Raw genomic sequence first — 54,555 nt, 5'->3', positions numbered from 1 at the left:
CGAGCGGCTGCCAAACCTCTACGTTCCGGTGCTCACCGACATTCCCGTCGTCGGCAGGCTGTTGTTCGGCCAGGACCCAATCTTCTACATCTCGATCGCGCTGACGGCGGCCGTCATGTGGTTCCTGTTCAAGACCCGCACCGGCCTCACCCTGCGCTCGATCGGAGACAGCCACACATCGGCACATGCGCTCGGCATCAAAGTCATCCGCTACCGCTATCTCGCGGTCATCTTCGGCGGCGCCTGCGCCGGCCTTGCGGGCGGCCACCTGTCGCTGGTCTACACGCCGCAATGGGTAGAGAACATGAGCGCGGGCCGCGGCTGGATCGCGCTGGCGCTGGTCGTCTTCGCCTCCTGGCGTCCGTGGCGCGTGCTGGCCGGCGCCTACATCTTCGGCGCGGTGTGGATCGGCCAGCTTCATGCACAGGCATTTGGCATTCCGGTGCCTTCGCAGCTGCTTTCTTCTCTGCCCTATCTGGCAACCGTCGTGGTTCTCGTTCTAATCTCGCGCAACAAGCGTCTGACGATGATGAACACGCCGGCTTCCTTGGGGCAGCCATTCGTTCCGGATCGTTGACAACAAAAACAAACGGGAAGCTCCAAGGCTAAACTCAGAGAGGTAACACAATGAAAAAACTGCTTATCGCGTTGATGACCACGACCGCCGCCATGTCACTGGCGGCGTCCGCACAGGCCGCCGACAAGTTGAAGGCATGCTGGGTCTACACCGGCCCGATCGGCGATTTCGGCTATTCCTACCAGCACGACCAAGGCCGCCTCGAGGTGGAGAAGGCGCTCGGCGACAAGGTCGAAACCGCCTATCTCGAGAACGTCTCGGAAGGTCCCGATGCCGACCGCGCCTTCGAGCGTCTGGCGCGCGAAGGCTGCAAGATCATCTTCGGCACCTCTTTCGGCTTCATGGACCCGGAAGTGAAGGTCGCCAAGAAGTTCCCCAAAGTGATGTTCGAGCACGCCACCGGCTACAAGACCGCTGACAATCTCGGCATCTACAATGCGCGCTTCTATGAAGGCCGCTACGTGCTCGGCCAGATCGCCGCCAAGGAATCGAAGGCAGGGGTCGCCGGCTATATCGTTTCTTTCCCGATCCCCGAAGTGGTGATGGGCATCAACTCCTTCATGCTCGGCGCGCAATCGGTCAACCCGAACTTCAAGGCCAAGATCGTCTGGGTGAACTCCTGGTTCGATCCGGGCAAGGAAGCCGACGCGGCCAAGGCGCTGTTCGACCAGGGCGCCGACATCATCGTCCAGCACACGGATTCCACTGCGGCACTGCAGGTGGCGGAAGAGCGCAAGCTGCACGGCTTCGGCCAGTCCTCCGACATGATCAAGTTCGCGCCGAACGCGCAGCTGACCTCGCTGACGGACGAATGGGGGCCGTACTACATCAGCCGCGTCCAGGCAGCGCTCGACGGCACCTGGAAGCCTGACAATGTCTGGCTCGGCATCAAGGACGGCGCCGTCAAGCTGGCGCCCTTCACCAATATGCCGGACGATGTGAAGGCGATGGCCGAGGCAACCGCCAAGAAAATCGCAGATGGCTGGAACCCCTTCACAGGACCGGTCGCCAAGCAGGACGGCACGCCGTGGCTCAAGGACGGCGAAGTAGCCGACGACGGCACGCTGCTCGGCATGAACTTCTATGTGAAGGGCGTCGACGACAAGTTGCCGCAGTAAGTATCGGAAACGCAAAAGAGAAGGGGCGCCGCCCGGCGCCCTTTTTCACTTCGCGGGCTGCACGCTTCGACTGCGAAACCGCGCCGAGGGCTGTGCCAAAAATCCGATGGCGCCGGGAGGCGCCCTTTTTGGTAATTTTCTAAACCGCCGAGCCGTAAAGGTCGTAGGCGTCGGCGCGGTCGATCTTGACCGTGACGATGTCGCCTTGGCGCAGCGGGCGGCGCGACTGGATATGCACCGAACCGTCGATCTCGGGCGCGTCGTATTTTGTCCGGCCCTTGGCAGACGTGCCATGCGCCTCGTCGATCAGCACCGGCAGGCGCTTGCCGACCTTCTTGGCCAGCTGCGTCGCCGAGATCTTCTGCTGGCGCTGCATGAAGCGATGCCAGCGCGCTTCCTTGATCTCCTGCGGCACCTGTTCGAGGCCGAGATCGTTGGAGCGGGCGCCGCGGACCGGCTCGTATTTAAAGCAGCCGGCGCGATCGATCCTGGCCTCGTCCAGCCAGTCGAGCAGCATCTCGAAATCCTCGTCGGTCTCGTCGGGGAAACCGACGATGAATGTCGAGCGTATCGCCAGATCCGGGCACACCTCGCGCCAGCCGCGAATGCGCTCCAGCGTCTTTTCGCCATGGGCTGGACGGCGCATGTTCTTCAGCACCTGCGGCGAGGCGTGCTGGAAGGGGATGTCCAGATAAGGAAGGATTTTTCCATCCGCCATCAGCGGGATGACATCGGCGACATGCGGGTAGGGGTAGACATAGTGCATGCGTACCCAGATGCCGAGCTTGCCCAGCTCCTCCGACAGGTCGAGGAATTTCGCCCGCACTTCGCGGTCGCCGAACATCGACGTCTGGTACTTGATGTCGATGCCGTAGGCGCTGGTGTCCTGCGAGATGACCAGCAATTCCTTGACCCCGGCCTTGGCCAGCTTCTCGGCCTCGCGCAGCACATCGGCCGCCGGGCGCGAGACGAGGTCGCCGCGCAGTGCGGGAATGATGCAGAAGGTGCAGCGGTTGTTGCAGCCTTCGGAAATCTTGAGATAGGCGTAGTGGCGCGGAGTCAGCTTGACGCCTTGCGGCGGCAGAAGGTCGATATAGGGATCGTGGCTGGGCGGCGCCGCCTCATGCACCGCGGCCATCACGCTCTCATAGGCCTGCGGGCCGGTGATGGCGAGGACGTTGGGGTGCTTCTCTCGGATGACGTCCGGCTCGGCGCCGAGGCAGCCGGTGACGATCACCCGGCCGTTTTCCGAAAGCGCCGAACCAATGGCGTTGAGCGATTCGTCGCGGGCTGAGTCGAGAAAGCCGCAGGTGTTGACGACGACAAGGTCGGCGCCGTCATGCTTGCGTGCGATCTCATAGCCTTCGGCGCGCAGGCGCGTGATGATGCGCTCGGAATCCACAAGCGCCTTCGGGCATCCAAGGCTGACGAAACTGACGCGAGGCGCAGACATGAGAAACATCCGGGTTTTTCGGGATCGGCGGCCAGTACCACACTTATTGCGGCATTGGTATGGGCAGCGGCTGCGGCGAACGCGACCACTGCCTCCGGCAGATACCCATGCTGCTACAGAAGCTGTGGGACCGGCAGCGTCAGCTCACCACAGGACTGACATGCGGCCAGACCTCGACAACGCCGCGATAGACCATATCGATCGCGACGTAGAGAATGATCAGCAAGCCGACATAGGCGATCCAGCGGTGGCGATGCAGCAGCTTGGCAATGAAGCTCGCGGCCAAGCCCATCAAGGCGATCGACAGCACCAGGCCTATGACAAGCACGGGAAAATGATCGCGCGCCGCACCGGCGACCGCCAGCACATTGTCCAGCGACATCGAAACATCGGCGACGACGATCTGCAGGGCCGCCTGGCCGAGCGTCTTGCGCGGCGCCTTGCCACCCACCGTTCTGTCGCTGTTGAGGTCGGAATCGGACAGCGCCTCGGTCGCCTCGAACTCGTCGGCATGCGACGTCCGCAGCTCGCGCCACATCTTCCAGCACACCCACAACAAAAGGATGCCGCCGGCCAGCAGCAGGCCGACAATGGCAAGAAGCTTGACGGTGACGGCGGCAAACAGGATGCGCAGCACCGTCGCTGCCAACACGCCGATCAGGATGGCTTTCTTGCGCTGCTCGACCGGCAGGCCGGCGGCGGCAAGGCCGATGACGATGGCATTGTCGCCGGCAAGCACCAGATCGATGGCGATGACCTGGAGGAGGGCCGTCATGCTTGCAGCGCTGAAAATGTCCATCGACCGGAGCCCCTTGCTGTATCGGCGTGTTCGTCGTCGGATATGCCGACGCCCTAACGTGTATGGTTCCCGCGCGTCAAGAGACTGCCGGCGCAATTCCAGGAAAAGTGCGTAGCGGTTTTCCGTCGGGAATTATGCAAAAACAAAGAGTTAGAGTGGGTCAGCTGCTCCATAAAAAGCTGAACCGCTCTAACGGCCGACGCTGAAAGCCACGGGAATAGGGAAGGTCGTTCTGCCAGAGAGAATTCTGGTCGCAGCGAATTCAGTCGTAGAGATTGTACTTCGCCCAGTCGGCTTCCGGAATCTCGTCGCCGATGCGGTAACGGAACTGCAGGACCTCCATATGGTCCGGCGCCGTCTCGCATTTGAACTTCAGCCGGTACCACTGTCCCTTGCTGCGGAAGGCAGCACCCGGGCTGCGGATGACATCGGCTTTCATTTCCGGCGTCGCGAAGGCGTAGGCGACGACGCGGTCTGCCTTGTACTTGTGGTCGTCATGGCTGATGCGGTCGAGCACTTCGGCGTCGCATCTCTGCTCCAGCCGGGTCTCCGGGTCGAGTTTCAGCAGGCCGGCGCGCAGGGCGGCGTCCATCGCGTGGGCGGGCCAGGCCAGCGTCACCGAGGCCAGCGCCGCAAGGAATAGTTTTTTCATGGGCGGGAGAACGACCATAACTCGCGTGAAAAATCAACCGGAGTGCCATTTTGGGGCAGCCGGATATGCGCGGAAATCGTCGTTGGCCGGGCAGGGTGTCTTGACGCAGCCGCTTTGACACGTCGCCGGCGCCATTCTTAATTGTCCGGGCTGCCATGCACCGATTGCCTGTTTCCCCGTCTTTCCGCTTCTCGCGATCGCGGCAGCCACCGCCACGGCCGCAAGGCGATATAGGCAGCGAGGAAGGTTCTCTGTGCCAGGCCGGCCTCGCTGTGCCAGACCTCCCTTATCCCCGCCGCCCTCAATGCCCTTCGTTGGGTGCTGTTGCGTTCCCAGCGCCGGCTGATGCTGCCCGCCCGATAGTATTTGTGGCAGAGCACTTGCGGCACGCGGACAAAGCCGCCGAGCAGCGACAGATGCAGAAGCCAGGTCCAGTCGGCGCTGAATTCGCCTTGGCTGTTGGGCTTGATCCCCCCGCTGCGGTGGAACGCCCAGGCCCTGAATACCCCACGGTTGGGGACCCCATCCATGCGGCTGGCGCGCCATCACCCGGCCACGCACAAAACCGTCCTGCAAGCCCTCCAGCAGGTCGAACTTCCACGTGGCACTTTCGCGTCTGACTTCGATCACTTCGACATCGCTGAACGACAGTACGGCCTCGGGATTGGCATCGAGCGCCCGCACCAGCGCCTCGATATAGGTTGGATCGATGACGTCGTCATGGAAGGCAAAGAACATCAATTCGCCGCTGGCATTGGCCATCAGATCGTTGGAGTTCTTCAGCCATCCCAGGTTTTTGTCCCGGCGCAGGATACGGACATCGTCGCGGCCGCCGGCGAAGGCCGAAACGATCTCGAATGTCGCGTCGGTCGAATTGTCCTCGCCGACCAGGATCTCGATATTGTCCCAGGTCTGCGCGGCGAGGCTGTCCAGCGTACGCAAAATGAATGCCGCCGAATTGTAGCATGGCACCAGCGCGGTGACCTTCGGCCGCCAGCCGGATCGAAGCTCGACTTGTTTCTGCGCTACCTGCTTCGCGCCGCCCTGTTCTGTCTCACCCATTCACTCGATCCCGCAGATTTGCCGCGCCAGCCTGTCGGCAAGCCACGGCGCCGTCGAATATTTACCTGTGTCGACCGAGATTTAGTTGCCCAGGCGGTTGACCCCGAATTGGTCGCGGCGATGGATCGTGGCTTTCGGGTCGCTGAGCGAACCACGCCCTTGCGCAAACACGAAGCCGCCGCGTACCTCAAGTTCCTCGGCATCGTCGAACATGCTGGAAACACTGGGCACCAACCGAGTGAGCGTGGCGCGAACGTCGCCGATGAACCGCTGTCGTGCGTCGGCATCGAGCGCTTGTGGCGTTTCGATCGACAATTCGCCACTCTCCGCAAGCAACCCGCTCGGATACCAGGAGAGATAGAAGTTGCGCCCGTTATAGTTTTTTATGTCGCCGAACGGGCCAAGGGCGACGACCGCGCACGGCACATCGACAGGCTGCCTGGTGCGGCCGAACAGGCAAAGCCTGTAGCGGTGCGACCATCCGGAAACCGGCTCGATGCCGGCCGTGCGGTCGACAGCCAGCCGCCCCTCCCATAGGCAATTGACGACAATGTCGAACGCCTCGCTTTTCTCGCCTGCGACCGCCACGCGCCATTTCCCGTCAATTCCGTCCACCGGCTTTGCCGACAGGACTTTGGCCGCCATTCGCAAGCTGATGTTGGGTTCACCCCGAAGCACGGCGCAAAGCCGGTCGGCAACCCATCGCGTGTTGATGGATCGCTCCGGCACCTGGAAGCCGCCGACGATCTGGTCCGAGTTGGTGACATCGGCCAATTCAGTTCTGGAAAGCCGTTTCGACCGCGCCGCCGATACGTCGGCAAGGTAGCTGGTGGCGTCAGCGTGGCTGCGCACCAATACATCCACACGTTCAAAGATCGCCCCCAGCGCCTCGGCAGCGACGATCGAGTTGCGATGGACCAGATAAAGGTCTTCCGAGAAGGTCGTGTGCGCTTCCAGATTGCTTCCGATCAGCTCGGAAACAAGCCTGCCGAAACACAGTCCTCCCGAAAGCAGATGCCGGGCGGTCAGCAGCGAGGGATCGTTCCCGTAGAGATAGCCGAGATGAATCTTGCCCTCGTTCCAACGGCTGGCGCAGACCATCGGCTCGCTCTCCTTGTCGAAGAGGGACACCGCGTAGCCTCTGCGGGCCATCATGAGAGCGAGGCTGGCGCCCATGATGCCGGCGCCGAGAATAGCCATTCTGCCGCGAGGCGCTGTCATGTCCTGGCGCGCATCGCGGCCTCTCCTTTCCTGACGATTGCGATGCGGTGAGCGTCAGCCGTTCGATCCGTTCCTGGTAGCGAAATTCGATGCCGATCTCGCCCGACAGCTGCATCATCAATTGCCGGCCCGAGCCGTGTGCATGTCCCCCCCGCGACGTGCCGCGCGGCGCGGTGACGACGAACGCCCGCACGGCTTGGAAATTGTAACCGCTGAACTCGATAGCGGTCAGCATTCCCCTGGGATCGCAATGTAACGAAGTGGGGATCTCGGTGACCTTGCCGCCAAAGAACGTTCGATGCTGCATAACGTAAGCCCGCCAGATGCCGGTCGAAATTTACCTCAGACTAGCGCTTTTATCAAAAGGCAGAATACAACCACTTCGGCGGTGTTTTGGGGACACTGCAGCGGATCGATGTCGAGCTCGGCCTCAGGCCGATACGGTGCCGACTGTCATGACTTCTGAGTCGCGGCCGAAACCACGGCTAAGACCTTGGTCCGAGCGGTCTCAGACCTTTGAGTTCCGAAGGCCGGCCGGTTCCAAGGAGGGTGATCTACTTCAGCAATTTCAAAGAGTTATGCTGGTTGGCGTTTCGCCGGCCGACCGCTTCGTTCTCGCAATGAAAGCACAGCTATATCTAAGTTTACCCTTTGTGTTAGCGATTCCTCATGTTGCCCGCTATAGCGGTTAGTGGCGGTGGCAATCTCGGAGGTAGTTATGACATCCCGAAAGACCCTTTTTGCTGCATTTGCGGTATTCTCGCTTCTGGTGTCGCCGGCCCTGGCTGCTGCTGGTGGCAACGGCCATGGTAACGGCCATGGCAATGGTAACGGTAACGGTAACGGCAATGGCAAAGGCAATAGCGGAGGAAACGGTAATGCCGGCGGCAATGGCGGAGGCGGCGGTTCGCTCGGCAAGTCGGCATCCGCCAAGGGCCAGGTCGCCAAGGCCGCTACCGGTTCAGTGTCCAAGGAAAAGAATATCCATGCCAAGCTGGGCCGGTTGAACTCACTGCAGCGCAACGCCAACGCCTTTATGCACTCCAAGAGCAAGAACTTCGCTGGCGTGCAGGCTTTTGTGACACAGTCGGCAATAGCCAAGAACGCTCAATCGGCGCTCGAGGCCGCTAATCAGGCGGTTGCCGACGCCAAAGCGGCGCTCGACGCGCTGAATGCGAAAGCGGCTGACCCGAATACCCCGCCCGAAGATGTCCCGACGCAGGCCGATCTCGATGCAGCACAGGCAGCGCTCGATGACGCCACCCAGGATGCGGCCGCTGCTCAGACCGCCGCCACAGCTGCCGCTGCCAACGTCCCATCGATCGATGCAGCCCTTGCCCAAATGGCCAACAAGCCCGTTGACCCTGAGGTGACAGATTGGGCCAATAGCGTACTTGCCGACAAGATCGACCAAGTAGCCGCCAAGCTGGCGCCGGCCGCGCCTTAAGGCCCCATGCGGCGGCAGCGATCCAATCGACGATAAGCCGTCGGGTCCGCCCGGCGGCTGCACCTTTCTCGCCTATCTGCAGCGTTGGTCCCAATGCAGGTCCGAGATTCTGGTCATGGCTATTTTGCGAAATCTCCAGCCGGGCCGCCGTCCTCAAGGCTGAATTCATGCGTGCTTCGCGCATCTTCATCGACCACACGAAACCAATGCTCCTGAAGCGCTCTAGGCGACACCCTTTGGCCCGTGACCTTCTCTACCGCAGATAACGGATCATCGGCGCTCGTGGCCTGAGTTGAGACACACTCCTCTCCATGCCACTCTTCCACCTGGTACTCTGGCATGCCGGCCTACCTACCGCTCCCCAGAGCCTTCGCTTCCCGCTCCAGCGTCTCGCGTCGGTTGCCGTGCTTCGCGATCAATTCCTTGACCTGCTGCGGGGTGATGCCGGCCTTGGTGGCGAAATACTCGACTTCATAATCCTCATCGGCAGAGACGCGGTCCCGATCGCGGAAGTCCGTCTTCGTTTTGTCGTCAGCCATTTGCTTTGCTCCTGGTTGAATGATCAACCGCAACGTGCAGCCGCAGCCTTTTGTTGCAGCGGAGCCCGGATTTCCGAAACGGTCACATGGGAAAACGGCCCTCAGTCGCAGGAGGTGCTGGTGTTGCTGTAACTTTGAACGGAACGGTTCTTCTCCTTGACGGTTGTGACGTGAAGGAGATGCCTCATGTTTGAAAGTGTGATGTGGTTGATCGTCGTTGCTGGTGGGCCACTGTTGCTGGCCCTATTGATGGCATACGTTCTTATGACCCGACGCCACCGTGGTCCTGCAGAACGCATGGAAAGCGACCGCGCGACCAAACGGCTCTATCGCCAGGACGAACGTTGATCCTGAGGCTGGCGCAACGTTTGCGCTCACGCTGGCCCGCTGCCTCGCGGTGGCAGGCTTCTTCGTTTTAGGAAGTTAGGAATAACTTAGGAAAGATTTGGCCCTCTTTGAAAATACAGAGGCAATTCAGCACGGTAGCCAAATATCTGGCGGAGGGAGTGGGATTCGAACCCACGGTGGGCTTGCACCCACGCCGGTTTTCAAGACCGGTGCCTTAAACCGCTCGGCCATCCCTCCAACGTGACTTTTCAATCATCTAGGAACATCAACCGACCCAGTGAACGACAGTTGGTATCGAATGATACCTATCCTTCCGGACCAGCTTGCGGTTCATTTCTCTAGAGCGTTGCCCATCGCCAAGTCAACCATCGGCGCTGCCATGGATAATAGGGGGTGGCGTTCGTTACCCGAACGGAGCTGCGAACCCGTTTTCGAAGGAGCCGGGATCTAATTGCGATCCTTGCTGCCGACCTGCACAAGTTGCAGAAGACCCAGCACGACAAGTGCGAGCAAGGTAGCCAAAGCCGCGATCTGCCAGAACCCGAGCCCAACCGCCAGGCCTATGGCGCCTGCCAGCCACATGCCCGCCCCAGTGGTAAGCCCTTGAACCTCGCCCTTGGAGAAGAAGATCAAGCCCGCGGCCAGAAATGCCACGCCGGCAGTCGTGGCTTCGATCAAGCGGATAGGATCAATGGCGATTTCCTGACCATCGAAGACGTGAAGATGAGTAATCTCGATCGTGAGGATGGCAATTAGAGCCGTCGCAACACAGACCAGGATGTGTGTCCTCAATCCGGCCGGTCGGTTACGCCATTCGCGTTCGATCCCAACGATGGAGCCAAGGACGGCCGCGAGCAAAAGCCTGGCTGAAATTACGGAAAAGGGCAGCCACGTCTGTTGCCCGAAACGTTCAATGAATTCATCCATGAGGCGCAGAACGTATCTCGGGTCGGTCGGTTCCAGGCAGCCGCGCTTCATGCCACAGGTTCACTTCCAGACTCCAAAGGACAGAGGTCTCGGATGCCTCCTCACAGGCGCCCGGCCAGCCCGGGACCTGGCCGCCACATTCCTGCCCGGTTCCGGACACAATCGATTAATACGCTGATAAACAATTCCTGCGCACAAGGGATGGGGATTGGCGCGTCGCAGGCATTGCTCATCTGGCTCCGCCGAAATTCTAGAAGCGGCGCCTGTGTCGAGACGGTAGGGGACATCGGAAAACATGCAGACCACGACGCATCGGCGTCTTCGTCGCGCTCCTGCTTTGGTGTTGTGCGCTCTTTCGGCTGCGTTGCTGGCCGCGTGCGCGTCGCCGCAGTCCGAGCCGAAAGCCATGGTCTACAAGAAGCCTCGCTCGAAGGAATATTTTGCCGAGACCGAATACGGCGTGAAGGCCAGCCCGCGCGTTCAGTACATGCGGCGCGGCGGCGGCCGCGACCAGTTGGGCAAGCCCTATCAGGTGCGCGGCAAGTGGTATTACCCCAAGGAAGACAAGCGCTACGCCAAGGTCGGTCTCGCCTCCTGGTATGGCGATGCCTTCCACGGTCGCCTCACAGCCAATGGCGAAGTCTACGACATGACCCATCTGACGGCGGCGCATCCGACCATGCCGCTGCCAAGCTACGCCCGTGTCACCAACACCGAGACCGGAAGCTCGGTCATCGTGCGCGTCAACGACCGCGGCCCCTATCACGAGGGACGCATCATCGATGTCTCGGAACGCGCCGCGCAAATGCTCGACTATGCCAAGGTCGGCACGGCCAGGGTCAAGGTGGAATATATTGGCCGCGCACCGCTCGACGGCGACGACGACCAATATCTGGTCGCCTCCTACCGCCCGGGCAACCGCCCGGACCCGTCCGATGGCTTGCCGACCGGCGTCATGGTGGCGATGAACGGACCTTCGCCGAGCCTATCTGTTGGCGCACCCCCTGCCGTAGTGCCGTTTCCTGGTCAGTTGACGAATTCCGACACACAGCCAGTGATGTCGATGCAGGCACCGGCCTCAAGCGATGTGACGCTGCCTGAATTCGGGCCGATCGTGCCTCAGCGCCCGGAATCGCCCTTTGCCGTGGCTTCGCTCTCCTATGCGGATGAGCGCGTACAGCGCGCCGACGTCTTTGCAGCGCTTGACGACCAGGGCATGTCGCCAGCCGACATCCTGCAATCGTGGAAGAAATCCAACCCGCAGGCATCGCCTGCCGTTTCCGACTATGTCGCCGCCGGATCCTTCGACGATGCCGCCGAGGCAAAGCGGGTGGCTGCGGCTCTCGAACCGTTCGGCAGGACCGAAATCCAGAGCACCGAACTCGACGGCAATGACTGGTACGCGGTCAATCTCTATCCGGATGGCCATGGCAATGTCGACGACCTCTTGCGCGCGGCATGGTCGCATGGCGCGCCGGACGCGCTGGCTGTGCGCAACTGACCAACAAAGGCACGCCGGTTTTGTCATTGCGCGGTTGATCCGCCGGGAAGAAGCCTGATAGCGTTGCGGCAAGTTTCTGCCGGCTAACAGTCGAGCCTCTTCATGCGATTTCGCCTTTTCCACCCTTTTGCCGGGCTTTTTGGCCTTGGCTTCTTGCTTGCCGCGCTGGTTCCGGCCAACGCGCAGCTTTTCGAGACCAAGGCGACGCAGGCTTTCATGATCGATGCCGAAACCGGCACGGTGCTGTTTTCCAAGGATGCCGACCAACCGATCCCGCCGGCCTCGATGGCCAAGCTGATGACGATGGAGATGGTCTTCAACGCCATCAAGTCGAAGCGCATGAGCCTCGACGACACCTTCGTGGTTTCGGAAAATGCCTGGCGCAAGGGCGGTGCGCCTTCGGGAACGTCGACCATGTTTGCCAAGCTCAAATCGGCGATCCGGGTCGAGGATCTGATCCAGGGGGTCACCATACAGGCCGCCAATGACGGCTGCATGGTGCTGGCCGAAGGCATGGCCGGTTCGGAAGAGAATTTCGCGGCGCAGATGAACGATCGCGCGCGCCAGATCGGGCTGCCGAAATCGACATTTGTCAATTCCACCGGCCTGCCGGCCGACGGCCAGCAGACGACGGTGCGCGAACTGGCGCAGCTTGGCCTGCATATATGGCGCGAATATCCGGATCTCTATCTCTATTACGGCCGGGCCGATTTCACCTGGAACAAGATCTCGCAAAAGAATCGCAACCCGTTGCTGGCCATGGGCATCGGCGCCGATGGGCTGGCGGTCGGGTCGAGCGAGGCGGGCGGTTTCGGCATTGTCGGCTCGGTCAGCCATGACGGAACCAGGGTGTTCGCGGCGATGAGCGGATTGGCCAATGATCGCGAGCGCGCCGAGGAAGCGCGCAAGCTGCTCGAATGGGGCGTCCGCTCCTTCGAGAAGACCGAGATTTTCGCTGGCAACGAAGTGGTCGGCGAGGCCCAGGTGTTCGGCGGCGCCAAATCCAGCGTAGCGCTGAAGGCAAAGGCGCCGATCGACGTCCTGCTGCCGATCGCCAACCGCGACAAGCTGACCGCCAGGATCGTCTATCAGGGGCCGGTATCGGCGCCGGTGGAGGAGGGGCAACCCGTCGGCGCGCTGCGCGTCTGGATCGGCGATACGCTGAGCCAGGAAACGCCGCTTTTCGCCGCCGAATCGGTCGGCGTCGGCACACTGCCGCAACGCGCGTTTGATGCCGCCAGGGAACTGGCCGTAGGCTGGCTGCGTTGAGTTCCTGCGGCGTGGACCTTTTCTCGGGCGCGGACTAAGACACCAGCGCAAAGCAGGACAAAGGCCTTTCGATTGGCAAGCGGATTTTTCATCACCTTCGAAGGCGGCGAGGGCGCCGGCAAGTCGACGCAGATCGAACGGCTGGCCCAGAAGATGCGCGCCAAGAAATACGATGTCCTCCTCACCCGCGAACCCGGGGGGTCACCCGGCGCCGAGGCGGTCAGGCACGTGCTCCTGTCCGGCGCCGCCGAGCCTTTCGGGCCGAAGATGGAGGCGCTGCTGTTTGCCGCCGCGCGCTCCGACCATGTCGAGCAGGTCATCCGGCCGGCGGTGGAGCGCGGCTCCATCGTGCTTTGCGACCGTTTCCTGGATTCGTCGCGCGTCTATCAGGGCGTCACCGGCGGCCTCGATCCGGCTTTCATGGAAGCTCTGGAGGAGGTCGCCATCAACGGCATGATGCCGGACATGACGCTGATCCTTGACATTGACCCCGCCGAGGGCTTGCGGCGCGCCGCCGCGCGGCGTGGCGCCGAGGACGGTCCGGACCGCTTCGAAAAGGAGACGCTGGACATCCACCAGCGCCGCCGTGACGCCTTCCTGGCGATCGCAACCGCCGAGCCGGACCGCTGCATCGTGATCGACGCGTCGGCGCCTCCCGCTACGGTGGAGGATGTCATCACCGCGGTGGTGTTCGCCGCACTTGAGGCGAGGGCGCCCGCGCGCAACCGACAGGCGGCGCCCGCATGATCTTCGAACGCATCGCTCCCGAGCAGCACGACACGCTGGACGGTGTACCGGAGCCGTCCGAGACGCTGCGCCTGGTCGGCCATGAGCAGGCGGCCGCGATGCTCGCTGCCGCCTATCGCTCGGGAAAACTGCCGCATGCGGTGATCTTTGCCGGGCCGGTCGGCATCGGCAAGGCGACGCTTGCCTTTCACCTGGCGCACCATCTGTTGAAGCATCCGGCCTTCGACCAGGCGCCGGATGTGTTTGCCGTTCCCGATCCGGCCTCACCGCTGTTTCGCCAGATCGCCACCGGGGCGCATCCCGGCGTGCTGCACCTGACCCGGCCGCTGAACGACAAGACCAAGAGTTTCAAGACCGTCGTCACCGTCGACGAGATCCGCAAGGTCAACCGCTTCCTGTCGCTGACCTCGCATGACGGCAGCTACCGGGTGGTGATCGTCGATCCGGCCGACGACATGAACACCAACGCCGCCAATGCCTTGCTGAAGAACCTCGAGGAGCCGCCGAGCCGCACGCTGTTCATCCTCATCGTGCATGCGCCGGGCAGCCTTTTGCCGACCATCCGTTCGCGCTGCCAGATGGTGCGGCTAACGCCGCTCGATGCCGGCAGCCTGATGAGCGTTCTGGAAACCGTCGAGCCGCCGCCACCTTCCGATCCTGCTGCGCGCGCGGCACTAGCGGAACGGGCAGGGGGCAGCGCCCGCAATGCGATCCTTCTGACCCAATATGGCGGGCTGGAGATTGCCGGCACCCTCGACGCCCTGGTCACGTCGGGCAAGAGCGACATCGCCGGCGCCTATCGCCTTGCCGAGGCCGTCGCCGGCCGCGACCAGGCGATCCAGTTCGACATCTTCAACCGCCGCGCGCTCGATCTGCTCTCCACCGGCGCCAGTGAAGCCGCGCTGGCTGGGGATCTCGCGCGGGCGAAAACGCTGTCCGACACTTGGCACGAGGCGCTGAACGCCATATCTGAGACCGATACCTACAATCTTGACAAGAAGCAGCACGCCTTGACCATGATCGACCGCCTGAATTCCGCAATGCGAATGTGACCGGTTTCGGCATTGGGGCGGGATGGCAATCGCCGTCTCGATGCGATATCCACCGCTCACATTCATTCGGCCATTCATGACGGTTAATTCATGTCACGCGACACATTCTACATCACGACACCAATTTTCTATCCGAACGGCAAGCCGCATATCGGCCACGCCTATACGGTCATCGCGACCGACGCGCTGGCCCGCTTCCAGCGCCTGGACGGCAAGGACGTGCTCTTCCTCACCGGCACTGACGAACACGGCCTCAAGATGCAGCAGACGGCCGAGAAGGAAGGCATAACGCCACTCGCGCTTGCCGACCGCAACTCGGCGATCTTCCGTTCGATGACAGAGGTCCTGGGCGGCTCGAATGATGATTACATCCGCACGACGGAACCACGCCACTACGAGTCGTGCCAGGCGATCTGGAAGGCGATGGCGGCCAATGGCGACATCTATCTCGACCGCTACAGTGGCTGGTATTCGGTCCGCCAGGAAGCCTATTTCGAAGAGAGCGAAACCACGCTCGGCGACGACGGCGTGCGCCGCGAGCCGCTTGGCTCGCCGGTCGAATGGAATGAGGAGGAAAGCTACTTCTTCAGGCTTTCCGCCTATCAGGACAAATTGCTTGCGCTGTACGAAAGCCAGCCCGATTTCGTCGGTCCGGCCGAGCGCCGAAATGAGGTGATGAGCTTCGTCAGGTCCGGCCTCAAGGACATCTCGGTCTCGCGCACGACCTTCAATTGGGGCGTGCCGGTGCCCGGCGACGACAAGCATGTGATGTATGTCTGGGTCGATGCCTTGACCAACTACATCACCGCTGCCGGCTATCCCGACACCAAGGCCGAGCAATGGCGCTACTGGCCGGCCACGCACATTATCGGCAAGGACATCGTCCGCTTCCATGCCGTCTACTGGCCGGCTTTCCTGATGTCGGCCGGCATCGAACTGCCGAAGCGCGTCTTCGCGCATGGCTTCCTGTTCAACCGCGGCGAGAAAATGTCGAAGTCGGTCGGCAATGTCGTAGACCCCTTCACCATGGTCGAGCATTACGGCCTCGACCAGGTGCGCTATTTCTTCTTGCGTGAGGTGCCATTCGGCCAGGACGGCAGCTACAGCCATGACGCGATCGTCAACCGCACAAATGCCGATCTCGCCAACGGTCTCGGCAATCTGGCGCAGCGCTCGCTGTCGATGATCGCCAAGAACTGCGGCGGCGTGGTGCCGCATCGCGGCGAGCTGACCGAAGCTGACAGCGCGATCCTCGACCAGGCGGTGGAAGCGCTGGGTACCGCGCGCCAGGCGATGGCGGAACAGGGCATCCATCTCGCGTTGGCGGCGATCTTCGGCGTTGTGGCGGAAGCGGATCGCTACTTCGCCTCGCAGGCGCCCTGGGCGCTCAAGAAGACCGATCCGGCGCGCATGGAAACGGTGCTGTGGACGACCGCCGAACTGGTGCGGCGCGTGGCATTGCTGTGCCAACCCTACATTCCGGGGTCGGCCGGCAAGCTGCTCGATCTGCTGGTGGTGCCGGCGGACAAGCGTGACTTCGCGCATGTCCATGCCGACTATGCGCTGGTGCCCGGCACGGCGCTGCCCGCGCCGGAGGGCGTGTTTCCGCGTTATGTCGAAAGCCCTGAGGCGAGCGCCTGATGCTCGTCGACAGCCATTGCCATCTCGACTTTCCGGATTTCACCGAGGAGCGGGCCGCCATCGTCGCCCGCGCAAAGGCTGCCGGTATAGGTCACATGGTGACCATCTCGACACGCGTGAAGCGGTTTGCGCAAGTGCTTGAGATTGCTGAGAGTTTCGACGAAATCTATTGCTCGGTCGGCACCCATCCTCACAATGCCGGCGAAGAGCTGGATGTGACGGCTGAGGACCTTGTGCGCCTGTCCGCGCACCCGAAGGTGGTGGCGATCGGCGAGGCCGGGCTCGACTATTTTTACGACAAGGCGCCACGCGATGCGCAGGCGCAGGGTTTTCGCACTCATATAGCAGCTGCGCGCGAGACCGGGCTGCCGCTGGTGATCCATTCGCGCGATGCCGATGACGACATGGCTGCCATCCTCGAAGACGAAACAGGGAAGGGCGCCTTCCCCTTCATCCTGCATTGTTTTTCGTCGGGGCGACGGCTGGCAGAGGTCGGCGTGGCGCTTGGTGGCTATGTGTCCTTCTCGGGCATACTGACCTTCAAGAACTCCGCCGGTTTACGCGCCATCGCAGCCGATGTGCCGCATGACCGGCTGCTGGTCGAGACCGACGCGCCGTATCTGGCGCCGGTGCCGTTCCGCGGCAAACGCAACGAGCCGGCCTATGTCGCGCATACAGCCAAGGTGCTGGCGGAGACGGTCGGCGTTGGCGAAGCCGAGATCGCGACGCTGACGACGGCGAACTTCTTCCGGCTGTTCGGCAAGATGCCGCGGCCCGCCGGGCTCTGACGCATGAGCGACCGGCTGCGCCTCACCATCCTCGGCTGCGGCTCGTCACCTGGCACGCCGCGCATCACCGGCGATTGGGGCAATTGCGACCCGGCCAATCCGAAAAACCGGCGTACACGCTCAGCCGCGCTCGTCGAGCGGATAGCAGCCAACGGCGCCAGAACCACGGTCGTCATCGACACCGGGCCTGATTTCCGTGAGCAGATGCTGATGGCGGCCGTCCGGCGCATCGACGCCGTCGTCTATACGCATCCGCACGCCGACCACATCCACGGCATCGACGATCTGCGCGGCTACGTGCTGGAGCAGCGCCATTTGATCGATGTCCATGCCGACCAGCCGACCATGCTCAGGCTGCGCGAAGCGTTCGGCTATTGCTTCGAGACGCCGTTTGGCAGTTCCTATCCGCCGATCGTCAGGCCGCACATCATCGATCACGCAAGGGCGGTGACGATCGAAGGCGAGGGCGGTGCCCTCACCCTCGAGCCGCTGCCGCAGATCCATGGCGACATCATTTCGCTCGGCTTCCGCATCGGCGGGCTGGCCTACTGCCCCGATATAAGCGACTTCCCGGATGCCACCGCCGAGCGGCTGCGCGGCCTGGAAATGCTGGTCATCGATGCCTTGCAGTACCATACCCATCCCAGTCATCTGTCGCTCGGTCAGGCGCTTGGCTGGATTGAAAAACTGGCGCCGAAACAGGCCGTGCTGACGCATATGCATGTGCCGCTCGACTATGCCACGGTGAAGGCCGAGGTGCCGGCCAACGTCACTCCGGCCTATGACGGCATGGTGATCGAAATTCCTTTATGAGACAGCATGATACGAGCAGATGTTTATAAGGACGTTCGGTTCTTCGGCGCGAAGATCAGCAGCGTTCCAATCCGCTCATAGCCCATGCGGGGATAAAGCAGCGCTCCGGCACGCGTCGCCAACAGCATCGAGCACCGCGACGCATGCGCTTTGTCGTCATGCAGCATTTTGGCCATCAGCGCCTGGCCGATGCCTCGACGCCGGTACGAAGGCTCGACAAACATTGCCGAGCACCATGTGGCGCCGATGGCGTCTATGCTGCGCACACGCAACGGCGCATCGTCGCCGAGTTGATCGTCTGGAAGTGGCCGCCTGCGTATGACCTTTCCCAGTTGTGCAGCGCGTTCAGCCGTCCTCACGCGTTCGATAGAGACGATTACTGGCGGGTCTGGAATTTGGCGCAGCGACTGGACGAAAAAGCCTTCCGTCCGCAGCAGCCGGTAGCCGAGCGCCTTGTAGGCAGTTCGCGTCGGTTCGTCCGGGCCGTCATTCGCGATCACGACCGAAACGGCAAAGCTTGGCCGCGCATGCTGCCGCACGATGGCATCGGCTTCCTCGGCGGCGACGTCATGGACGATCCATTCTTCGCCACGGTAGTCGCGTGCAATCTTGCGCTCGGCATCGCGCATCAGCCACAAGGGTCCGACGCGGCTGGCCTCGTAGGGAAAGGAACGGCTCTTATCGGTACTGAAGCCGTGCACGAACACTTCGATCGCCGCTTCGATGTCACGCGTTGCTGTCGTCATCGACACAGCGTAGCGTTGGCCATCGGCTCAAGGCAACACGCGTCGATCATGCCAAACCCGTGAAAATCGCAGCAATTTCCAGCTTCAGTCTAATGCACAAGTTCCATAATCTATCTTATGCGACTTTCATATGTGGCTGCTGCTTCCATTAGCGGCGTGCCAATATACGCCCTGCTGACTGAGATGCAGGCCGGCGGCTCTGATTGCTTGGCGGGAGGAACGTTGACGAAGCAGTGGCGAAATGAGTTGGCGTGGTCTTCATTTCTCAAGGGATGGCGCCTTTCGCAAAGGCCTCGACTGCCTGCTCGACGGGCTGGCACCAGGATAACGAACAGGAGCGTCATCCCGAAAAGCTTTCCAGGAGGCCGCTGAAGGCTGCTGCGATTGCAACAAGATGGAAGACGCCAAGGGCCAGCCATCTGGAGCCGCCGGCGCCCGCAACAAATGCCCCATAGGCAGGAAACTGCAGCGCAGCCAATCCGATGGAAAGGCCGGTGATCGTTGTGTTGGTCAACAGCGTTGCCAGCATGGGGACCGGATAGAGAAGTCGCGCCAGCCCATAGTCGCCATGCCCGGCTCCGGCCGAATAGAGCGCCAGGAAAAAGGCGACGGGCGTGATGCCGAGGCCGACAAGGAACCCTGCCCGCGAGGAGAATTTTGGCGACGTCATCTGGCCCTGGCCATGGCGGCCGGTGGGTCGCGGTCGTCAGGCGCGAGCTTGGACGAAGTGACAAGCAGATTCTCCTGATCGGCCCGCGACTTCGGCTCGATCGCGATTTGCAGCAGAGCCCAGGGCGCGGCAGACTTCTCCATCATGACGCCATGGTTGCAGATTGATCGGGTGGCCGCAACGGAGGGGTCTACGCCCGGCCGGCCGCCCGGCCCGTCCCTTTCGCTTCCTGACTGTGGACGCGCGCCAGAAAATCGCGCACCAGGGGAAGCGCCTCATCGAAATGGGTTTCGAGCAGCCAGTGGCCGGCGCCGCCGATGAGATGAAGTTCTGCTTCCGGCAAATCGCGGTGGTAGGCATGCGCCGATTGTGCCGGCATGTAACCATCCTCGGGGCCCCAGACAATGAGCGTCTGCGGTTGGTGCTCGCGCAGATAGCTCTGATAGCGCGGGAACCAGCCGAGGTTCGCCTCCAGCTTCTCCATCAGGCCGACCGCGAGCCGCCGGCGGATCGGCGTGTCCATCAAAGGCCAGTGGAGTTTCCAAAGATCGGGAGGCACGCGCTCGGCTACAGCGTAATCCACCTCTCCGACAAACTCGTGCCGGAACCCCTCCTCGCTCACCGCCTCTTCCAACGGCCGGTGCTTTTCGGGCGTCTTTTCCTTCCAATAGGCTTTTATCCCAGCGTATTTCGGCCCGAGAACATCCTGGTATATATCGCCGTTCTGGATGATGAGTGCCGCGATGCGCTCGGGATGTGCGATGGCGTGGCGCAGTCCGATCTGCGAGCCATAATCGTGCAGCCAGAGAGCATAGCGCGACATGCCGAGCGCATCGGCGAAAGCTGTCAGAAACTCGGCATAGGCATCGAAATCATAGCCAAAAACCAACATTTCGGGCGTGGCGCTATAGCCAAAGCCGGGAAAGTCCGGCGCGAATGTATGCCAGCGATCGGCAAGTGCCGGCATCAACCGTCGGAATTGATAGGACGAGCACGGATAGCCGTGCGGCAGGAGAAGGACGGGAGCATCAGGCGGGCCGTCTTCGCGATAGAAGATGCTGTTTCCGTCAATGTCGATCCGGCGATGTTGCAATTCTACCTCCTTGCTCAAAGCTTGCCCGCCACTTTGTTTACGGTGCTCCGGCAAGAAGGTTCCCTTGAAGTCAGGGCGTGACGGCTTCCGGCTGTCCATTCCCCGACAGGATCTGCAGCGTTCCGCGCGTGGCGTTGCGGAACGCATCGTCGAAACTGACGCCACGTACCTGCCAGCGATAGTCCTTATCCTTGAAGCTGAGCCGCCAGTCGCCGACCCAGCCCAGCGCTTCCTGGCGCCATACCAAAGTGCCGGCAAGCAGGGCGTCCCCATCCAGCGTGTTGGCCACGTCGGCGAGCGCGACGTCGGACGGCCGAGGCAACTCCAGCGGCAAACCGGTCCGGTGCGCCGCGTCCGCCAGCGCAACGCGCATATCCGCCGCAAGCTCGCCGCCGCCATCGCGCACCAGCGTGAAGCCGTCGCCTTTCATCGGCCTTACATCCAGCAGTGCGACGATTTTTGGCCGCGGCACCGCCCACGGTTTGCGCCCGAGCGACGCCAGCAAGGCATCGATCTTGTCCGGGTCGAAATCGGCGGTGATGTAATGCGGCCGGTCGTGGGTGCCCTGCTCGTCATGCGGCGGGCGGTTGTTGAGCAGGTCGCGGTAGCCGACACCAGTGACATAGTCGGCCGCGTGCCGGCTCATGTCCGCAACATGCGGGTCGCCGATCAGCCGCGGGTCGCCGGAAACCTTGACCAGCACCTCTTCAAGGCACGGCGCCAGGCCCCACGCCCGGTTCTCCTCGCCAGTGCCGCTGGTCACCGACTGCGCGCGGTAGATGCTGGCGCGGTCGATGTCGGCGGCAGCGACCGGAAAGACAATCAGCACAGCCAGCGCCGCTGCCACAAAGCCCAATTTCAAGCATCCAGGCACCCGCCGACCCTCCCGAAACGGTCCGGAACATCCGTTGGAGCCATACTCCTGATCATCAGGGAACTTCAAGGTGCCGCCCATCAAGGCGTATCGCCGACGATGCGCCGGTGTACGCCGTCCAGGCTCTCGGTGAGCGCCTCGAACACGTTTCGCGCCGTCAGTTCGCGAAGAACCTGTTCGTTGATGCCGCCGCGCGTCGCATAGTCCTGCGCCAGATGCATGAAGTCGGCATCCGGCGACATATCAGGAGCGCTTCCCAAGGCTTTGAAAAGCGAGGCGATGTAATCGCGCCCCTTCCCTTCCTCCACGCCATTCCTCTTGAGCCAGCTGTTGATCGTATCGAGATATCTGAAGTAGCTGGCATAGGTTGCGGTGGCCACGCTCAACGCGTTGAATTCGGCTGAGTTCTCGACCTCGATCACTTTCCCCAGATTGCCGAACAAGGCAGCGACAGTGGCATCCGGCGGGCAGATGATCGTTGCCCCCAGCCGGTGGGCGATCATCGGCATGGGCAGCGCTTTCGTCACCTGGTGCGCGGGTGCGGTCAAGCGGGCAATCTCCTCGCGCGGCAGCGTGGCGATCAAGCTGATGAGGTGATGCTCGCGCCGAAACCGCAAACCCGGCAGGACGTCATGCGCAATTTGCGGCCGGACAGCCAGCATGACCAGGTCGCATTGATCGAGAACCGCCTGATTGTCATCAGCGATACGCACATCCGGATAACGGGCTGCCAGCTCTGCGGCGATCTCTTCATTGCGCGGCGACAGCAGCACGGAGACGGAGTTATCCGCGACGGATTTGAGCCCGCTGACAATGGCCGCTGTAAGGGCACCCGTGCCGATGAAGCCAAGTTTCATCGCGCCTGTCTCTGGTTCATCGGTCACAGCGGCGCATGCTCGAGCCGTACCTGATAGCTCAGCACGCGCTTTTCACCGGGCGCGATCAGCATCACGCCCGGCTTGTCCGCGAACTCGCCATCGAAATCCACGGGGCTGGCAAGCCCGTGCCAGGGTTCGATACACAGGAACGGAGCGCCGCCCGGCTTCGACCAGATGCCCAATTCCTTAAAACCCTGCCACGACATCTCGATCGCCGCACCGTTCGCGGCGGCATAGCGCACGCTGGTGCTGGCCGGCCGGTCGAGGATCACGGCGTCTGCCTCGAACAGCTGTTCGGAAAGCGCCAGCGTTTTGCCTTCGATGGGCGTCGGCCGCGGTGCAGCCAGCACCAGGCCATCCTTCAGCCGGCGGATCGGCGCCGGCTCGTCCTGGGCAAAGGTCAGGTGGTAGTCGGTCTTGGCGAGCCCCGGCTGCAATGGCCAATTGAAAGCCGGATGTGCACCGATGGAGGCTGGCAGCGTCTCGTCGCCGGTGTTGGCAATCTCGAAGCTCACACCAAGTTCGCGACGCTCGAGCGTATAGGTGATGGCAAGGCGAAAGGCGAACGGATAGCGCGTGCGTGTATCGGCATCGTCGGTCAACACCAGCGTGCAAGATCGGGGACTCGTCTCAGCAGCCCACACAAATGGCTTGTCGCGCGCAAATCCGTGCTGCGTCAGGGGATAGACCCGGCCCCCATGGCGGAGCTGGTCGCCCTTCAGCCGGCCGACGATCGGAAACAGCACCGGCGAATGCCGCCGCCATTCCGGCCCGGCCTGCCACAAAAACTCCAGACCCTCGGCATTGCGCAAGGAGACGAGCTCGGCCCCCTGCCCGACAATGGTTGCCGAGATGCCGTCGCCGTGAAGCGTCACTTGTTCCATGCGTTCTCGCGGAAAGCTGCGTGCGAGCGGCAGGTTAGCAAAAGCCCGCATGGACTCAAGGGCGCAGCGACATCGCGCTGATAGAGGAGCGATGTCTCGACGGCAAAAACGACAGTGGCCGGAGATTCTCCTCCGGCCACTGCGAGATCGAGATTGTTGCCCTGCTACGGTTCGACTATTCGCGTTCGCCGGTGAAGTTCAGCAGCAGCTGGAAGATGTTGACGAAGTTCAGGTAGAGCGACAGCGCGCCGAAGACGGCGAGCTTCTGCTGCGATTCCGCGTCGAAATTCTCCGCATACTGTTCCTTGATCGTCTGCGTGTCCCAGGCGGTCAGGCCAACGAACACCGCGATGCCGATCACCGAAATGGCGAACTGCAGCGCGGTCGAGCCAAGGAAGATGTTGACGACGCTGGCGATCACCACACCGATCAGGCCCATGATCAGGAAGGACGAGAACTGGGTCAGGTCGCGCTTGGTCGTGTAGCCGTAGAGGCTGGTGGCGCCGAACATCGTGGCGGTGATGAAGAAGGTGCGCGCGATGCTGGTGCCGGTGAAGACCAGGAACACCGAAGCCAGCGACAGCCCCATCACCGCGCAGAAGGCCCAGAACATCAACTGGGCGCTCGCCGCCGACATCGTCTGCATCTTGAACGAGAACAGCAGCACGAAGGCGAGCGGCGCCAGCATCACCACCCATTTCAGCGGGCTGGAAAAGATCGGCACGTAGAGGGCCGGCGTCGAAGCGACCACCATGGCGACGATGCCGGTGACGACGAGGCCGATGCCCATATAGTTATAGACACGCAGCATGTGGCTGCGCAGGCCCTCGTCATAGACGGCGCCGGCGCGCGCGCCAGTGCCCATGCGGTATCCGAGGTCAGGGGTATTCATGCGGGTTCTCCTTATGTGGTCTCAGTAAAGTGTCCTGATCAGTAAAGTGTCTTGGCAAGCGTCTCGGCCGCGCGGTCGAGGTCGTGGACATCGCTGCGCGCGACGACCGCGTACGCGACCTCGCCGATCTGGAAATAGGCAGAGGAGATGTCGCCGGAGGGCGCGATGGCAGGCTTGACCACGTCGAAGGTTCCGGGCCGGATCGCAAACAGCGAGACCAGCCCCATATCCTTCGTCTCCAGCGCCACTTCGACGCTCGGCCCGAAGCGCGACGGATAGATCTGCACGTCGCGGACCTTCCAGTCCTTGGGCAGCGATGGCATGACGATTGCGGTGGCGGCGCGGATTTCGTCGCCATTGTAGTTGGGCGCCTCCAGCTGCGAGGGCATCGCCTCGCGCATGAGCGTCGTCTTGTGCGCCCGGATCGCTTCTTCGACATAGGCGGGCGGCGGCGGCGAAGCCACGACCTTGGTCACCAGCAGCGGCCCGAAGAGGCCGTTCGCCAGCCAGCCGGCAGCGACAAAGACGGCGACCGCGGCCACCCGCTGCAGCACGGCGAAGACGCGGCGACTGGCCAGTCCCCTGCCCAGCCGGCGCGCGACTTCAGTCGTCGCCGGCCGCGCCATGCCTGTGGAAGCAGCCAGCGCCAGGCGCAGTTCGTCGCGCGTCCTCAAGTCGGACATCACCCGCGCCGCAGCCTCCGGACGAACCGAGAGGAACGCCTCGACCTCGATGCGGCGCGCGACATCCAGCTGGTCGTCGACATAAGAATCGAGATCGGTATCGGTCACCGGGTCCCGCAACAGGTCGGTCATGACGGGTCTCCCACGATCCTCAGATGGCTTTTGGCCGGCGAAGGTGCAGCGTTTTCCATCTCGCGCAGTGCTGCGCGCGCCCTGCCGATGCGCGACATCAGCGTGCCCAGCGGCACCCCGCTGGCGTCGGCGGCCTGCTGGTAGGAAAGGCCCTCGATGGCGACCAGATGCAGCGCCGAACGCTGCTCCTCCGGCAGACTGAAAAAGGCCTCGCGCACCTGCGCCAGTCGCACGGAATGTTCCTGAGGCGCCGGCGTGCTGGCATCGGTGAGATAGCCGGCCTGCTCGACACGCGCTGCTTCCGACCGGCGCGAGCGCATCTTGTCGATGAAAGCGTTGTGGACGATCGACAGCAACCATGCCCCCAGATTGCCGCCCGAGCGGAATGTGTCGCGCCGCTCGTAGGCGCGCACCAGCGCATCGTGCACCAGATCCTCGGCGTCAGTGCCGTCGCGCGTCAGCGAGCGTGCGTAGCGCCTGAGCGAACCCAGCTGTCCGACAATATCGAAGCGTGGCATCGACCGTTTCATGCCCCGTTTACGAAACAGGCGGGGATCTTAATCCATCGCCACCAAAACTTTTTTGCGTCGCCACAATAGGCATCATGCAATCAGAAGTCCGCTGCGCACTTACCTATCTCCCGTGCGGCAGATGTTTGCTTTATGGATGAAGTCTAGCCTTATCCGTCTGTCCCAGGAGCAAAAGATGGCCAATGGTAGTCGTGTAACGGGTTTTGCAGCGTTGCCGATCGTCGGCAGGGTGTTCATCATCTTTGGCATTGTCGGACTGATCGCTTCCGGCGTGCTGGCCATCGTCGAGATGTACGGCCCTCGTACCGCTTCGGCGACAGGCAGGATTGTCGCCGCCGAATACAATCCCCGCATCGAGTTCTCGACCGCCGACGGCACCGTCATCCGCTTCAACAATGCCGTCCACAGCTCGTTCTGGGGTGATGGCGACAGCGTCACTGTCGCTTACGACCCAACCAATCCGCAAAATGCCTCCGTCGACAGCTTCGCCGGACGCTGGTTCCTTGCCGGGCTGGCCGGCATGCTCGGCGGTTTCTCCCTGCTGACCGGCATCGGTCTCGCCGTGATTGGACGGGTGCTTATCCGGCGGATTGGAATGAACCCGTCGCCATAGCCGCCGACCCCTGCCGTACAGACAAAGCTTGGCGTAACGGTCCAGTACGCTAGCGGACTGGCGCAGATGGAAGCACTGGCGAAACGCGGCCGCTTTGCGTATTACTCCGCCGCCATTGGAGCCGTATTGATGTTCGAGACCCTGCAACCTGCCCCGGCTGACAAGATCATCGCCTTGATCGGCCTCTATCGCGCCGATCCGCGCCCCGGCAAGATCGATCTCGGCGTCGGCGTCTACAAGGACCGCGACGGCAGGACGCCGGTCATGCGCGCCCTGCGCGAGGCCGAGAAGCGGTTGCTGCAGGACCAGGACACCAAGACCTATCTCGGCCTTGCCGGGGACACCGGCTTCAACACGGCGATGGTCAAGCTGGCCTTCGGCCCCGCTGCCGACATGACGCGCATCCGCGCCGCGCAAGCGCCTGGCGGTTCCGGCGCGCTGCGGCTGGTGGCGGAGCTGTTGAAGCGGACCCGCCCCGACGCAACCGTCTGGCTGTCGGACCCGACATGGCCGAACCACCCGCCGGTGATGCGCGGCGCCGGCCTCAAGGTGCGCGATTATCCCTATTTCGATGCCGCTTCCGGCGCGGTGCGCTTCGACCACATGCTGGCAACGCTTGGCACAGCCGAGCCCGGCGATATCGTGCTGCTGCACGGCTGCTGCCACAACCCGACTGGCGCCAATCTCGATATCGCGCAATGGGCCAGCGTCGCCGATGTTGTCGTCGAGCGCGGGCTGTTGCCCTTTGTCGACATTGCCTATCAGGGCTTTGGCGAAGGCCTGGACGCCGATGCGGCCGGCTTGCGCCTTCTCGCGGGCAAGGTGCCTGAAATGGTCGTTGCCTCGAGCTGCTCGAAGAACTTTGCCGTCTACCGCGACCGCGTCGGCGCGGCGATGATCCTGGCGAAGGATGGTGCGCAAGCCGATGTGGCGATGAGCCAGATGCTGGCGGCGGCGCGCGCCATGTATTCGATGCCGCCGGACCATGGCGCCGCCGCCGTGCGCATGGTGCTGGAAGATGATGGCCTTCGCGCCGACTGGGAGGCGGAGCTGGAGGAGATGCGGCTGCGCATGCTGAGGCTGCGCGTCCAGTTCGCCGACGCGCTGCGCCGGCAGTCCAACTCCGACCGCTTCGACTTCATCGCCAGCCATCGCGGCATGTTTTCCAGGCTTGGCCTGACCGAGGCGCAAGTCGAGCGGCTGCGTGCCGAGTATGGCGTCTACATGGTCGGCGACAGCCGCATCAACGTCGCCGGCCTGCCCGAGGACGGCATGGATGACCTCGCCAAGGCGGTTGTGTCGGTACTCGGCTGAAGCTCGCTGTGGACAATCTCCCCTCTCCGGCTGACGCCGTTGGCCGCACGACAGGCAGCGGGATAGCATTCGCCGCATGAAACCTTCGCGCGACATTTCCCGGCTGATCGAGATCATGGCGGCGCTCAGGGCGCCGAAGACCGGTTGTCCCTGGGACATCGAGCAGGATTTCTCGACCATCGCACCCTATACGATCGAGGAAGCCTACGAGGTGGCAGACGCCATTGCGCGCGGCGATCTCGACGATCTGCGCGACGAATTAGGCGATCTCCTGCTGCAGGTCGTCTACCACGCGCAGATGGCTGAGGAAGCCGGCGATTTTGCCTTCGGTGATGTGGTCGAGGCCATCACCACCAAGATGATCCGGCGCCATCCGCATGTCTTCGGCGACGAGAAGGCGCGCAGCGCCGGCATGGCAAAGGGCATGTGGGAAAAGATCAAGGCTGAGGAAAAAGCCGAAAAGCGAAGTGCGCGCCTCGCCCGCGGCCTCGACCCCGAAGACCATGGCAAGGGTTTCCTGGACAGCGTGCCCGTCGCCCTGCCCGCTTTGACTCGTGCGCTGAAGCTGCAGGAAAAGGCAGCGCGTGTCGGTTTCGACTGGAGCGAGGCAGCACCCATCCTCGACAAGATCGAGGAAGAGATCGGCGAGCTGCGCGAGGCACTGGCTAAGGGCGAAACGGCTGAGATCAAGGACGAATTCGGCGACATGCTGTTTGCCGTCGTCAATCTGGGGCGTCACCTCAAGCTCGATTCGGAAGCGGCGCTTAGCGGCACCAACGAAAAGTTCCGCTCGCGCTTCCACTATGTCGAGCGCGCGATCGATGCATCGGGAAGCACGCTCGAAAAAGCCACGCTGGACGAGATGGAAGTGCTCTGGCAGCAGGCCAAGGGCGTGAAATAATCAGGCTTACTGCCTTTTTTTGCGGTGCAATCGGCTTTCGATCTCTTGCCGGGCGGTGTGCGTGGCCTTGAGTGCGATGGTCGCGCTGCCATCCTCATTGTCTACCCGCGAAACGACGTCGCCATTGCGGTATAGCCAGTCGACAAGGCCGAACTGCGGCGGTTCGATCGTCACCGTCAATTCCTCGAGTTCGCCCGACATCCTGGTCTCGATCAGCGCCTTCAGCGCATCGATGCCTTCGCCGGTGACCGCCGAGATGGCGATCGGCGGCGCCTTGTTGGCGTCAGTGCCGTCGGCGAGCAGGCGCTCCCGGTTGCCGTCGTCGAGAAGGTCGACCTTGTTCCACACTTCGACGACGCGCTTGGCATCGCCGGCATCGACGCCGAGATCGGCGAGAATGCGCTCGACGTCCTCGGCTTGCGCTGCGGTATCCGGATCCGAAATATCGCGCAGGTGGATGACCAGATCGGCCTCGACGACCTCTTCCAGCGTGGCGCGGAAGGCGGCGACCAGATGCGTCGGCAGGTCCGAAATGAAGCCGACTGTGTCCGACAGGATGATCGGCGTGCCGTGCGGCAGGCGCACGCGGCGCAGCGTCGGGTCGAGCGTTGCAAACAGCATGTCTTCGGCCAGCACGTCGGCCCCGGTCAGCCGGTTGAACAGCGTCGACTTTCCGGCATTGGTGTAGCCGACAATCGCCACCACCGGGAACGGCACCTTCTTGCGCTTGGCGCGGTGCAGGTCGCGGGTGCGGCGCACCGTTTCCAGCTCATGCTTGAGCTTGATGATTTTTTCCTGCAGCTGCCGCCGGTCCGACTCGATCTGGGTTTCGCCGGGGCCGCCGAGGAAGCCGGCTCCGCCGCGCTGGCGTTCAAGGTGGGTCCAGCTCCGCACCAAGCGGCCCTTCTGGTAGTTGAGATGGGCAAGTTCGACCTGCAGCGTGCCCTCCTTGGTCCGCGCGCGCTCGCCAAAAATCTCCAGGATCAATCCGGTGCGGTCGAGCACCTTGGCATTCATTTCTTTTTCGAGATTGCGCTGCTGCACCGGCGTCAGCGGATGGTCGACGATGACCACCTCCGCGTGACCCTCTTTGACGATCTCGGCGAATTCCGCGACCTTGCCGCTGCCGAGCAAGGTTGCCGGGCGTGGATCGTTGACGGTGACCACCGCCGTGTGGATCAGATCCAGGTTGATGGCGCGGGCAAGGCCGACAGCTTCGTCGTGGCGCGCATCCGCCGAACGCGTCAGCCGTGGACGGTTCGTTTCGTCATCGTTGCGCTGATGCCGGGTAAGCACCGGCACAATGACAACCGCCCGGGTCGGACCTGTGGCTTCCGTCCCGGAATTATGTGCTGGTTTCCCGCGGACGCCGCGGTCCGCGTCTTTTTCACGTGCCAATCAGGCGCCCTGGCTTTCCTCGCCATCGAACATCTGAACCGGCTGGCTCGGCATGATCGTGGAAATGGCATGCTTGTAGACGAGCTGGGAGTGGCCGTCACGGCGCAGCAGAACACAAAAATTGTCGAAGGAAGTGACCACGCCGGTCAGCTTGACGCCGTTGATGAGAAAGATGGTGAGTGGATTTTTGCTCTTGCGAACAGAATTCAGGAACAGGTCCTGAAGGTTTTGCGATCGTTCCGCCATTGTTCTTGTCTTTCGCCGATCCCCTTCGGTTTGCAGGCTAATGCGCCAAATTAGCGGGCACATGTCAAGCTTGCAAACACCCCCTTGCCGTCAGTAGCGACAAGCAGAACGAGATATATTGATGTGCAGTCCGTCTGTGCGGTTATCAGGCTGGACTTTTTTCCGCAACGTCAAAAAAGGCTTGCCGCAATGAAAGTGTTATCGAACCGGGGTGCCCATTGGCGACCGCGGCACCGTCGATTGCCACGACCGGCATGGCGATTGTCGTTGCCGAACTGATGAAAGCTTCTCGCGCAGCCTTGGCTTCAGTGACTGAAAAACCGCGCTCCTCGATCGTCAACCCGAGCTTTGCCGCCACTTCGAACATGGTCGTGCGGGTGATGCCGCGCAGGATGCCATGCTCCGCCGGCCGGGTGACCAGAACGCCGTCCCTTGTAACGATCCAGGCGTTGGACGAGCCGCCCTCCTTGACGTTGCCATCGGTGTCGACGAACCAGGCCTCCTGGGCGCCGGCCTCCTTGGCCTTCTGCTTGGCCAGTACGTTGGGCAGCAGGCCGGTGCTCTTGATGTCGACCCGGTCCCAACGGTTTTCCGGCACGGTGATGACCTTGATGCCCGCCTCGGCTCGCTTGGCGGCCGCCGCCGGGTCGGCCTTTCTGGCCGTAATCACCAGCGATGACGGTGTATCGGCGGGGAAAACGAAGTCGCGGCTGGCAACACCGCGCGTAACCTGGACATAGACCAGGCCGTTGACGACGTGGTTGCGCCGGACGATTTCGCGCAGAAGAAGCGGCAGCACACCCCTGGTGACCGGCCAGTCGATCGACAATTCGCTAAGGGAGCGGCTCAGCCGGGCAAGATGGCGCGGCATGTCGACGATAAAGCCCTGCGCCACCTCGCAGACCTCGTAGACGCCGTCGGCGAATTGATAGCCGCGATCCTCGATATGCACGGCAGCGTCGGCATGGGCGACATAGCGCCCGTTCACATAGGCAATGCGCGGCATGGGTTATCCCTCAGAACAGTCTCGCTATTTCTAGGCGATTCCGCCGCTGCCGTAACCGGCAATTGCACGGGCCACGGCCCGCTGGACCAACAACAATGGGGATCAGACCCCCAGCGACTTCAGTTTCCGGTGCAGCGCCGAGCGCTCCATGCCGATGAATTCCGCCGTCTTCGAGATGTTGCCGCCGAAACGGTTGATCTGGGCGATCAGATAGTCCTTCTCGAACTGTTCGCGCGCCTCGCGCAGCGGCAGCGCCATGATGTGCTGGTCGGACTGGTTCGGCGTGCGCGGCATGACATCGCCGATCTCCGACGGCAACAGGTCGGCGGTGATCGGCGCATCGATATCGTCGCCACGCGCCAGGATCATCAGCCGTTCGACATTGTTGCGCAGCTGGCGGACATTGCCCGGCCAGTTGTGCGCCTGCAGCACGGCAAGCGCATCGTCGCCGATGCGGCGCGGCTTGATGCCGGCCTGGCGAGCGATCTGCTTCATGAAATTGTCGACGAGATAGGGAATGTCCTCTCGCCGCTCGGCCAGGCCCGGCACCATGACCGGAACCACCGCCAGGCGGTGATAGAGGTCTTCGCGAAAACGGCCGTCGGCGATCATCGCCTCCAGGTTCTGCGAGGTCGAGGAGATGATGCGGACGTCGACCTTGACCCGCTTGGTGCCGCCGACCCGCTCGAACTGCTGTTCGACCAGCACGCGCAAAATCTTGTTCTGCGTCTCGCGCGGCATGTCGGCCACTTCGTCGATGTAGAGAATGCCGCGGTGCGCCTCTTCAAGCGCGCCGACCTTGCGCTCGGTGCCGTTCGATTCGGTACCGAACAGCTCGATCTCCATGCGCTCGGGCGTGATGTTGGCCGCGCTCAGCGTCACGAAGGGCGCGCCCTTGCGCGTCGACAGCGTGTGGATGGCGCGCGCGGCGAGCTCCTTGCCCGAGCCGGACGGACCGATGATCATGACGCGGCTGTTGGTCGGCGCCACGCGCTCGATGGTCTGGCGCAGCTGGCTCATCGCCGACGACATGCCGATCAGGTCGAAGGTTTCGCCGCTGCGCTGCTTGAGGTCGGACACCTCGCGCCGCAATTTCGAGGTTTCGAGCGCCCGCTCGGCGATCAGGATCAGCCTGTCGGCCTTGAACGGCTTCTCGATGAAATCATAGGCGCCGCGGCGGATGGCCGACACCGCTGTCTCGATATTGCCGTGGCCGGAGATCATCACCACCGGCAGGCTCGGATGCATCGTCTTGATCTCGTCGAGCAGCGCCAGCCCGTCGAGGCGCGAGCCCTGCAACCAGATGTCGAGGAAAATCAGCCGCGGCGCCCGGTCGGCGATTGCCGCGAGCGCGCTGTCGGCATCGAATGCCGTGCGGGTTTCATGCCCTTCGTCGCTCAATATGCCCGCGACGAGTTCACGGATGTCTTCCTCGTCATCGACGATGAGAATATCAGACGCCATTACCGACCTTTTCAGTTTCTCGTTCGTGTTCCGTTTCGCCTTGACCGCGTGGCGGCGCGGTTGCGGCAGCTGGCGGCAGGATGATCGAGATCATCGCGCCGCGTCCACCGTGGAAATCCGCGGGCGCATCGTGCAATTCGAGCCGCCCGCCATGGTCCTCCACGATCTTCTTGACGATGGCGAGACCGAGCCCGGTGCCCTTCTCGCGCGTCGTCATGTAGGGCTCGAGCAGCCTTTGGCGGTTCTCGCGCGGCAAGCCTTTGCCATTGTCGATGACGTCGATTCTGATCGCGCCATTCTGCCGGGCAGCTTGAATCCGGATTATGCCGTGCGAACCGTCCTTTTGTTCCAGCCCGTCAATCGCCTCGGCCGCGTTCTTGATGACGTTGCCGAAAGCCTGCGCCATCAATCGGCTATCGAACGTGCCCTTGAGCGGTTCGTTGCCGAACACGCGTTCGAAAGCGATGTCGGCGCGGCTGACTTCGACCAGGAACGACGCCTCGCGCAGCGATTCGCGCAGATCGATGGCTTTCATCTCGGGCTTGGGCATGCGGGCGAAAGCCGAGAACTCGTCGACCATGCGGCCGATATCCTCGACCTGCCGGATGATCGTGTCGGTGCACTGGTCGAAAATCTCGCGGTCCTCGGTGATGACCTTGCCGAAGCGTCGCTTGATGCGCTCGGCCGAGAGCTGGATCGGCGTCAGCGGGTTCTTGATTTCATGTGCGATGCGCCGCGCCACATCCGCCCAGGCCGACGAGCGCTGTGCCTGGACGAGATCGGTGATGTCGTCGACCGTCACGACGTAGGATTTCTCCTCCTCGCCGTCGTCGCCGGCCTCGATGGTGATCTGCACGTTGAAGGTACGCTCGGCGCCGGTGCGATAGAAGGTGACCTGCTCGCGATAGACCGGCTTGCCGGATTTGCGGCCGATCTCGAAGACGCGCCCGACATGCGGTAGCACGGCGGACAGGTTCTGCCCCAGCGCCGCCGTGGCCGATATGGCCAGCATCGTTTCGGCCGATTTGTTGACGATGGAGACGATGCCGTAGGGATCGACGCCGATGACGCCGGCGGTGACGCCGGCCAGCACCGCTTCCGAGAAACGACGCCGTTCGTCGATCAAATCCTTGGCCGACAGGATCTCGTTGCGCTGCGATTTAAGCTCCAGCAGCATCTTGTTGAACGTATCGCCAAGCGAGGCGACATCGCCGTCGGAAGGCCGTACCGGAACGGCGACATCGAGATTGCCGGTCGCAACCTCGTCAGCCGCGCCGATGAGTTGACGGATGGGCCGCACCAGACGGTCGGCCACCGCTATGCCGGTCCAGATGGCCGACAGGATGATGATCAGCGTCAGTGACAGATAGGGCAGCGCGAACGCCACCTGCGACGTCCGCCTGTTGTCTTCCAGGCCGCGATATTCGGCGGTGTTGGACTGGACGATCGCCCTCGCCTTGATCACTTCGGGGTCGACCAGGCGATTGGTGTAGAGGTAGAGGCCTTCGATCTCCCGCAGCTTGATGATGGCGCCCATGATGTTGCGCGTCTTCGGCTCGATCAGCACCGGTTTGCCGTCGGCCGCGGCGCTGACCGCGCCCTCCGGCGGTGGCGGCATAGAGAAATCCGCATCGGTCTTCGCGCTCATGACAAAGGAGCCGTCTTCCCTGACCAGCGCCGCATGCACCAGGCTCCTGCCCACGGCTTCCTTGTTCATCAGGTCGAGAAAGCCGGTTCGATCGAGGCCGTAAAGCGTGCGCGAGGCGTCGAGATCGTAGGCCATCGACAGCGTCGTGCCCTGAAGATTGCGAGCGTTTTCCTGCACATAGGCGTCGGCGATCGACAGCGACGAGTTGACGATCGCCTTGGTGCGGATTTCGAACCAGCGGTCGAGGCCGATATCGAGCGTGATCGAGGCAATGATGGCCACCATGATGGCGGGGATGGCCGCGACCAGCGCAAACATCGTCACGATGCGCACATGCAGCCGTGACGCCGCCTTGCCGTGCCGGCGCGCCATGGTGATGCGATGCACCTCGCGGCCGACCAGGGCGATCAGCGCCAGCACAAATAAGGCGTTGGCCGCAATCAGCGTCAGCGTTGTGTTTGCGTCTGGCGTGATCGGCGTGGCGCCGACAAGAATCGCAAACGAGATTGCCGCCGTAACCAGCGCGCCGGCAATTGCCACAACGCCGGGCAACGCAAGCAGCCGCCGTCCATCCCTCTGGCCGGGTCTGCTGAAAAGCGGTTCGTTTGATGTCAGAGCTTGCGAAGCCATGTCGCCGTCTAAGAGCCAGTGATTGCGTCGGATGTATGCAACGCATTGTGGCGATTATGCAACAAGTGTGGCCGTGACGGAAATCTTTCGGCCGCCGATCCCCTGAAAAGGGGATGACCCCACGTCACTTCGGGCGGTAGGCGCTCATGATCTCGACGATTTGTAGACGTTGACGCCCAGCTCGCGAATCTTCTTGCGCAGCGTGTTGCGGTTCAAGCCGAGCAACTCGGCGGCCTTGATCTGGTTGCCGCGCGTTGCCGTCATGGAAGCCAGCACCAGCGGATATTCGACCTCGGACAGGATGCGCTGATAGAGACCTGCCGGCGGCAATTCGCCGGCGAAAGAGGCGAAATAGCGCTGCAGGAAGTGCTCCACCGCCTGGCCGATGGACAGATCGTCCGGGATCAAATTGCCGCCGCCGGGAACGACCGGCCTTTCGCCTGTCTTCAGTTCGGCCTCGATGATCTCGGCTGATATTTCGTCCTGCGAATAGAGCGCCGCAAGCCGGCGCACCAGGTTTTCCAGCTCGCGCACGTTTCCCGGCCACGGATAGCGCTTCATCAATTCGATGCCGCCGGTCGAAATGCGCTTGGTCTGCAAGCCTTCGCTGGCGCCGATCTTGAAGAAATGCCGCACCAGATCGGGAATGTCTTCCGATCTCTCACGCAAACCCGGCAGCCGAAGCGGCACGACATTCAGGCGATAGAACAGATCCTCGCGGAAAAGCCCCTGGTTGATCAGCGTGCGCAGATCCTTGTTGGTGGCGGCGACGATGCGCACATCGGTCTTGATCGGGGTGCGCCCGCCGACCGTTGTGTATTCGCCCTGCTGCAGCACGCGCAGCAGCCGCGTCTGCGCCTCCATCGGCATGTCGCCGATCTCGTCGAGGAAAAGCGTGCCGCCCTCGGCCTGCTCGAAGCGGCCGGTCGAGCGGTTCTGTGCGCCGGTGAAGGCGCCCTTCTCGTGGCCGAACAGCTCCGATTCGATCAAATCGCGCGGGATCGCCGCCATGTTGATGGCGACGAACGGACCGCCGCGGCGACGGCCATATTCGTGCAACGCGCGCGCCACCAATTCCTTGCCGGTGCCGGACTCGCCCGAGATCATCACCGTCAGGTCGGTCTGCATCATGCGCGCCAGCATGCGGTAGATGTCCTGCATGGCGGCCGACCGGCCGACCAGCGGCATCGCGTCAGGCTGTTCTTCCGGTCGCGTATCGATCTTCGGTCGGCGCGGCTCTGACAGTGCCCGGTTGACGATGTTGAGCAGCTCGGTCAGGTCGAACGGCTTCGGCAGATACTCGTAAGCACCTGTTTCGGAAGCACGGATCGCCGTCATGAAAGTGTTTTGCGCGCTCATCACGATGACCGGCAGCTCGGGCCGCGCCTTCTTGATGCGCGGCAGCATGTCGAAGGCGTTCTCGTCCGGCATGACAACGTCGGTGATCACCAGATCGCCCTCGCCCGCCGCCACCCAGCGCCACAGCGTCGAGGCGTTGGAGGTCACGCGCACCTCATGGCCGACGCGCGACAGCGCCTGATTGAGCACGGTGCGGATGGCCGCATCGTCGTCGGCGACGAGAATATTGCCGCGAACCGTCATTTGCGGTCTCCTTCGCCTTCATCATCGGCAGTGTCGATGGGTGTTTCTTTCCAGGCCGGCATCAGGATTCGGAAGGTGGTGCCGCGCGGCGTCGAATCGCATTCGATGATGCCGCCATGCTCGCCGACGATTTTCGCCACCAGCGCCAGGCCGAGCCCCGACCCGTTCGGCTTGGTGGTGATGAACGGATCGAACAGGATCGGCAGAATGTCTTCCGAAACGCCGGACCCATTGTCGCGCACGCAGAATTCAAGCGGTAGCGACACGCGGTCCTGGGTTCCGGGAACGGAAACGCGGATGCCCGGCCTGAACGCGGTCGACAGCACGATCTCGCCCTGCGGGTCGCCGCCGATCGCCTCGGCAGCGTTCTTGACCAGGTTGAGAAACACCTGGATCAGTTGGTCGCGGTTGGCGAAAACCGGAGGCAATGATGGATCATAGTCCTCCATTATCCTGATTCTCTTGGCAAAACCGTTCTTCGCGATTGCCTTCACATGGTCCAGCACGACATGGATGTTGACAGGATAGCGGTCAATCGGCCGCTCGTCGGAAAACACTTCCATGCGGTCGACGAGGGAGACTATGCGATCAGTCTCGTCAGTGATGAGGCGGGTCAGCGCGCGATCCTCGTCCGACGCCGAGAGTTCGAGCAGCTGTGCGGCGCCACGAATGCCGGACAGCGGGTTCTTGATCTCATGCGCCAGCATGGCGGCAAGGCCGGTGACCGAACGCGCGGCACCCCTGTGTGTCATCTGCCGGTCGATCTTGTCGGCCATCGAGCGTTCCTGGAACATCACCACGATCGAGCCTGGGAATTCCGGCACCGGCGCGACATAGAGATCGACGACCTTCTCGATGCCGAGACGCGGCGACGACACGTCGACACGGTATTCGTTGACCGGCGCACGGCGCTCGCGCACCTGATCGACCAGCTGCAACAGCGGGCTGCCGAACGGGATCAGCTTGGACAGTGTGTTGCGGGCAAGCATGTTGGCACTTGAACGGAAGAAGTCTTCCGCATCGGCATTGGCGTAGGTGATGAACCCGTCCGGATCGACCATGATGACCGGACGGCGGATGGTGTTCAGCACGATACTGGCGGCATCCGCCATATCGGCGCTCGGTGTAACGGTGGCGTTCATGCGGCGCTCCGCAAGGGCGTGGCTTCGCCGGAAAACACCTCATGCAGCAAGGCAATGACGCGGGCGGGTTCGAAAGAGGTGAGGATGGCTTTCCGCCGCTCATCGGAAACGCCAGCAGAGTGGCGGTCGAGATACCAGCCGAGATGCTTGCGCGCCTGGCGCAAGCCACTTTCGACGCCGTAAAGCGTCAGCATGTCTTCGTAGTGGGAAACGATGTAGTCCGCCATGGCTTGCGGGCTTTCCGGCACGCCGGAGGGCGCGTCACCCGCAGCCGTTGCCGCGATGTGGCCCGCCGTCCATGGCGCGCCATAATGCGCGCGGCCGATCATCACCGCGTCGGCGCCCGACTGTTCAAGGATTTCGGCGGCCTCCGCGGGCGAGCCCACATCGCCGTTGGCGACCACCGGGATCGAGACGGCGTCCTTGATACGGGCGATGGCGCCCCAATCGGCCTTGCCTTGATAAAACTGGCAGCGCGTGCGCCCATGCACGGTCACCATTTTAACACCGGCCTCTTCGGCGCGGCGCGCCAAAACGGGTGCATTGAGCGCATTGTCGTCCCAGCCGAGCCGCATCTTGACCGTGACCGGCACTTGGACCGCGCCGATCACCGCTTCGATCAGCGACAGCGCGTGGTCGAGATCGCGCATCAGCGCCGAGCCGGCATAGCCGCCGGTCACCTTCTTGGCCGGGCAGCCCATATTGATGTCGATGATGTCGGCGCCCTCGCCGGCAGCGATGCGCGCGCCCTCGGCCATGTGCTCGGCCTCGCGGCCGGCAAGCTGGACCATATGGACGGGCAGCCCGGAATGACGGATGCGCAGGTCGCAGCCGGCCCTGCCCTTGGCAAGCTCGCCGCTCGCCACCATTTCCGACACGACCAGGCCCGCGCCATGCGCGTAGGCGCGCTGCCGGAACGGCTCGTCCGTTATTCCCGACATGGGAGCGAGGAAGACGCGGTTGCGGATCGTCACGCCGCCAATGTCGAGCGGCGAAGGCAATTTTATCACTTCAGGCATGCACAAAAACCAAGCATATCGGATTGCTGCACATTCTCTAGCCATAAGAAAGGCATTGTGCAACGCGCAATGACGTCACATTGCGGCGCATTTGGGAAAATGCTGGCCTTCGCCATAAGCCGCGACTAAGCCTCTCGGCATGACAGACGCAAGCGAAAAACCGGCCGAGGCGACGACCGACAAGGTCGGCGTGGTCATCGTTGCAGCCGGCCGCGGCGCGCGTGCCGGACAGGCCGACGGGCCGAAGCAATATCAGCGCATCGGCGGCCGTGCCGTTATCGCGCGCACGCTGGAGACTTTCCTGGCGCATCCCGAAATTGGTCCCGTCGTCGTCGCGATCCATGCCGATGACCACGCGCTTTTTGACAAGGCAGCCGGCGTATATGCCGAGCGGGTTACCGCCGTGGTCGGTGGCGAGTCGCGCCAGGCCTCGGTCCGGCTCGGCCTGCTGGCGCTGAGGGACCGTACGCCCGGCCGTGTCCTTGTCCATGACGCAGTGCGGCCCTTTGTCGACGCGGCCCTGATCGACCGCACCATTGCGGCCATTGGCGAGCGCCAGGGCGCGCTGCCCGCTTTGCCCGTCGCCGATACGCTGAAGCGCGAGTCGGGCACCGGCATGATCGAGGAGACGGTGCCAAGGGCCGGCCTTCATGCCGCGCAGACGCCGCAGGGCTTTCCGTTCTGGCCGTTGCTCGCCGCGCATGAAAAGGCCCATCATCTCGGCAAGGCGGATTTCACCGACGATGCCGCGATCGCCGAATGGGCGCATATTCCGGTGAAAATCGTCGAGGGATCACCGGACAATGTCAAATTGACCTGGGCAAGGGATATCGCGATGGCGGATCAACGGCTTACTGGCGAGCGTTTTCCAGACATTCGCACCGGCAATGGCTATGACGTGCACGCCTTCGAGGCTGGCGACCATGTCACTTTGTGCGGCGTCGCCATCCCGCACGGCAAGAAGCTTTCGGGCCATTCGGATGCCGATGTCGGCCTGCACGCGCTGACCGATGCGCTGCTCGCCACTTGCGGCGCCGGCGACATCGGCACGCATTTCCCGCCTTCCGATCCGCAATGGAGGGGCGCGGCGTCGAAGATCTTCGTCGAGCATGCGGCCAGGTTGGTGCGCGAACGCGGCGGCCGCATCGCCAATGCCGACATCACGCTGATCTGCGAGGCGCCGCGCGTCGGCCCGCATCGCGAGGCCATGACCAACGCGTTGTCGGCGATACTGGGCATTTCCAGCGATCGCATCTCCATCAAGGCGACGACCAACGAAAAACTCGGCTTTGTCGGCCGCGAGGAAGGCATCGCCGCCATCGCCACAGCCAGTGTCGTCTTCCCCGGGGAGGTTCCCGCATGAACAACAGCGATCTTGCCAACGCCCTGCTCCAGGTCTGCCAGCAGCGCGGCATCATGCTGGCGACGGCCGAGAGCTGCACCGGCGGCATGATCATCTCGGCACTGACCGACATTGCCGGCTCGTCCGCTGTCGTCGATCGCGGCCTCATCACCTATTCCGATGAAGCAAAGATGGAGATGCTCGGCGTCTCGCCCGCCACACTCGAGGCGCATGGCGCCGTCTCGCGCGAAACGGTTCTGGAGATGGCGGCGGGCGCTCTGGCGCGCTCGCGCGCCGGGCTGGCGCTTGCCGTCACCGGCATTGCCGGCCCAGGCGGCGGTTCGCCGGAAAAACCGGTCGGCCTCGTCTGGTTCGGAGTTGCCCTAAGACGTGGGCCGGTGGCTGCCGAGCTCAATATGTTTGCCGACAATGGCCGCGACTTCATCCGCCGCGAGACGGTCAAGCATGCGCTGGAGATCGGGCTGCGCGCGCTCGGCGACACTCATGAGATGGGCGTCGTTCCGTAGATGACGTCCGCACGTTTTTCGAAGGCTTCGGAAAACATGCGGAAGGCGCGATCGAACATGGTGCCCATCAACACGCCGAGGATACGGCTCTTGAACTCGTAGTCGATGAAGAAGCGAACGTTGCAGCCGCCGCCGTCGGCCGGCTCGAAGCGCCAGATATTGCTTAGATATTTGAACGGCCCATCGATGTATTTGACGTCGATTGTGTTCTCGTCCGGCTTCAACAGCACCTGCGTCGTAAAGGTCTCGCGGATCGCCTTGTAGCCGATGCTCATATCGGCGAGGAGAATGGTGCGGCCATCACGCTCCTTGCGAGAGCGCACCGTCAGCGCCTCGCAAAGCGGCAGAAATTGCGGATAGGTCTCGATATCGGCGACCAGAGCAAACATCTGCTCCGGCGTGTGGGCAACGCGGCGTGTGGCTTCGAATTTCGGCATTGAAGCAGGATTTAACTGGCTTTTTTGAGCTGCGCCTCACGCGCCGCCCGCAGCCTGGCGAAATCGTCACCGGCATGATGCGAGGAGCGCGTCAGCGGGCTCGACGCCACAAGCAGGAAACCCTTGGTCTTGCCGATCGTCGCGAAGGAGTTGAACTCCTCCGGCGTGACGAAGCGGATCACCGGGTGGTGTTTCTTCGACGGCTGCAGATACTGGCCAATGGTCATGAAGTCGACATTGGCCGAGCGCAGGTCATCCATCAGTTGCAGGATCTCGTTCCGCTCTTCGCCGAGGCCGACCATGATGCCGGACTTCGTGAAGATCGACGGGTCGAGCTCCTTGACCCGCTGCAACAGCCGGATCGAGTGGAAATAGCGGGCACCCGGCCGCACCGTCAGATAGTTCGACGGCACGGTTTCGAGATTGTGGTTGAAGACATCGGGCTTGGCCGCCACGACGATCTCCAGCGCGCCTTCCTTGCGCAGGAAATCGGGCGTCAGGATTTCGATCGTGGTCAGAGGTGTCGCTGCCCGGATCGCCCGGATAACCTCGGCGAAATGCTGCGCGCCGCCATCGGCGAGATCGTCGCGGTCGACCGAGGTGATGACGACATGGGTCAGCCCCATCTGCTTGACGGCATGCGCGACACGCGCCGGCTCATCGGCATCGAGCGCGGTCGGAATGCCGGTGGCGACATTGCAGAAGGCGCAGGCGCGCGTGCAGATCTCGCCCATGATCATGAAGGTGGCGTGCTTCTTTTCCCAGCACTCGCCGATATTGGGGCAGCCGGCCTCTTCGCACACCGTGACCAGCTTGTGCGACTTCACGATCTCGCGAGTTTCGGCATAGCCCTTCGACATCGGCGCCTTGACGCGGATCCAGTCGGGTTTGCGCAGCACGTCCTGATCAGGCTTGTGTGCCTTCTCGGGGTGCCGCAGGCGCGGCGCGTTGGCGATCGTGTCGAGAACAGTGACCATCTCAAACCTGACTTGTTGGCGTCTGCCCGTCGGCATTCGCCCTTCTGGCGTCATCTAGGACTTTTCGGTGCAAAGAAAGAGGCTGCGGCGGCGCATGCCGCCACAGCCTTTTTCGCATAGCGGGGATCCAGAGCAATTCCAGGAAAAGTGTGACACGGTTTTCCGTCCGGAATTGCGTCAGAAGAACGAGATAAAACGGCGAGCCGTTTTATCGGCGAATGAGCCGCCCGGCAAAGATCAGCAGGCAGGCGCCGATGAAGCCGGTGATCAGATAGGCGAGCCAGCCGACACCGAAGGGTTCGATGTTGAGCGCCCTGAGAATTGCGTTCAGCACCACCGCGCCGACAATGCCCATAATGATGTTCATCAAGACGCCGGTATTGCTCTTCATGACCATCTCGGCCAGCCACCCGGCCAAACCGCCGATGATGATGGCCGCAATCCAGCCCACGCCATTCACGTCCATATGCCAACTCCTCCAGTGTCAGGTGAAAATGCATCCGGAAACGAACTGTCTTGCCGTAAGGTTCCTCCGGCGCATGCGTCTGAGTCTCGCGGCACCAATTTATCACGCGTTGAGCGCACGGCCATAGGCATCGAGCACGCTTTCCTTCATCATCTCCGACAGCGTCGGATGCGGGAAGATGGTGTGCATCAGCTCTTCCTCGGTGGTCTCCAGGTTCATCGCCACGACAAAGCCCTGGATCAGCTCCGTCACCTCGGCGCCGACCATATGCGCGCCGAGCAGCTGGCCGGTCTTCTTGTCGAAGATGGTCTTGATGAAGCCCTGGTCCTCGCCAAGCGCGATCGCCTTGCCGTTGGCGCCGAACTGGAAACGGCCGACGCGGATGTCCTTGCCTTCGGCCTTGGCCTTGGCTTCGGTGAGCCCGACCGAGGCGACCTGCGGGTTGCAATAGGTGCAGCCCGGGATCTTCAGCTTGTCTGTCGCATGCACGCCGGGGAAATTGGCGATCTTCTCGATGCAGACCACGCCTTCATGCTCGGCCTTGTGGGCGAGCATCGGCGGTCCGGCGACATCGCCGATAGCGTAGATGCCGGGAACGTTGGTCTTGCCATAGCCGTCAATGACGACGCAGCCGCGATCGGTCTTCACGCCGACCGTCTCGAGGCCGAGATTATCGATGTTGCCCTGCACGCCGACGGCCGAGATCATGCGGTCGGCGGTGATCTTCTCGACCTTGCCGTCCTTCATCTCGACATAGGCGGTGATCGAGTTGGCACCCTTCTCGACCTTGGTCACCTTGGCCTCGAGGATGATTTTCATGCCCTGCTTCTCGAACTGCTTCTGCGCGAATTTCGAGACCTCGGCATCCTCGACCGGCATCACCGCCGGCAACAGCTCGACCACCGTCACCTCGGCGCCCATGGTGCGGTAGAAGGAGGCGAACTCGATGCCGATGGCGCCCGAACCCATGACCAGCAGCGACTTCGGCATCTCCTTCGGCACCATCGCCTCGAAATAGGTCCAGATCAGCTTGCCGTCCGGCTCGATGCCGGGCAGCGCGCGCGGCCGGGCGCCGGTGGCGAGAATAATGTGCTTGGCGGTATAGGTGCCCTCGCCCTTGACGCCCTTGGGCACCGGCGGCTGCGGCTCCATCGGTTTCTTGGCCGTCTTGGAGACGACGATTTCACCCGGCTTGGAGAGCTTGGCCTCGCCCCAGATAACGTCGACCTTGTTCTTCTTCATCAGGAAGGCGACGCCGCCATTGAGCCTCAACGACACTTTGCGCGAGCGGTCGACGACAGCGGCCGTGTCGGCGCTGACCTTGCCGCCTTCGAGCTTCAGGCCGTAGTCCTTCAGATGATCGGAATAGTGCATGATCTCGGCCGAGCGCAGCAGCGCCTTGGTCGGGATGCAGCCCCAGTTGAGGCAGATGCCGCCGAGATGCTCGCGCTCGACGATCGCCGTCTTGAAGCCGAGCTGGGCGGAGCGCACCGCCGTGACATAGCCGCCGGGGCCTGAGCCGATGATTATGACGTCGTAGGATTCAGCCACGGGGTTTCTCCCTGATTTTCTCTAGAGTTCCAGCATCACACGCACCAATGGCGCCAATGCGTCACCTATATTGCGCGTGTTTTCGGCATCGAGATGGACCCCGTCGATCGGTGTGGTCTCGGCCACCGTGCCGGCATCGAAAAAGCCGCAGCCGGCCTCGTCGGCGAGCGCGGAATATTGCGGCGCCAGCCGCTTCGAGGCCTCGTCGCCGCCGGCAAACATTTCCTTGAATTCGGCATTGTCGGTGCGGCTGACCGCTGGTGGCGCGACGATCAGGATTTGCGGCGCGGCCCAGTCGAACGGATAATCGTGGCCGCGCACGATGTCGATCAGCCGCTGCACCCCCTGCTTGGCCGCGACCGGATTGCCGTGGATCCAGGGCTTCATGTCGTTGGCGCCGAGCATGATGATGATCAGGTCGAGCGGCGCATGGCTGGTCAGGATCGTCGGCAGCACCTTGGCGCCATTGCGGTCGGCACCAGCCAGGTGATCGTCGAAAGCCGTGGTGCGGCCGTTCAGACCTTCGGCAATGACTTCGATATCATCGTCGCCCAACGCCGCCTTGAGCACGCTCGGCCAGCGATCTTCCAGCGCATGACGCCCGAGGCTCGCCGCGTCATAGCCCCAGGTCAGGGAATCGCCGTAGCAGAGGATCGTCTTCATGCACCCGCACCCGCCTCCGCCCTAAGCCCGCGCCGCACGCGCCATCCCACGAACAGCCACTGCACGATAACCGTGGCGATGCTTGGCAAAATCAGACCGGCGACAACAGGGAGATCGCCCGACCACTGGGCTTTGCCCGGCGGCTGAGAGAAGGTCCAGGCAATCAGCCCGATCCCGGCCAGCACGAACAACGCAACCCCAACAAGCCCCGTCAGATTGATCGCCCTTTGTAGGTTTGGCACCAATTGCGCGATGAAAAACGCCACCGTCGCAACGATAGAGACCAGCGCCGAGGCCATGAAGACAAGGATGAATTCCGAGTTCGCATTGGTGGCGATTGCCAGCCACAGCGCCACCAGCCCGCCGGCCAGGCCGGAAAGGATCAGGGCGAAAAGGCTGGTGACGAATTTCCGCACAGCCTTTCCTTCCTAGACCAGCATGCCCATCGGGTTTTCGATCATGCGCTTGAAGGCGACCAGAAGTTCGGCGCCAAGCGCACCGTCGACGGCGCGGTGATCGGTCGACAGCGTCACCGACATGATATTGGCGATTTTGATCTCGCCATTCTTGACCACCGGCCGCTGCTCGCCCGCACCCACCGCCAGGATCGTCGCATGCGGCGGGTTGATGACGGCGGCAAAGTCCTTGATGCCGAACATGCCGAGATTGGAGACAGCCGTCGTGCCGCCTTGATATTCCTCAGGCTTCAGCTTGCGGCTGCGGGCACGGCTCGCCAGATCCTTCATCTCGTTGGAGATAGTGGACAGCGTCTTTTCGTCGGCGTGGCGGATGATCGGCGTGATCAGGCCGCCGGGGATTGACACGGCAACGCCGACATCGGCGTGCTTGTGCTTGACCATGGCGCTTTCGGTCCACGATGCATTGGCATCCGGCACCGCCATCAGCGCCATCGCCATCGCCTTGATCACCATGTCGTTGACCGAAAGTTTGTAGACGGGAGCCTCGCCCTTGTCGGTCTTCTTCGTCGGAGCAGCCGCATTGATCTGTGTGCGCAGCGCCAGCAGCGCATCGAGCTCGCAGTCGAGCGTCAGGTAGAAATGCGGGATGGTTGTCTTGGCCTCGACCAGGCGGCGCGCAATGGTCTTGCGCATATTGTCGTGCGGGACGAGCTCATAGGACCCTTCGGCAAACAGCTTCAGCACCTGTTCGTCCGACATCGCCTTGGGTGCCGCAGCCGGAGCCGCAGGTGCCGGAGCGCCGGCAGGTGCGGCTTTCGCGGCCGGTGCAGCCTTGGCGCCACCGCCGGCAATCGCCGCCTCGACATCGGCCTTGACGACACGGCCATGCGGGCCGGTGCCACTCACAGCGGACACATCGACGCCGGCGTCCTTGGCTATGCGCCGCGCCAGCGGCGAGGCGAAAGTGCGCTCGCCTGACGATTGGCTGATCTCCCCCCTTGTGGGGGAGATCGCCGGCAGGCCAGAGGGGGGCGCGACAGACTGAGAGGTCGGCGGGACAGCGCCCCCCTCTGTCGACTTCGTCGACATCTCCCCCACGGGTGGGGAGATTGACGCCTTATCCTGCTTGGCATCGGCTTTCGCGGGCGCGGCATCGCCACCACCCTTTGCCGCCGCCCCTGCATCCTCGCCTTCGCCGGCGAGAATGGCGATCAGCGCATTGACCTTGACGCCTTCGGTGCCGGCCGGAACGACCAGCTTGGCGACCGTGCCCTCATCGACGGCCTCGACTTCCATCGTCGCCTTGTCGGTCTCGATCTCGGCGATCACGTCGCCCGGCGAAACCTTGTCGCCCTCCTTGACCAGCCACTTGGAAAGATTGCCCTCTTCCATCGTGGGCGAGAGTGCCGGCATGGTGATGTTGATTGGCATAGTTACTCTCCCTGCAAGCCAGCCGGGCTAACCACGGCAAGTTCTAGACGTTTGCCTTTGAATTCCTTGCCAATCGATCGGGCCAAGAAGAAATTCAAACAAAGGAATGATGCTACAAGCCCAAGGCATGCTCCCCCAACAGAGCTCAGTACCTGAATTGCCTCATGGCGAAGTCCAAAAAAACCGCCAATGAACCCAATGACGAACCCAACAATCGCGCCAGCAACAAATCCACAAGCGATACTAGACAGGAAGCTCCGCCAAAATAGAGACCAAGCTATTCTCCTCACATCTGCCATCGTCGCCATTTCTGCCTCCCCCGCAAGAAAGACCGTCAGCGATACGTGACGGCTTTGACCGCCTCTATGACCTCGCCGACATTGGGCAAAGCCAGCTTTTCGAGGTTCGCTGCATAAGGCATCGGCACGTCCATGCCGGCGATGGTGATGACCGGCGCGTCGAGGAAATCGAAGGCGCGCTGCGAAACCTGGTTGGCGATGTGGTCGCCGACCGAGTTCTGCGGGAAACCTTCTTCCACCACGATCAGGCGGTTGGTCTTTTTCACGGAGGCAATGACGGTGTCGAGGTCGAGCGGGCGGATGGTCCGGAGATCGATGATCTCGGCATCGATGCCCATGCCGCGCAGTTCGGCTTCCGCCTTGATGGCATAGGTCATGCCGATGCCGAACGAGACGATGGTGACGTCCTTGCCCTGCTTGTGAATGCGCGCCTTGCCGATCGGCAGCACGAAATCATCGAGCTTCGGCACGTCGAAGGACTGGCCGTAGAGGATTTCGTTTTCAAGGAAGATGACCGGGTTCGGATCGCGGATCGCCGCCTTGAGCAGGCCCTTGGCGTCGGCAGCCGTGTACGGCATCACCACCTTCAGGCCGGGAATATGGCTGTACCAGGCGGCATAGCACTGCGAATGCTGGGCGCCGACGCGGGCGGCCGCACCGTTCGGTCCGCGGAACACGATCGGTGCGCCCATCTGGCCGCCCGACATATAGAGCGTCTTGGCCGCGGAGTTGATGATCTGGTCGATCGCCTGCATGGCGAAGTTGAAGGTCATGAACTCGACGATCGGCTTCAGGCCGGCCATCGCCGCACCGACGCCGACGCCGGCAAAGCCGTGCTCGGTGATCGGCGTGTCGACGACGCGGCGCGGCCCGAATTCCTGCAGCAGCCCTTGCGTGATCTTGTAGGCGCCCTGGTATTCCGCGACCTCCTCGCCCATGACGAAGACATCGCCGTCGCGGCGCATTTCTTCAGCCATGGCATCGCGGAGCGCTTCGCGCACCGTGGTCGAGACCATCTCGGTGCCGGCGGGAATATCCGGATCGGCGGCAGGTTTGGCCGCCGGAGCGGCGGGAACTGCCTTCGGAGCCTCGCCGGCATCCTGGGGAGCCGCTTTTGTACCTTCCTCGGCTGCATCGGTCCGCTGACCGCCAGCGGAAACGGCATCCTGGGTGGAGGCAGGCTTGCCGCTCTTTTCGACATCGCCTGCACTTTCACCGTCCTGCAGCAACACGGCGATCACCGCGTTGACCTTGACGCCTTCGGTGCCGGCGGGAACCACGATCTTGCCGATCGTGCCTTCATCGACGGCTTCGACTTCCATCGTCGCCTTGTCGGTTTCGATCTCGGCGATGACATCGCCGGCGACGACCTTGTCGCCCTCGTTCTTCAACCATTTGGAAAGATTGCCCTCTTCCATGGTCGGCGAGAGAGCGGGCATGAGAATTTCGATCGGCATGTCCTTGCCCTCCCGTTACAATACGATGTCGGTCCAGAGCTCGGACGGATCCGGCTCTGCGTCGTGCTGGGCAAATTCGGCGGCGTCGGCGACGATGTCGCGGACTTCCTTGTCGATGTTCTTGAGTTCGTCCTCGGTCGCCCACTTCTTGGCCGTCAGCCGCGCCTTGACCTGCTCGATCGGATCATGATCCGAGCGCATCTTCTGCACTTCTTCCTTGGAGCGGTATTTTGCGGGATCCGACATCGAGTGACCGCGATAGCGATAGGTCTGCATCTCGAGGATGATCGGACCGTTGCCGGCACGGCACCATTCGGTCGCCTGATCGCCGGCGGATTTGACCGCACGCACATCCATGCCGTCGACCTGAATGCCGGGAATCTTGAACGAGGCGCCGCGATGCGAAAAATTGGTTTCGGCCGACGAGCGCGACACCGAAGTGCCCATGGCGTAGCGGTTGTTCTCGATGATGTAGATCACCGGCAGCTTCCACAGCGAGGCCATGTTGAAGCTTTCATAGACCTGACCCTGGTTGGCAGCGCCATCGCCGAAATAAGTCAGCGACACATTGTTGTTGTCGCGGTAGCGGTTGGCGAAGGCGAGACCGGTGCCGAGCGAGACCTGCGCGCCGACAATGCCGTGGCCGCCGTAAAAATGCTTCTCCTTGGAGAACATGTGCATGGAGCCGCCCTTGCCCCTCGACAGGCCACCACGGCGTCCGGTCAGCTCTGCCATGACGCCGCGCGGGGAAAGTTCCATCGCCAGCATGTGGCCATGGTCGCGATAGGCGGTGATCATCTGGTCGCCGTTGATCAGCGACATCTTCATGCCGGTGACGACCGCTTCCTGGCCGATATAGAGGTGGCAGAAGCCGCCGATAAAGCCCATGCCGTAGAGCTGGCCGGCCTTTTCCTCGAAGCGGCGGATAAGCAGCATGTGCCGGTAGGCGGCAAGCTCCTCGTCCTTGGTGAAGTCAGCCGGCTTGGGGGCGGAAAGCCCCGTTGATTTGGCGGACGTCGATTTAACGGATTTGGCAGGCGCTTTTTTGGCGGCGGTGGCCATGCATCACTCCCTGTTGGCGTCTCTTTGCGGACACTAAAGCAGACCATGTCTGCTCCGGGGAGGATCAGCTCCTCCCCACCGATTGGAGGGAAGCTAACATGCGAGACCGCGTTTCGCCATGCAGAAAAATGCATGGCTGGCATGCGCCTAAACGCCCAGAATCATTAGAGATAACAGCGATTAACTGAAACTTGGTTATTTCGAATTGGCCGGCAGCATGATGGTGATTTCATCGGGCTGGGACAGATTGAGCGCCCGGCGTGCCTGCTCGTCGAGCATATCCTTTTCAAGCGTACCCTCATGCATCAGCTGGACACGCCGCTCCAGATCGACCCGGCGCGCCTTGATGGCATCGTACTTGGCCTGCAATTCGATGGTCTGCGCTTCGAGCTGATATTTGGAATTGATGCCGAACTCGCCATGATAGGCATGGAAGCCGAAATAGGCCAGGAACGCCACGCAAAGGGACGGGATGATCAGCCGGCCGGTGTTTCTCTGCTTGTGCTGGCGTGTCCACATGGTCGCAATCCTTTGACCGCCATTTGTCGCTCGATTGTGCTTAATGGACGGTTACGGACAGGTGCATTAGCCAGCGGCCGCAACGAAAAAGGGCGGGAAAATCCCGCCCTTCCATCGTTTTCGCCAGTTCGGCAGAATTTAGGCTTTGACCACCGACTTGCCAGCGTAGCGCGCCTGCTTGCCGAGCTCTTCCTCGATGCGGATCAGCTGGTTGTACTTGGCCATGCGATCCGAGCGCGACAGCGAACCGGTCTTGATCTGCCCGCAATTGGTGGCGACGGCGAGGTCGGCGATGGTCGAATCCTCGGTTTCGCCCGAACGGTGCGACATGACGGCTGTGTAGCCTGCCTTGTGCGCGGTCTCGACAGCGTCGAGCGTTTCGGTGAGCGAGCCGATCTGGTTGACCTTGACCAGGATCGAATTGGCGACACCCATGCGGATGCCGTCGCGCAGCCGCGCCGTGTTGGTGACGAAGAGGTCGTCGCCAACCAGCTGCGTCTTGTTGCCGATCAAATCGGTCAGGTACTTCCAACCCTCCCAGTCGTCCTCGGCCAGGCCGTCCTCGATCGAGATGATCGGATAGTCGGCGGCGAGCTTGGCCAGGTACTTGGCCTGCGCCTTGGGATCGCGGGTCTTCTTCTCGCCCTCATAGACGTAATTGCCGTCCTTGAAGAATTCGGTCGCCGCACAGTCGAGACCGAGCGCGATCTCCTCGCCCGGCTTGAAGCCGGCCTTCTCGATCGATTCCATGATGAAATCGAGCGCCACCGGCGCACTCTTCAGATTGGGCGCGAAGCCGCCTTCGTCGCCGACATTGGTGTTGTGGCCGGCATCCTTCAGCTTCTTGCGCAGCGTGTGGAAGATTTCGGAGCCCCAGCGCACGCCTTCGCGCAGCGTCGGCGCGCCGACCGGCAGGATCATGAATTCCTGGAAATCGATCGGATTGTCGGCATGCGCGCCGCCGTTGATGATGTTCATCATGGGCACCGGCAGCAAATGCGCCTTGGTCCCGCCGACATAGCGGTAGAGTGGCAGGCCGGCGGCTTCCGCTGCTGCCTTGGCGACCGCCAGCGAAACGCCGAGAATGGCGTTGGCGCCGAGCCGGCTCTTGTTGGGCGTGCCGTCGAGCTCGATCATGGTCTGGTCGATGTGGATCTGGTTTTCGGCTTCCATGCCGCCGATCGCCTCGAACAGCTCGCCATTGACGGCCTCGACCGCCTTGAGCACGCCCTTGCCGAGATAGCGGGCGCCACCGTCGCGCAGTTCGACGGCCTCATGCGCGCCGGTCGACGCGCCCGACGGCACGGCGGCGCGGCCCATCGAGCCGTCTTCGAGAACGACGTCGACCTCGACGGTCGGATTTCCACGGCTGTCCAGGATTTCACGCCCGACAATGTCGATGATGGCGGTCATTGCGATGTCCCCGATTGATCGATTGAAAGCGTCGCGCCCCTCTTAGCCAAAGTGCCGCAAAAGGCAATCAGGAATGGCATGAAATAATAGTGACGATCGCCCCATGCGCTCAGGCCGTGGGGCATGGGCGACGCCATCTGAACGCAAACAGCCCGCCCTGACGTCATATGTCTGGCGCCGCATGGGGCGGGTGCCCCTCCCCTTTGATCGCGGCAATCCCTTATCACAAAATACCAGGCGGCACGCAAACTCCAGCAGATGCTTCAAAAGAGGCTACCGCCAACGTGACAAACTTCACAATGCAGAGAATTCGAAGATGTTAGCGTCACATCTACAACGCGAACTATTTGGCGACCACAGTGAAATCAACAAACTTGAACTCTTTGGGGAGGCGGCAATGGCAGCGATTTCAGGCACTGGCTGGGAACTTCTTATTAGCCGCAGAGTCGAGCATATGAGGGGCACCAGACGCAGGACGGTTGGTACCTATAAAGTCTTCCACAACGGCACGGCAGTAACGGGTCTATCGGGGTTCGTGTGTGAATCTCGCGGCCCTGGCGACAATTCCAAAGAAGACAATGGCAGGCGCATCGAGCCCGGCACCTATCCACTGGCGACACAGGCCGGAGGCAAATATGTGACCATAGGCTACACTGGCGCCAAGACGCCACCCAAACCTGGACTCGAACTGCTGAAGACCAACAAGCGCACCGAAATCCTGATCCATCCGGGCGTCAATTTCCTGTCCAGCGTCGGATGCATCAACCCGACGAAGAAGGTGAGTGGTCCGCTTTCCGACATGGATTTCACGGAGAGCCGGACACGCGTAATCGCCCTCATTGACGATCTGAAAACCTTTGCCGGCGGTGGCTTCCCGAAAAGCAACGGCAAGCGAATTCCCAATGCTTCGGTGGTCGTCGAAGGCGAACCGGTGCTGTCGACCGAGAGTGTCGAGAGCGTGCTCGAAGCGGTTGCGGGCGATCCGAACAAGGGTTTGCCGGCAGCGGTCTTCCAGAAATTCGCGCCGAGACCGGCAAGCGGTTCCAAGCGAACAATCTATGACGGTTACATCGGCGCCTTTACCTCCGACAAGGGCCTCAAGACACTTGGCGATCATGGCGTGTGCAACAATTATGATCGGCTGATGCATTTCTTCGCTCAAGCGGCGATGGAAACCGGTGGCTTCACCCTCATTCGCGAATCCCTGACCTACACGACCGTGGCGGCAATCCGGAAAGCATGGAGGTCGCGAGCCGCGGGCAAGACCGATCAGTGGATCGAGGACAACCTGCTGCGCAAGCCGCAAGCCCTGGGCGACTGGGCCTATGGCGGGCGGATGGGCAATGTGAAAGGAACGTTGGACGGCTTCAATTTCCGCGGCGGCGGTACGTTCCAGACCACCGGGCGCGACGCGTACACGGCCAAGGGCAAGCTCGCCAAGGTTGAACTCGCCAATCATCCTGAACTGATCGAGGATCCACAGATTTCGCTGCTCGCAGCTTGCGCCGAATGGAAAGGGTCAGGCTGCAATGCCTTTGCCGATGCCGGCCTGATTAAAAAGATCTCGCGCGCGATCAACGTCGGCAACGCCAATTCGACCACGCCGGCCAATGGCGAAGCGGATCGGATCGCCTGGCATGAGAAGGTTTTCAAGGCGGTCAAGAATGCCGGACTCCTCGGCTGAGCATGCCTCGGATCACGTTCGACAACACCACGTCATCATAATTCAGAGATAACAATCTCTGTGTCGACTAGGATGGTGATGCGCGGGGCGAAACAGGAGGAGTTTCGCCATGTCCGAGTTGAGCGGTATCGTGAGTTTGTTCCTGATCGCGGCGGCGTTCCTGACGTCGTGCGATACGCAGCAGCCGCCAAAGGCGGCGACGCAGCTGTCCACGCTTTACGCAGCAGAATAATTTAGAAACTGTCGGATTGCACTGAAAAGGCCCCCGTTTCGGAATTTCGGGGGCCTTTTCACGTCAGGCGTCAGCGCAGCTGATCAATGCCAATACGGCGTGACCTTGTAGTAATCATAGGAAGCATCACGTGCGGCCTCGCCATCGGCGCCGGCCAGTTCATTGATCGAATAGGCGGGTGCTGCCTTCAGCTGCTCCTTCGAGAACGGCACGACATAGCCGCCCTTGTCCTCGTCATAGTCGAGGCTCGCCCACGGAATGGCGTGATACTTCTCGCCAATGCCGAGAAATCCACCGAACCCGATCACCGCGAACATGATGCCGTTCGACGTCTTGTCGAGCATGATGTCCTCGATGCTGCCGATGCTCGTGCCTTCGGTGTTGTAGACCGACGTGCCGATGACGCGCGAAGCGGCGATGGCTTCGGTGTGGCCTGTCTGGGTGGTCATGGCTGCTGCTCCTCATGTCGTTGATCGATACTTTGACAATGAGGGGCGCGGGCGAAAGTTCCCGTTTTTTCGAGCGGCGGGCGGTTACTCCGCGAGGATGAACGTCACCTTCATGTTGACGCGATAGGCCGCGATCCTGCCGTCCTCGACGACGATCTTCTGGTCCTGGATCCAGGCGCCTTCGACGTTCTTCAGGGTCTTTGAGGCGCGCTCAATCCCCTTCTCGATGGCGTCCTGAAAGCTCTTTTTCGACGACGACGTGATTTCGGTGACGCGGGCGACGGACATGGCTTCCTCCTGCCAAGACGCTCATTTGCAGCAGCGAGCCTACAGCCGGCTTATGCCTTCCACAAGCAGGGCAGCGCGCGCGCCATAGCCGAAACCATCAGCCTCGGTTCAGGTCAGCAGCATTCTTGGCGATGCGGTCGAACGCCATCAGTCTTTCGAGCAGCGCCGGCATGTCCTTCAGCGGCAGCATGTTGGGCCCGTCGGAGGAGGTCGAATTGTCGGGATCCTGGTGGGTCTCTATGAACACGCCGGCGACGCCGACGGCAACGGCAGCCCGCGCCAGCGTCTCGACAAAGCGGCGCTCTCCACCGGAGGAACCGCCCTGCCCGCCTGGCTGCTGCACCGAATGGGTGGCGTCGAAAATCACCGGCGCGCCGATCTCGGCCATCACAGGCAAAGCCCGCATGTCCGACACCAGCGTGTTGTAGCCGAAAGACGCGCCGCGCTCGGTGGTCAGCACATTGAGGTTGCCCGAACCGGTGATCTTGGCCACCACGTTCTTCATATCCCAAGGCGCCAGGAATTGCCCCTTCTTGACGTTGATCACCTTGCCGGTCTTGGCGGCGGCGACCAGCATGTCGGTCTGGCGCGACAGGAACGCCGGAATCTGCAGCACATCGACATGGTGTGCGACGATCGCGCACTGCTCCTCGGTGTGGACATCGGTCAGAATGGGAACCGAAAATTCCTTGCGCAACTCGTCGAACACCGGAAGCGCCGCGTCCATGCCGGCGCCGCGCGTTGCCGACAGCGAGGTGCGGTTGGCCTTGTCGTAGCTGGTCTTGTAGACGAGGCCGATGCCGAGCTTGCCGCTCAGTTCCTTCAGCGCGCCGGCCATGTCGAAAGCGTGCTGGCGCGATTCGAACTGGCACGGGCCGGCGATCAACGCCAAGGGCCCGCTGTTGTCGAAGACGACGTTGCCGACGGTTACCGACGAATTCGGCGCCAGCGAATTGGGCCCTTGCGGCTTGCTCATGGGGTCTCCCGGAAGATGAAAGCCGCGCCCTGTCCGGATGCCGG

At 62.3% G+C, this 54,555-nt stretch carries 58 protein-coding genes, 1 tRNA gene and 1 pseudogene (2 of these 60 cut by a window edge); 18 read left to right on the top strand and 42 right to left on the bottom strand.

Going from position 1 to position 54,555, the window contains the following annotated elements:
* Both NLY43_RS00895 and NLY43_RS00890 read left to right on the top strand, forming a co-directional pair.
* On the top strand, nt 1–577 hold the 3' portion of the coding sequence (locus tag NLY43_RS00895; protein WP_023668962.1) for an ABC transporter permease. It extends 344 nt beyond the left edge of the window; 577 of the gene's 921 nt are visible here — the last part of the coding sequence; the start codon falls outside the window, past its left edge; its stop codon occupies nt 575–577.
* A 50-nt stretch (nt 578–627) separates the two neighbouring features.
* Complete coding sequence (locus NLY43_RS00890) at nt 628–1,695, top strand: BMP family ABC transporter substrate-binding protein (protein WP_023682527.1); 1,068 nt, start codon at nt 628–630, stop codon at nt 1,693–1,695.
* 139 nt (nt 1,696–1,834) lie between these two features.
* Here the strand turns inward: NLY43_RS00890 and rimO are convergent, their stop codons facing one another.
* The 6 genes and pseudogenes from rimO to NLY43_RS32440 form a co-directional block, all read right to left on the bottom strand.
* Complete coding sequence (rimO, locus tag NLY43_RS00885; protein WP_023688481.1) at nt 1,835–3,148, bottom strand: 30S ribosomal protein S12 methylthiotransferase RimO; 1,314 nt, start codon at nt 3,146–3,148, stop codon at nt 1,835–1,837.
* Nucleotides 3,149–3,287: 139 nt separating this feature from the next.
* Nucleotides 3,288–3,947, bottom strand: coding sequence for a TerC family protein (locus tag NLY43_RS00880; protein WP_023668959.1), 660 nt, complete (start codon nt 3,945–3,947; stop codon nt 3,288–3,290).
* A gap of 262 nt (nt 3,948–4,209) precedes the next feature.
* Nucleotides 4,210–4,617 (bottom strand): DUF930 domain-containing protein, encoded by a 408-nt coding sequence (locus NLY43_RS00875; RefSeq protein WP_032904882.1) that lies wholly within the window; start codon nt 4,615–4,617, stop codon nt 4,210–4,212.
* A 15-nt stretch (nt 4,618–4,632) separates the two neighbouring features.
* The gene (locus NLY43_RS00870; protein WP_023710509.1) at nt 4,633–5,661 is read right to left on the bottom strand and encodes a glycosyltransferase family 2 protein; all 1,029 of its coding nucleotides are present in this window, start codon (nt 5,659–5,661) and stop codon (nt 4,633–4,635) included.
* An 81-nt stretch (nt 5,662–5,742) separates the two neighbouring features.
* Nucleotides 5,743–6,861: an FAD-dependent oxidoreductase gene (locus tag NLY43_RS00865; protein ID WP_023710510.1), complete on the bottom strand. Its 1,119-nt coding sequence runs from the start codon at nt 6,859–6,861 to the stop codon at nt 5,743–5,745.
* A 73-nt stretch (nt 6,862–6,934) separates the two neighbouring features.
* Nucleotides 6,935–7,189: pseudogene (locus tag NLY43_RS32440) on the bottom strand (WxcM-like domain-containing protein); the annotation flags it as partial.
* A 411-nt stretch (nt 7,190–7,600) separates the two neighbouring features.
* Here NLY43_RS32440 and NLY43_RS00860 point away from each other — a divergent pair.
* Nucleotides 7,601–8,329: a hypothetical protein gene (locus tag NLY43_RS00860; protein WP_023710511.1), complete on the top strand. Its 729-nt coding sequence runs from the start codon at nt 7,601–7,603 to the stop codon at nt 8,327–8,329.
* Nucleotides 8,330–8,676: 347 nt separating this feature from the next.
* On the opposite strand, the gene NLY43_RS00855 is transcribed toward NLY43_RS00860, so the two are convergent.
* The gene (locus NLY43_RS00855) at nt 8,677–8,868 is read right to left on the bottom strand and encodes a DUF3606 domain-containing protein (RefSeq protein ID WP_023668952.1); all 192 of its coding nucleotides are present in this window, start codon (nt 8,866–8,868) and stop codon (nt 8,677–8,679) included.
* A gap of 186 nt (nt 8,869–9,054) precedes the next feature.
* Here NLY43_RS00855 and NLY43_RS00850 point away from each other — a divergent pair, with 186 nt between their 5' ends.
* Complete coding sequence (locus NLY43_RS00850; RefSeq protein WP_023691300.1) at nt 9,055–9,216, top strand: hypothetical protein; 162 nt, start codon at nt 9,055–9,057, stop codon at nt 9,214–9,216.
* A 147-nt stretch (nt 9,217–9,363) separates the two neighbouring features.
* On the opposite strand, the gene NLY43_RS00845 is transcribed toward NLY43_RS00850, so the two are convergent.
* Nucleotides 9,364–9,453, bottom strand: a tRNA-Ser gene (locus tag NLY43_RS00845).
* Between the two features lie 210 nt (nt 9,454–9,663).
* Entirely contained in the window at nt 9,664–10,143 is a 480-nt protein-coding gene (locus tag NLY43_RS00840) for an MgtC/SapB family protein (protein WP_027050850.1), read from the bottom strand.
* A gap of 295 nt (nt 10,144–10,438) precedes the next feature.
* On the opposite strand from NLY43_RS00840, the gene NLY43_RS00835 reads away from it, so the two are divergent.
* The 7 genes from NLY43_RS00835 to NLY43_RS00805 all read left to right on the top strand — a co-directional run bounded on the left by NLY43_RS00835 (nt 10,439) and on the right by NLY43_RS00805 (nt 17,954).
* Nucleotides 10,439–11,644, top strand: coding sequence for a septal ring lytic transglycosylase RlpA family protein (locus NLY43_RS00835; protein WP_023701721.1), 1,206 nt, complete (start codon nt 10,439–10,441; stop codon nt 11,642–11,644).
* Between the two features lie 102 nt (nt 11,645–11,746).
* On the top strand, nt 11,747–12,913 hold the full coding sequence (locus NLY43_RS00830; RefSeq protein ID WP_023688475.1) for a D-alanyl-D-alanine carboxypeptidase family protein: 1,167 nt from the start codon (nt 11,747–11,749) through the stop codon (nt 12,911–12,913).
* 72 nt (nt 12,914–12,985) lie between these two features.
* Nucleotides 12,986–13,660 (top strand): dTMP kinase, encoded by a 675-nt coding sequence (gene tmk / locus NLY43_RS00825; RefSeq protein ID WP_023701723.1) that lies wholly within the window; start codon nt 12,986–12,988, stop codon nt 13,658–13,660.
* A complete protein-coding gene (locus NLY43_RS00820) occupies nt 13,657–14,712 on the top strand; it encodes a DNA polymerase III subunit delta' (RefSeq protein ID WP_023710512.1) in 1,056 nt (351 codons plus the stop codon). The genes tmk and NLY43_RS00820 overlap by 4 nt, the downstream gene beginning before the upstream one ends.
* Before the next feature lie 90 nt (nt 14,713–14,802).
* Nucleotides 14,803–16,353 carry a methionine--tRNA ligase gene (metG, locus tag NLY43_RS00815; RefSeq protein WP_023710513.1) on the top strand — a complete coding sequence of 517 codons (1,551 nt, stop codon included), beginning with the start codon at nt 14,803–14,805 and terminating at the stop codon, nt 16,351–16,353.
* Complete coding sequence (locus NLY43_RS00810) at nt 16,353–17,141, top strand: TatD family hydrolase (RefSeq protein WP_023710514.1); 789 nt, start codon at nt 16,353–16,355, stop codon at nt 17,139–17,141. The genes metG and NLY43_RS00810 overlap by 1 nt, the downstream gene beginning before the upstream one ends.
* Before the next feature lie 3 nt (nt 17,142–17,144).
* The gene (locus NLY43_RS00805; protein WP_023688471.1) at nt 17,145–17,954 is read left to right on the top strand and encodes an MBL fold metallo-hydrolase; all 810 of its coding nucleotides are present in this window, start codon (nt 17,145–17,147) and stop codon (nt 17,952–17,954) included.
* Nucleotides 17,955–17,977: 23 nt separating this feature from the next.
* Here NLY43_RS00805 and NLY43_RS00800 read toward each other — a convergent pair whose 3' ends face one another.
* The 9 genes from NLY43_RS00800 to NLY43_RS00760 form a co-directional block, all read right to left on the bottom strand.
* Nucleotides 17,978–18,700 carry a GNAT family N-acetyltransferase gene (locus tag NLY43_RS00800; RefSeq protein WP_023710515.1) on the bottom strand — a complete coding sequence of 241 codons (723 nt, stop codon included), beginning with the start codon at nt 18,698–18,700 and terminating at the stop codon, nt 17,978–17,980.
* Nucleotides 18,701–19,040: 340 nt separating this feature from the next.
* On the bottom strand, nt 19,041–19,370 hold the full coding sequence (locus NLY43_RS00795) for a hypothetical protein (RefSeq protein ID WP_023696110.1): 330 nt from the start codon (nt 19,368–19,370) through the stop codon (nt 19,041–19,043).
* Nucleotides 19,371–19,560: 190 nt separating this feature from the next.
* Entirely contained in the window at nt 19,561–20,481 is a 921-nt protein-coding gene (locus tag NLY43_RS00790) for an alpha/beta fold hydrolase (protein WP_245263966.1), read from the bottom strand.
* A 52-nt stretch (nt 20,482–20,533) separates the two neighbouring features.
* Nucleotides 20,534–21,310, bottom strand: a complete 777-nt coding sequence (locus NLY43_RS00785; protein ID WP_031199050.1) for a DUF8605 domain-containing protein — start codon at nt 21,308–21,310, stop codon at nt 20,534–20,536.
* Nucleotides 21,311–21,417: 107 nt separating this feature from the next.
* Nucleotides 21,418–22,194 carry a pyrroline-5-carboxylate reductase gene (locus NLY43_RS00780; RefSeq protein WP_023710519.1) on the bottom strand — a complete coding sequence of 259 codons (777 nt, stop codon included), beginning with the start codon at nt 22,192–22,194 and terminating at the stop codon, nt 21,418–21,420.
* 23 nt (nt 22,195–22,217) lie between these two features.
* Nucleotides 22,218–23,099, bottom strand: coding sequence for an aldose 1-epimerase family protein (locus tag NLY43_RS00775; protein ID WP_023710520.1), 882 nt, complete (start codon nt 23,097–23,099; stop codon nt 22,218–22,220).
* 175 nt (nt 23,100–23,274) lie between these two features.
* A complete protein-coding gene (locus NLY43_RS00770; RefSeq protein WP_023710521.1) occupies nt 23,275–23,991 on the bottom strand; it encodes a Bax inhibitor-1/YccA family protein in 717 nt (238 codons plus the stop codon).
* A 38-nt stretch (nt 23,992–24,029) separates the two neighbouring features.
* Nucleotides 24,030–24,806, bottom strand: coding sequence for an anti-sigma factor family protein (locus NLY43_RS00765; protein WP_023710522.1), 777 nt, complete (start codon nt 24,804–24,806; stop codon nt 24,030–24,032).
* Nucleotides 24,803–25,336: a sigma-70 family RNA polymerase sigma factor gene (locus NLY43_RS00760; protein WP_023710523.1), complete on the bottom strand. Its 534-nt coding sequence runs from the start codon at nt 25,334–25,336 to the stop codon at nt 24,803–24,805. Before NLY43_RS00760 ends, NLY43_RS00765 begins: the two co-directional genes overlap by 4 nt.
* 175 nt (nt 25,337–25,511) lie before the next feature.
* Here NLY43_RS00760 and NLY43_RS00755 point away from each other — a divergent pair, with 175 nt between their 5' ends.
* From NLY43_RS00755 to mazG, 3 genes are all read left to right on the top strand, one after another.
* A complete protein-coding gene (locus NLY43_RS00755; protein WP_198025447.1) occupies nt 25,512–25,949 on the top strand; it encodes a DUF3592 domain-containing protein in 438 nt (145 codons plus the stop codon).
* A 129-nt stretch (nt 25,950–26,078) separates the two neighbouring features.
* Nucleotides 26,079–27,263: an amino acid aminotransferase gene (locus NLY43_RS00750; RefSeq protein ID WP_023710525.1), complete on the top strand. Its 1,185-nt coding sequence runs from the start codon at nt 26,079–26,081 to the stop codon at nt 27,261–27,263.
* Nucleotides 27,264–27,339: 76 nt separating this feature from the next.
* Nucleotides 27,340–28,164 carry a nucleoside triphosphate pyrophosphohydrolase gene (mazG, locus tag NLY43_RS00745; RefSeq protein ID WP_023688462.1) on the top strand — a complete coding sequence of 275 codons (825 nt, stop codon included), beginning with the start codon at nt 27,340–27,342 and terminating at the stop codon, nt 28,162–28,164.
* 6 nt (nt 28,165–28,170) lie between these two features.
* Here mazG and hflX read toward each other — a convergent pair whose 3' ends face one another.
* The 8 genes from hflX to dusB all read right to left on the bottom strand — a co-directional run bounded on the left by hflX (nt 28,171) and on the right by dusB (nt 38,319).
* Nucleotides 28,171–29,562: a GTPase HflX gene (gene hflX / locus NLY43_RS00740; protein WP_023710526.1), complete on the bottom strand. Its 1,392-nt coding sequence runs from the start codon at nt 29,560–29,562 to the stop codon at nt 28,171–28,173.
* Complete coding sequence (hfq, locus tag NLY43_RS00735; protein ID WP_006202172.1) at nt 29,563–29,808, bottom strand: RNA chaperone Hfq; 246 nt, start codon at nt 29,806–29,808, stop codon at nt 29,563–29,565.
* A 145-nt stretch (nt 29,809–29,953) separates the two neighbouring features.
* Nucleotides 29,954–30,814 (bottom strand): D-amino-acid transaminase, encoded by an 861-nt coding sequence (locus tag NLY43_RS00730; RefSeq protein WP_023710527.1) that lies wholly within the window; start codon nt 30,812–30,814, stop codon nt 29,954–29,956.
* A gap of 102 nt (nt 30,815–30,916) precedes the next feature.
* A complete protein-coding gene (ntrX, locus tag NLY43_RS00725) occupies nt 30,917–32,278 on the bottom strand; it encodes a nitrogen assimilation response regulator NtrX (RefSeq protein ID WP_023668929.1) in 1,362 nt (453 codons plus the stop codon).
* On the bottom strand, nt 32,268–34,556 hold the full coding sequence (locus NLY43_RS00720; RefSeq protein ID WP_023668928.1) for a sensor histidine kinase NtrY-like: 2,289 nt from the start codon (nt 34,554–34,556) through the stop codon (nt 32,268–32,270). The genes ntrX and NLY43_RS00720 overlap by 11 nt, the downstream gene beginning before the upstream one ends.
* Before the next feature lie 144 nt (nt 34,557–34,700).
* The gene (gene ntrC / locus NLY43_RS00715; RefSeq protein ID WP_023710528.1) at nt 34,701–36,158 is read right to left on the bottom strand and encodes a nitrogen regulation protein NR(I); all 1,458 of its coding nucleotides are present in this window, start codon (nt 36,156–36,158) and stop codon (nt 34,701–34,703) included.
* Nucleotides 36,155–37,300 carry a two-component system sensor histidine kinase NtrB gene (locus tag NLY43_RS00710; protein WP_023710529.1) on the bottom strand — a complete coding sequence of 382 codons (1,146 nt, stop codon included), beginning with the start codon at nt 37,298–37,300 and terminating at the stop codon, nt 36,155–36,157. Before NLY43_RS00710 ends, ntrC begins: the two co-directional genes overlap by 4 nt.
* Nucleotides 37,297–38,319: a tRNA dihydrouridine synthase DusB gene (dusB, locus tag NLY43_RS00705; protein WP_023710530.1), complete on the bottom strand. Its 1,023-nt coding sequence runs from the start codon at nt 38,317–38,319 to the stop codon at nt 37,297–37,299. The genes NLY43_RS00710 and dusB overlap by 4 nt, the downstream gene beginning before the upstream one ends.
* Nucleotides 38,320–38,458: 139 nt before the next feature.
* Here dusB and NLY43_RS00700 point away from each other — a divergent pair, with 139 nt between their 5' ends.
* Nucleotides 38,459–39,682, top strand: a complete 1,224-nt coding sequence (locus tag NLY43_RS00700; RefSeq protein ID WP_023710531.1) for a bifunctional 2-C-methyl-D-erythritol 4-phosphate cytidylyltransferase/2-C-methyl-D-erythritol 2,4-cyclodiphosphate synthase — start codon at nt 38,459–38,461, stop codon at nt 39,680–39,682.
* Nucleotides 39,679–40,188 carry a CinA family protein gene (locus NLY43_RS00695; RefSeq protein WP_023682551.1) on the top strand — a complete coding sequence of 170 codons (510 nt, stop codon included), beginning with the start codon at nt 39,679–39,681 and terminating at the stop codon, nt 40,186–40,188. The genes NLY43_RS00700 and NLY43_RS00695 overlap by 4 nt, the downstream gene beginning before the upstream one ends.
* On the opposite strand, the gene NLY43_RS00690 is transcribed toward NLY43_RS00695, so the two are convergent.
* From NLY43_RS00690 to eno, 12 genes are all read right to left on the bottom strand, one after another.
* Entirely contained in the window at nt 40,164–40,625 is a 462-nt protein-coding gene (locus tag NLY43_RS00690; protein ID WP_023710532.1) for a type II toxin-antitoxin system RatA family toxin, read from the bottom strand. The two genes, NLY43_RS00695 and NLY43_RS00690, sit on opposite strands and share 25 nt — an antisense overlap.
* 11 nt (nt 40,626–40,636) lie before the next feature.
* The gene (lipA, locus tag NLY43_RS00685; protein ID WP_023688453.1) at nt 40,637–41,602 is read right to left on the bottom strand and encodes a lipoyl synthase; all 966 of its coding nucleotides are present in this window, start codon (nt 41,600–41,602) and stop codon (nt 40,637–40,639) included.
* Nucleotides 41,603–41,810: 208 nt separating this feature from the next.
* Entirely contained in the window at nt 41,811–42,068 is a 258-nt protein-coding gene (locus NLY43_RS00680; RefSeq protein ID WP_023668920.1) for a GlsB/YeaQ/YmgE family stress response membrane protein, read from the bottom strand.
* Between the two features lie 102 nt (nt 42,069–42,170).
* A complete protein-coding gene (lpdA, locus tag NLY43_RS00675; protein ID WP_023710533.1) occupies nt 42,171–43,619 on the bottom strand; it encodes a dihydrolipoyl dehydrogenase in 1,449 nt (482 codons plus the stop codon).
* Nucleotides 43,620–43,640: 21 nt separating this feature from the next.
* Nucleotides 43,641–44,282: an SGNH/GDSL hydrolase family protein gene (locus tag NLY43_RS00670; RefSeq protein WP_023682555.1), complete on the bottom strand. Its 642-nt coding sequence runs from the start codon at nt 44,280–44,282 to the stop codon at nt 43,641–43,643.
* On the bottom strand, nt 44,279–44,698 hold the full coding sequence (locus NLY43_RS00665) for a hypothetical protein (protein ID WP_023710534.1): 420 nt from the start codon (nt 44,696–44,698) through the stop codon (nt 44,279–44,281). Before NLY43_RS00665 ends, NLY43_RS00670 begins: the two co-directional genes overlap by 4 nt.
* A gap of 12 nt (nt 44,699–44,710) precedes the next feature.
* On the bottom strand, nt 44,711–46,132 hold the full coding sequence (locus tag NLY43_RS00660) for a pyruvate dehydrogenase complex dihydrolipoamide acetyltransferase (protein WP_023710535.1): 1,422 nt from the start codon (nt 46,130–46,132) through the stop codon (nt 44,711–44,713).
* A gap of 2 nt (nt 46,133–46,134) precedes the next feature.
* Nucleotides 46,135–46,440 (bottom strand): hypothetical protein, encoded by a 306-nt coding sequence (locus NLY43_RS00655; RefSeq protein WP_023714177.1) that lies wholly within the window; start codon nt 46,438–46,440, stop codon nt 46,135–46,137.
* A gap of 26 nt (nt 46,441–46,466) precedes the next feature.
* On the bottom strand, nt 46,467–47,888 hold the full coding sequence (locus tag NLY43_RS00650; RefSeq protein WP_023710536.1) for a pyruvate dehydrogenase complex E1 component subunit beta: 1,422 nt from the start codon (nt 47,886–47,888) through the stop codon (nt 46,467–46,469).
* 15 nt (nt 47,889–47,903) lie between these two features.
* Nucleotides 47,904–48,950: a pyruvate dehydrogenase (acetyl-transferring) E1 component subunit alpha gene (gene pdhA, locus NLY43_RS00645; protein WP_023682559.1), complete on the bottom strand. Its 1,047-nt coding sequence runs from the start codon at nt 48,948–48,950 to the stop codon at nt 47,904–47,906.
* 195 nt (nt 48,951–49,145) lie between these two features.
* A complete protein-coding gene (locus tag NLY43_RS00640; RefSeq protein WP_023688447.1) occupies nt 49,146–49,469 on the bottom strand; it encodes an FtsB family cell division protein in 324 nt (107 codons plus the stop codon).
* Nucleotides 49,470–49,607: 138 nt separating this feature from the next.
* Nucleotides 49,608–50,882, bottom strand: a complete 1,275-nt coding sequence (eno, locus tag NLY43_RS00635) for a phosphopyruvate hydratase (protein ID WP_023682561.1) — start codon at nt 50,880–50,882, stop codon at nt 49,608–49,610.
* Between the two features lie 103 nt (nt 50,883–50,985).
* On the opposite strand from eno, the gene NLY43_RS00630 reads away from it, so the two are divergent.
* Together NLY43_RS00630 and NLY43_RS00625 are read left to right on the top strand one after the other, a co-directional pair.
* Entirely contained in the window at nt 50,986–52,566 is a 1,581-nt protein-coding gene (locus NLY43_RS00630) for a glycoside hydrolase family 19 protein (RefSeq protein WP_198025446.1), read from the top strand.
* Between the two features lie 109 nt (nt 52,567–52,675).
* Complete coding sequence (locus NLY43_RS00625; protein ID WP_023688444.1) at nt 52,676–52,798, top strand: hypothetical protein; 123 nt, start codon at nt 52,676–52,678, stop codon at nt 52,796–52,798.
* A gap of 83 nt (nt 52,799–52,881) precedes the next feature.
* Here the strand turns inward: NLY43_RS00625 and NLY43_RS00620 are convergent, their stop codons facing one another.
* The 4 genes from NLY43_RS00620 to NLY43_RS00605 all read right to left on the bottom strand — a co-directional run.
* Nucleotides 52,882–53,247 carry a PRC-barrel domain-containing protein gene (locus tag NLY43_RS00620; RefSeq protein ID WP_023668909.1) on the bottom strand — a complete coding sequence of 122 codons (366 nt, stop codon included), beginning with the start codon at nt 53,245–53,247 and terminating at the stop codon, nt 52,882–52,884.
* Between the two features lie 84 nt (nt 53,248–53,331).
* On the bottom strand, nt 53,332–53,535 hold the full coding sequence (locus NLY43_RS00615) for a dodecin family protein (protein ID WP_023668908.1): 204 nt from the start codon (nt 53,533–53,535) through the stop codon (nt 53,332–53,334).
* 97 nt (nt 53,536–53,632) lie between these two features.
* On the bottom strand, nt 53,633–54,511 hold the full coding sequence (gene kdsA / locus NLY43_RS00610) for a 3-deoxy-8-phosphooctulonate synthase (protein WP_031199053.1): 879 nt from the start codon (nt 54,509–54,511) through the stop codon (nt 53,633–53,635).
* Nucleotides 54,508–54,555: the 3' portion of a VOC family protein gene (locus NLY43_RS00605; RefSeq protein ID WP_023710538.1), read on the bottom strand. It continues 825 nt past the right edge of the window; only the last 48 of its 873 coding nucleotides appear in the window; the start codon falls outside the window, past its right edge — the gene reads right to left on this strand; it ends in the stop codon at nt 54,508–54,510. The genes kdsA and NLY43_RS00605 overlap by 4 nt, the downstream gene beginning before the upstream one ends.

Origin of the sequence: Mesorhizobium sp. C416B (assembly GCF_030323165.1) — a bacterium.
Lineage (GTDB): Bacteria > Pseudomonadota > Alphaproteobacteria > Rhizobiales > Rhizobiaceae > Mesorhizobium.
Note: the sequence above shows the minus strand (reverse complement) of the source record. Positions and strands in the feature narration are given on the sequence as shown.

What these genes read in the sequence shown, in the direction of transcription:
- NLY43_RS00660 (WP_023710535.1), bottom strand. Translation starts at nt 46,132, where the DNA reads ATGCCAATCAACATCACCATGCCGGCACTCTCGCCCACGATGGAAGAG.
- lipA (WP_023688453.1), bottom strand. Translation starts at nt 41,602, where the DNA reads ATGGTCACTGTTCTCGACACGATCGCCAACGCGCCGCGCCTGCGGCAC.
- dusB (WP_023710530.1), bottom strand. Translation starts at nt 38,319, where the DNA reads ATGCCTGAAGTGATAAAATTGCCTTCGCCGCTCGACATTGGCGGCGTG.
- NLY43_RS00805 (WP_023688471.1), top strand. Translation starts at nt 17,145, where the DNA reads ATGAGCGACCGGCTGCGCCTCACCATCCTCGGCTGCGGCTCGTCACCT.
- NLY43_RS00640 (WP_023688447.1), bottom strand. Translation starts at nt 49,469, where the DNA reads ATGTGGACACGCCAGCACAAGCAGAGAAACACCGGCCGGCTGATCATC.
- NLY43_RS00865 (WP_023710510.1), bottom strand. Translation starts at nt 6,861, where the DNA reads ATGGCTATTCTCGGCGCCGGCATCATGGGCGCCAGCCTCGCTCTCATG.
- NLY43_RS00840 (WP_027050850.1), bottom strand. Translation starts at nt 10,143, where the DNA reads ATGGATGAATTCATTGAACGTTTCGGGCAACAGACGTGGCTGCCCTTT.
- NLY43_RS00890 (WP_023682527.1), top strand. Translation starts at nt 628, where the DNA reads ATGAAAAAACTGCTTATCGCGTTGATGACCACGACCGCCGCCATGTCA.
- NLY43_RS00710 (WP_023710529.1), bottom strand. Translation starts at nt 37,300, where the DNA reads ATGAACGCCACCGTTACACCGAGCGCCGATATGGCGGATGCCGCCAGT.
- NLY43_RS00795 (WP_023696110.1), bottom strand. Translation starts at nt 19,370, where the DNA reads ATGACGTCGCCAAAATTCTCCTCGCGGGCAGGGTTCCTTGTCGGCCTC.
- kdsA (WP_031199053.1), bottom strand. Translation starts at nt 54,511, where the DNA reads ATGAGCAAGCCGCAAGGGCCCAATTCGCTGGCGCCGAATTCGTCGGTA.
- hfq (WP_006202172.1), bottom strand. Translation starts at nt 29,808, where the DNA reads ATGGCGGAACGATCGCAAAACCTTCAGGACCTGTTCCTGAATTCTGTT.
- ntrC (WP_023710528.1), bottom strand. Translation starts at nt 36,158, where the DNA reads ATGACGGTTCGCGGCAATATTCTCGTCGCCGACGACGATGCGGCCATC.
- ntrX (WP_023668929.1), bottom strand. Translation starts at nt 32,278, where the DNA reads ATGGCGTCTGATATTCTCATCGTCGATGACGAGGAAGACATCCGTGAA.
- NLY43_RS00870 (WP_023710509.1), bottom strand. Translation starts at nt 5,661, where the DNA reads ATGGGTGAGACAGAACAGGGCGGCGCGAAGCAGGTAGCGCAGAAACAA.
- mazG (WP_023688462.1), top strand. Translation starts at nt 27,340, where the DNA reads ATGAAACCTTCGCGCGACATTTCCCGGCTGATCGAGATCATGGCGGCG.
- NLY43_RS00810 (WP_023710514.1), top strand. Translation starts at nt 16,353, where the DNA reads ATGCTCGTCGACAGCCATTGCCATCTCGACTTTCCGGATTTCACCGAG.
- NLY43_RS00855 (WP_023668952.1), bottom strand. Translation starts at nt 8,868, where the DNA reads ATGGCTGACGACAAAACGAAGACGGACTTCCGCGATCGGGACCGCGTC.
- pdhA (WP_023682559.1), bottom strand. Translation starts at nt 48,950, where the DNA reads ATGGCCACCGCCGCCAAAAAAGCGCCTGCCAAATCCGTTAAATCGACG.
- NLY43_RS00690 (WP_023710532.1), bottom strand. Translation starts at nt 40,625, where the DNA reads ATGCCGAAATTCGAAGCCACACGCCGCGTTGCCCACACGCCGGAGCAG.
- NLY43_RS00630 (WP_198025446.1), top strand. Translation starts at nt 50,986, where the DNA reads ATGCGCTCAGGCCGTGGGGCATGGGCGACGCCATCTGAACGCAAACAG.
- NLY43_RS00620 (WP_023668909.1), bottom strand. Translation starts at nt 53,247, where the DNA reads ATGACCACCCAGACAGGCCACACCGAAGCCATCGCCGCTTCGCGCGTC.
- NLY43_RS00670 (WP_023682555.1), bottom strand. Translation starts at nt 44,282, where the DNA reads ATGAAGACGATCCTCTGCTACGGCGATTCCCTGACCTGGGGCTATGAC.
- NLY43_RS00650 (WP_023710536.1), bottom strand. Translation starts at nt 47,888, where the DNA reads ATGCCGATCGAAATTCTCATGCCCGCTCTCTCGCCGACCATGGAAGAG.
- NLY43_RS00760 (WP_023710523.1), bottom strand. Translation starts at nt 25,336, where the DNA reads ATGAAACGGTCGATGCCACGCTTCGATATTGTCGGACAGCTGGGTTCG.
- NLY43_RS00875 (WP_032904882.1), bottom strand. Translation starts at nt 4,617, where the DNA reads ATGGTCGTTCTCCCGCCCATGAAAAAACTATTCCTTGCGGCGCTGGCC.
- NLY43_RS00655 (WP_023714177.1), bottom strand. Translation starts at nt 46,440, where the DNA reads ATGGCGACGATGGCAGATGTGAGGAGAATAGCTTGGTCTCTATTTTGG.
- NLY43_RS00720 (WP_023668928.1), bottom strand. Translation starts at nt 34,556, where the DNA reads ATGGCTTCGCAAGCTCTGACATCAAACGAACCGCTTTTCAGCAGACCC.
- NLY43_RS00730 (WP_023710527.1), bottom strand. Translation starts at nt 30,814, where the DNA reads ATGCCGCGCATTGCCTATGTGAACGGGCGCTATGTCGCCCATGCCGAC.
- NLY43_RS00770 (WP_023710521.1), bottom strand. Translation starts at nt 23,991, where the DNA reads ATGAATACCCCTGACCTCGGATACCGCATGGGCACTGGCGCGCGCGCC.
- metG (WP_023710513.1), top strand. Translation starts at nt 14,803, where the DNA reads ATGTCACGCGACACATTCTACATCACGACACCAATTTTCTATCCGAAC.
- NLY43_RS00835 (WP_023701721.1), top strand. Translation starts at nt 10,439, where the DNA reads ATGCAGACCACGACGCATCGGCGTCTTCGTCGCGCTCCTGCTTTGGTG.
- NLY43_RS00780 (WP_023710519.1), bottom strand. Translation starts at nt 22,194, where the DNA reads ATGAAACTTGGCTTCATCGGCACGGGTGCCCTTACAGCGGCCATTGTC.
- NLY43_RS00800 (WP_023710515.1), bottom strand. Translation starts at nt 18,700, where the DNA reads ATGACGACAGCAACGCGTGACATCGAAGCGGCGATCGAAGTGTTCGTG.
- NLY43_RS00700 (WP_023710531.1), top strand. Translation starts at nt 38,459, where the DNA reads ATGACAGACGCAAGCGAAAAACCGGCCGAGGCGACGACCGACAAGGTC.
- NLY43_RS00860 (WP_023710511.1), top strand. Translation starts at nt 7,601, where the DNA reads ATGACATCCCGAAAGACCCTTTTTGCTGCATTTGCGGTATTCTCGCTT.
- NLY43_RS00830 (WP_023688475.1), top strand. Translation starts at nt 11,747, where the DNA reads ATGCGATTTCGCCTTTTCCACCCTTTTGCCGGGCTTTTTGGCCTTGGC.
- NLY43_RS00850 (WP_023691300.1), top strand. Translation starts at nt 9,055, where the DNA reads ATGTTTGAAAGTGTGATGTGGTTGATCGTCGTTGCTGGTGGGCCACTG.
- eno (WP_023682561.1), bottom strand. Translation starts at nt 50,882, where the DNA reads ATGACCGCCATCATCGACATTGTCGGGCGTGAAATCCTGGACAGCCGT.
- NLY43_RS00820 (WP_023710512.1), top strand. Translation starts at nt 13,657, where the DNA reads ATGATCTTCGAACGCATCGCTCCCGAGCAGCACGACACGCTGGACGGT.
- NLY43_RS00880 (WP_023668959.1), bottom strand. Translation starts at nt 3,947, where the DNA reads ATGGACATTTTCAGCGCTGCAAGCATGACGGCCCTCCTCCAGGTCATC.
- NLY43_RS00625 (WP_023688444.1), top strand. Translation starts at nt 52,676, where the DNA reads ATGTCCGAGTTGAGCGGTATCGTGAGTTTGTTCCTGATCGCGGCGGCG.
- NLY43_RS00775 (WP_023710520.1), bottom strand. Translation starts at nt 23,099, where the DNA reads ATGGAACAAGTGACGCTTCACGGCGACGGCATCTCGGCAACCATTGTC.
- NLY43_RS00765 (WP_023710522.1), bottom strand. Translation starts at nt 24,806, where the DNA reads ATGACCGACCTGTTGCGGGACCCGGTGACCGATACCGATCTCGATTCT.
- NLY43_RS00695 (WP_023682551.1), top strand. Translation starts at nt 39,679, where the DNA reads ATGAACAACAGCGATCTTGCCAACGCCCTGCTCCAGGTCTGCCAGCAG.
- NLY43_RS00750 (WP_023710525.1), top strand. Translation starts at nt 26,079, where the DNA reads ATGTTCGAGACCCTGCAACCTGCCCCGGCTGACAAGATCATCGCCTTG.
- NLY43_RS00615 (WP_023668908.1), bottom strand. Translation starts at nt 53,535, where the DNA reads ATGTCCGTCGCCCGCGTCACCGAAATCACGTCGTCGTCGAAAAAGAGC.
- NLY43_RS00680 (WP_023668920.1), bottom strand. Translation starts at nt 42,068, where the DNA reads ATGGACGTGAATGGCGTGGGCTGGATTGCGGCCATCATCATCGGCGGT.
- NLY43_RS00755 (WP_198025447.1), top strand. Translation starts at nt 25,512, where the DNA reads ATGGCCAATGGTAGTCGTGTAACGGGTTTTGCAGCGTTGCCGATCGTC.
- rimO (WP_023688481.1), bottom strand. Translation starts at nt 3,148, where the DNA reads ATGTCTGCGCCTCGCGTCAGTTTCGTCAGCCTTGGATGCCCGAAGGCG.